The sequence below is a fragment of the Campylobacter sp. BCW_6466 genome (assembly GCF_001762835.1).
GTDB lineage: Bacteria > Campylobacterota > Campylobacteria > Campylobacterales > Campylobacteraceae > Campylobacter_D > Campylobacter_D jejuni.
The window spans coordinates 1-40,652 of the sequence record NZ_MJXO01000074.1 but is presented as its reverse complement, the minus strand read 5'-3'; the positions used below and the strand labels follow the sequence as shown (position 1 = coordinate 40,652).

The window sequence follows — 40,652 nt, the reverse complement described above, 5'->3', positions numbered from 1 at the left end:
TATTATTTTCTTTATCAAATTCTCCAAAAGTCTCATCGTAAAATTTGTTAAAATTATCGATTTGACTATCTAAATCTTTTAGCTTATAATCTATGTCATTTCTTATATCTTCTATTTGAGTATATAAAGATATTTTTCCTTCGTTGTCTTCACAAATTAAATTATATTTTTCATTTATATATTTGTATTTTTTTAAAATATCACTTCTTATATTGCTTATTTCTTCTTGTATTTTTTGCATTTCTTCCATAAATTATCCTTTAATGTAAATAAATTTCCCTTTGCAAGTCATCAAAACTTTGCTTTAAATTTTCTAAACTTCCAAATTCATTGGCCAATTCTCTAACACTACTCAAAGAACTAAGCTCTATAAGCGGTTTTAAACCCTCATCAAAATCTTTTATGCCGTATTCTTGATATCGATTCAGTAAAAATTCTATAAACCTTATAGCCTTTTCTTTCTGAAAGCGTTTTAAGAATTCGCTATTTTCTACTTGCAAAACACGTTCTTGCCTTGTTTTGATCTCGCTATTAAAACTCAAATGCGCCAAAACATCATATATATCACAATCTTTCTTTTCAAAAATTTCACTCAAATCTTTTAAGACATCCTCATCCACTCCATCTTTTGCAAGAGCTTTTAAAAAATTCTCTCTATTGCCTTGGACACTCCAAATTTCACGCAATTTTTTCTCATCATCATAATACTCACCCAATTTTCCTATCAAAAATTCCAAAAATTCCTTAGTGCGAAGTGGCTTACCCTCTAATCCCACATAACTTGTCACGATATCTAAAACTTTAAGTTTTGTACCTACAAGATGTACAATTACTCTTTTTTTCTCTTTGCTTTCTTCTTTTATTTTCTTTATCTCTTTCGTGATTTTTCTTTCTTTTTCTTTGATTTCTTCTATTTTTTCACCATCCCATTTTGGATCGTAAAAAAGCTTAGTGGCGCCAACAAAATCAAGTATGGTAAAAAAGTCTTTACCTTCATATACTCTAGTTCCACGCCCGATAATTTGCTTAAATTCCACCATAGAACCTATATTTGCTAGTAAAACGATATTGCGGACATTTTTAGCATCCACGCCCGTTGTAAGCATTTTAGAACTTGTAAGTATGACAGGAAAGCTTTTATCATTGTCTTGAAACTGCTTTAGATAATCAATTCCTATTTTACCTTCATCGCTCGTTACCCTTACACAATAATCATCTTCTTTAACATTTTTGTATTTATCTATAGCTCTTTTTACTTCACTCGCATGGGCTTGATTGACACAAAAAACGATAGTTTTATCCATAGGATTTATAAGCTCCAAAATTTTCTTAGCGATAAAATCATTATATCTTGGTAAAAATATATTTCTTTCAAATTCACTTTGCTTGTAAAAACCTTTTTCAAGATCCCCTTGTATCAAATCATTAGGATTATAAACATAACCATCACTCAAGCTTGTTTTGATGAGTTTGACTTTATAAGGTGTTAAAAAGCCATCTTCAATACCACTTTTAAGACTATAATCATAAACACTTTCGCCAAAATATTCATAAGTATCTATATTTTCTTCTTTTTTTGGAGTAGCGGTTAAACCAAGCTGAGTTGCATAGGAAAAATACTCAAGTACAGCTCTCCAGCTTCCTTCTTCGTTTGCTCCACCTCTGTGGCACTCATCTATGATGATAAGATCAAAAAAATCTTTTGGGTATTGAAGATAAAATTTGCTCTCTTGTTCTTCTTGGATGTTTTCTTGTTCTTTTGAATTTGCGGCTAAGCTTTGATAAATTCCAAAGAAAATATTTGCATTTGTTATGATTTTTCCATCATTTTTCTTTATTTTTTCAGCACTAATTGCCTTACAATCACTTTCTATAGGATTAAATTCTCCTAAGGCTTGATATCTTAAGCTCACTCTATCACATAAAAATAGTATTTTAGGCTTTTGATCTTTGTTTTCTTTATTCCATCTTGCCTCTAACAAACGATAGCACAAATTAAAAGCTATGGTTGTTTTTCCTGTGCCTGTAGCAAGAGTGAGTAAAATTCTATTTTTGTTATTTATAATAGCTTCTATGACTTTGTCTATGGCTATTTTTTGATAATATCTTAATTCTTTTTGCGGTATATACATTGGCTTTTGTGTTAAAAGTCTATGTTGCCATTCTTTTAAATTCCCAAAAACACGCTCAAATAAAACTTGCGGACTAGCAAAATTTTGCACATACTCGCCCCTTGCATTTTGCATATCGTATTCATAAATCTTTTCTCCATTTGTGCAATACACAAAACGCACATCTAAATTTTTTGCATATTCTTGTGCTTGAGAAAGTCCATCAAGCGGGTCTTTGCTTAATTTCTTTGCTTCAATGATAGCTAGGTGTTTGTTTTGAAATTTAAGTAAATAATCAACGAATTTTCTTTGCCCTCTTTTGCCGCCTATGAGTTTTTTTCCTGCATTAAAATAGTATTCTCTTATTATGTTTTCTTCATTCCATAAAGCTAATTTTAATTTCTCATCTATAATTTTAACCCTTGTATCCTGCTCTGAAAAATTCATTTTTAACCCTAAATTAATTTTAAAATAATAATAACATATTTTAATTTGAATAACGGTTACTTTACAATTTTCTTAAAATTTTGCAATATTTTTTTACATTTTTTCGATAAGAAAAAAGCTTAAAGTCATTCTTTTTTGCTACAAATTTGGTGTTTTTGTGAAATAAATTTTCAAGCTTTTTTCTTGTTTTTTCAATTTGTTCAAGTGAAGTAGTATTAAAAGAATTTAAGATAATTTTTATTTCTTTTTGCTTTAAAAAGTTTAGAATATCAGTATTTTGTTTACCTAGCCAAATTTCAAAACCAAATTTAAGTCCGACTTTAAAACTAAGCATATCAAAAAGTGTTTCACGCATAGAATTTAACAAATAATTTGACATTATAAATTGTTTTCTTAAAAGAGCTTTTTCTAATTTTGTAAAAGTAAAATAAAACTCATTGCATATTTCATCAAAATCTTTTTCTGTTGGTTTCTTAATGCAAAAAACATTCTCATTTTGAGTTTTCTTAAATCTTTGATCTTTATCTATAAGCGCTTTGCTTAAAGGTTCAAATTTATAATAATGTTTCAATGATTTTAAGGGGATAAATTTAAAGTCTATTCTCACTCCATTTTTAAAAATTACCAAAAAACTCACCCAATTTTTAGGCAAATCAGCTTTATAGAATTCAAAGCTTTCAGGCGCTTGATAAAATAAAATTTTTCCAAAATTTTTAATAAATTTAGGTAATTTTGCTTTTTTGATATCTTTGCTTTTGTTTAGGTTTAATAATTTTCTCAAATTTTTAGATTTTAGAAAAAATGAAATATCATAATCTTGATATTTATCCTTTTTAGCTTTCTTATTTACTCTTGAACCTTCAAGTGTTATAAGACGAATTTGCTTATAAATAAAAGCAATATTTTTAATTTTTTCTAAAATTCTTTTTTCGCTTTGCATCTAAAAATTCCTTTTTAAAAAATCTTAAAAGTTTTATATTTATATAATAATGATTTTTATCCATTTTGATATATTTTAAAAATATTAAATTTTTATAAATTTTTAATATTTTATTAAAAATTCTATCCTTGTTTAAGGATAAAAAAATAAAATCTCTAAGAAATCTTCGCTATAAAAATTTGTTTTATTTTATATATTTCATTCATTTAAAATCGCCCCTTTATCACACAATTTCTTTATATTTAGAAGTAGCTTTGGTTGTATAAATTCTTTTATATTTTAAAATTTCTAAAGATTTTTAACATTATAAAAAAAATACGTTAAAAAATCAAAAAATTTTAACACATCAAGTATTTTTCTAATTTTTAAAAAATTATTTTCTCTCTTGACTTATAGCTACTCTAATGTTTTATAATTATAAAAAATCAAAAAAGGAGCAAAAATGCAATACAAAATTTTAGAAAACAATCGCATTGCAAGTAAAGGCTATGCAATGCTTAGTAAAGATGCGAAATTTACACCCTTTGAATTTAGCCGCCACGCTATTGGCGATAATGATATTTTGATTAAAATCCTATATGCAGGCATTTGTCATAGCGATATTCACACCGCAAGAAGCGAGTGGGGAGAAGCTACTTATCCTTGCGTGCCTGGGCATGAGATAGCAGGAGAAGTTATCGCTGTGGGTAAAAATGTGAGTAAATTTAAAGTAGGAGATTACGCAGGGGTTGGTTGCATGGTAAATTCATGCGGTGAATGCGATGCTTGCAAACGCTCACAAGAGCAGTTTTGCGAAAATGGCAAAACCATCTTTACTTACAATAGTTGTGATGCATTTCACGGCAATGAAAACACTTATGGGGGCTACTCAAACAACATAGTTGTAAGTGAAAAATTTGCCATTTGTGTGCCAAAAAATGCACCGATGGATAAGGTTGCACCTTTGCTTTGTGCGGGCATTACCACTTACTCGCCTTTAAGATTTTCTAAGATAAAAGAAGGTTCAAGCGTTGCTATAGCAGGATTTGGCGGACTTGGTATGATGGCTGTAAAATACGCTGTTAAAATGGGTGCAAAGGTTAGCGTTTTTGCTAGAAATGAAAACAAAAAAGCCGATGCTTTGGCTATGGGTGTAAGCTCATTTTACACAAGCTGCGATAAAAACGCCGTAAAAGAACGCTTTGATTTAATCATCTCAACCATTCCAACGCCTTATAATCCTGCTGTTTATTTGGATTTACTTAAATTTGGTGGCGAAATGGCTATAGTTGGCTTACCTCCTGTGGAAGATAAGGTAAATATAGGCATAAATGAGCTTGTACATAAGGCAGGTAAGAAGGTTTATGGTTCGCTAATTGGCGGTATTGCTGAAACTCAAGAAATGCTTGATTTTTCTTTAAAACATGAAATTTATCCAGAAACCGAGCTTATCACACCGCAAGAAATCGATAAGGCTTATGAAAATCTAACCTCAGGTAAGGCTAAATTTCGCTATGTCATTGATATGACAAAAGAATAATTTAATACTTATTAAAAATCACATCGCTAATGTCAAATCCCCTTTGCTTAGCGATGTTTAAAAGCTCTTTTATACTTTTTTCATCTATTATATTTCTTGCTAAAATCCAAAGATATTTTTTATCAGGACTACCCACAATTGCAACTTTATACTCGCTATCAATAAAAATGATTTCATAATTTACCTTATTAAAAAGGTTCATAAAGATATTAAATCTCACTGCTAATTGTCTATTTGAAACGATTTTTGCCTTACCTTTTATGCTTGAAATTTCATTTTCTTTACTGCAAAAATTTTCAATTTCTACATAAGGAACGCCATTTTTATATTTAAGCTCGTATTTTGCCTTTGAATTTAGGCAAGATTTTTGAAAAAAGGCGGGTTTTCTAGCCATTTCAAGCCATTCTCCCATATAATTTTGTAAAGAAAGTTCGCCAATTAATTCAAGCATTTTTTTCCTTTTTGTCTTTCTCGCCCCATTTGCACATAGCTTGTAAAATGGGAATTAAACTTTGTCCGCGTTTGGATAAGCTATATTCTACCTTGGGTGGAATTTGAGCGTATTCTTTTCTGATAATTAAACCATCATTTTCTAGTTCTCTTAAGGTATTGGTTAAAGTTTTAAAAGATATGGAGCTTAAAAAGCGTTTGAGTTCATTATAACGCACGATTTCATAGCGAAATAAGCAGTATAAAATACTCATTTTATATTTTCCATTAATTAATGCTAGAGTATAGTTAAATCCACATTCTTCGAAATTGCACTGAGAATTCTCTTTAGTCATTTAACATTCCTTTAGTATAGTATCTTACTTTATTTTCTGTATTAAAAATGACATCATGTTAAGTTATAATTGTATCATAAAATTTAAAAAAGGATAAAAATGAAAAATATACTCTTGCTTAATGGCGCTAAAGAATTTGGAAATTCAAAAGGACAGCTTAATTTAACATTGCATAATCATGCTTTAGAAATTTTAAAAATACTAGGATATGAAGTAGATCAAACTCACATAGATCAAGGATATGATCCTAAAGAAGAGATACAAAAATTTATAAAAGCTGATGTTGTGATCTATCAAATGCCAGCTTGGTGGATGGGCGAGCCTTGGATAGTTAAAAAATATATCGATGAAGTGTTTGGTTTGGGTGCTGGAGTGCTTTTTAAAAATGATGGAAGAACTCATGAAAATCCTAGTAAAAACTACGGAAAAGGTGGTTTAGATCATGGCAAAAAATACATGTTTTCTCTCACTTGGAATGCACCTCTTGAAGCCTTTAATGATAAAAATGAATTTTTTGAAGGAAAGGGTGTAGATATGGTGTATTGGCATTTGCATAAGGCTCATGAATTTATAGGTATGAAAGCTTTACCAACTTTTATGTGTAATGATGTGGTAAAAAATCCTCAAGTGGAAAAATATCTAAACGAGTATGAACTACACTTGAAAAAAATTTTTTAAAAAATTTGATTTAAAAATTTCAAGGTGTAACATTGACTCGAACAAAGTATTTGTATATCTTGCTTGTTTTAGCTATGTTTTTATAGGGCTCATCTTGGCCTATTTCTAAGATTTTATCAGCTTATGCGCTGATACTTCTGTGATTACTTTTTGGCGTTTTTTCTTTGTTTTGCTAGGCTCTTTGATGGTATTAGGCTTTTTAAGAATTCTTTTAAGGCTTGAAAAATCTATTTTAAAATGGGTGCTGATAGTAGGAATTTTAAATGGGCTTTATACTTTTGTATTTTTTATTGCCATTAAGTATGGTTTAGCTGGAAAAGGCGGTGTTTTGGTTACAACTATGATTCCTATTTTTTCTTATTTGATATTTATGATAGCGATATTATTTCAAAAAGATAAAAAATCAACTCACAAGATCACAAAGAGTGAAATTCTAGGCTTATTTTTAGGTTTATTATCTGGATTTTGTTTGCTAAATTTAGGGAGTTTAGAAGATTTATTTGGTAAATTTAATATTTTATTTTTATTTGGGCTTTAATAGCAGTGTTTAATCATAAAGCCAAAGGAGCTCACCCTTTGGCGATTAACTTTTATATTAATCTCATTTCTGTTTTAATGTTTTCTTGGGTATTGTTTGATGTAAAAAGTTATGAAATTTTTCATTTTGAATTTTATTTTGGATCAGTATGTTTGTCGTTGCTTTTTTATCAACTATTATAGGTACTAGTATTTATTATTATAGGATTCGCATTTTGGGAGTGTTAAGGCAAATTCTTTTGTTTTAATTACCCCTGCTAGTGCTTTAATTTGCAGTTATTTTATACTAGATGAGGTGCCAAATGCACTTACTTTGTTAGGTTGTGCCTTGGCTATAGGTGCTATATATTTTATCAATATTTATGGTGAAAAAGCTTAGATCAAATTTTCAAAATCAAGATTGATTTTTTGATCCATAGCTTTAAATTCATTTCTCTTTGTTTATAAAGCTCAAAGGCTTCTTGCATGCTAATGCTTTGGAATTTAAACTAGAGTCTAGCTTAGCCTGTGCGAGTAAAGTTAAATCATTTTCTATAACCGTGGCTATTTTTGTATAACCTCCTGTGCTTTGTCTTGCTGCAATTAAAATGATAGGAATACCACTTTTTGGCACTTGTATGCTTCCAAAAACCGCAGGATCTGAGATGATATCTGCTGAGTTTTTATGCTCTATACTTTCACTAGATTCTGCGTAAATTGCCATTCTATCGCTTTTTGAACCTACTTTATAAGTAGTATTTAAAAAAGTATCTATCCTTTTTTGGTAAAAGCATCTTCATTTGTTCCTAAAATAACGCATATAATAGGATCTTATGAGCTTTTAAAATAGGATTTTCACATTCTCTAGCTTCTAAATTAAAAGGTATAAAAGTATCATGAGTTTTTAAAATACCATCTTTTTGCAAAGCTCTTCCTTCAAAAATTCCAACTCCCATTTTAGCATCATTGGATTTAGAGTTTAAAAAAACTTTTTACTTCAAAACCACCTGCTACGCATAAATATCAACGAAAACCTATTTTTGCTAAACCAAGTTCTAAAATATCGCCTTTGTTTGCTTTATATACCTTGCAAGTTTTGATTTTTTGATTATTAAGCTTTGCCTCAAATTCAGCCCCACTTAAAACAAAATAATTCTCATCTAAAAATTTATATTTTTCACCCTTTAAACAAAGCTCAATTCCTGCTTCATCTTGTTTATTTCTAAGCAAAATATTTGCCATTCTTAAAGAATCTTCATCCATAGCTCCACTTCTTGCTATGCCAAATTTAGCAAATTTTTTTCTACCAAAGTTTTGCAAACTTGAATTTATAGATGTTTCAATGATTTTTATACTCATAAATTTCCTTTTGATAGACTTTTTTAGCAACTTGCTCTTGGATCTCAAAAAATTCATCTTTTGAAATGGCTTTAAATTTTAAAAACATACCCGCTTTTAAAAGAGTGGGATTTTTTTCATCTTCTTTATCAAAAAATTCCAAAGGTGTTCTAGCAATGATTTGCCAACCTCCTGGACTTGAAATAGGATAAACTCCTGTTTGTTTATCAGCTATGCCTACACTTTCAGCTTCTATTTTTGCTCTAGGACTTGAAAGGCGTGGGGTAAAAAGCCTTTCATCTAAACCTCCAAGATAAGGAAAACCTGCCATAAAACCTAACATAAAAACAAGATAATAAGGCTTAGTGTGAAGAGATATAAGCTCTTCTTTTGAAATTTGATTGTGCTTGCATACAAATTCTAAATCCAGTCCAAATTCTTCATCATAACAAAGTGGAACTTCTATGCAAAGACTTGAGTTTTGCTCCGTAAGTTTAATATCCTTTTTAATTTTTTCCAAAAAAATAAGCAAGAAATTTAAAGAAAGCACGCAAGGATTAAAATATATAAGCAAGCTTGCATAAGCACTTACTAACTCATCAATACCATAAATTTCACTTTTTTTGTATCCTTTGCTCTGTACTTAAAACATAAGCATTAATTTGAGATGAAATTTCTTGCTTAAAAAGCAAAAGCAAAACTTTACTTCCACTAAAATGCACACTAAACATTGCTAAAACCTATATAAAATTTTCCAAAGCACAAATTTAAATTTGTTCTTTTTCTAAATTTTCTTTGATTTTTTTAACAAATTCTAAAGCTTTTACATTATCCCCATGAACACAAATACTATTAGCTTTTAAATCAATTTCTTTGCCATTTATGCTTGTAACTTTGCTTTCTTTTATCATTTTTATCACGCGTTTGATAGCTATTTTCATCAATAGCTGCCATATTATAAAGTGCGCCATGAGCTTTAAAATGCTGTATTTTTATACCTTTTGTCTTAGTAAAGCCAAATAAAGCTCCTAGTTGATACAAGGCATGGTCTTTGGTTTCTTCAAAGCTTATTTGCATATTGCGTCTTCCAAAACCCAAAATATCAGGATAAGATGGGTGTCACCATTTTGCTTGGCTAAATTTAAGGTCTTATCCATTACACAAGGATCACCCGCATGAAAGCCACAGGTGACATTTGCTGAGCTTACAAATTTTAAATTTTTTCATCCATTCCCATTTTATAGGTGTCAAAACTTTCCCCTAAATCACTATTTAAATCTACTTTGAACATTATTTGATCTTGTATATTTAATTATTGATTTTATTGTATCTAAAGAAGAATTTTAAATAAGCTAAAAGTTTTGAAAAATAAATAAAAAAGTTACAATAAGTAAAAATAATATTTTAAGCAGGCTAAAACCTGCTTAATTTTAATCCTTCCTTGTTTTTGCATCAACTACGAATAAAGGTTTATAGAGCAGTTTAAATCCGCTAATAAAACTTAAAGTATCGTCACTTGTAAGCCAATTGATAAATTTTTTAGCTTCAGTATAATTAACATTTTTGCAATGCTTAGGATTTGTTGCTATAACAGAATAAAAATTTTTAAGGCTATCATCGCCTTCATTTACAATGACTAAGCTTGGATTTCCTTTTTCACTGGCTTCATATTTGATATAAGTGCCACGATCAGTTAAAATCACGCCTTTTTTTTCTTCGGCGATTTTAATGCTTGCTAGCATACCTTGTCCACTTTGTTGATACCAGTTTTCTTTTTCAGGCACACCACCAAGATCTTTCCAAAGACTTTTTTCTTTATTATCAGTACCTGATTTATCGCCTCTTGAGATGAAAGTGAGTTTTTTATTTTTGATAAGCTCTAAACTTTCTTTTAAATTTTTGCCTTTAAATTTAGAAGCTATTGATTTATCTGCAATGATAATAAAATCATTATACATCACAGGGGTTCTATCCACGCCAAAACCTTTTTTTATAAATTCTTTTTCTGCTTTTGGAGAGTGTACAAAAAGTACATCAGCATTGCAATCTTCACCCATTTTTAAAGCCGCACCTGTTCCTACTGCAACCCATTTTAAGGTATTGCCACTTTCTTGTTCATAAAGAGGTTTTAGAGCATCTAAAAGTCCTGTATTGTCAGTGCTTGTTGTGGTCGCCATTTTAAGTTCTACTGCACTTGCACTTAAAGCTAAAGCAAGGGCTAAAGAAATGATTTTTTTCATTTTTTCTCCTTATAAATTTACATAAAAAAATATTTTAGCATAATTATGCTAAAATTACTTATTTTAAAAAGGATATTTTTGGATTATATTTTTGATGGTTTTAAACAAGCTTTATTTTTACTTTTTAATGCTGATGAAAGTGTAATTTCAGCTATAAAAACTACACTTTTAAGCTCAAGTATTTCTATAGTTTTAGCTTTGCTCATAGGTTTTCCTTTGGGATTTATCTTAGGCTTTTTTGATTTTAAATTTAAACGCTTTATAAAACTTATCATAGATACTAGCCTTTCTTTTCCAACAGTTGCGGTAGGACTTATACTTTATGCACTGATTTCAAGTCGAGGACCTTTGGGAGAATTTGGACTACTTTTTACTATAAAGGCTTTAATTTTAGGGCAGTTTATTTTAGCACTTCCTATAGTGATCGCACTTTTTTCAAATTTGATAGAAAATATGAATAAAAAACATTTTTTACTTATAAAATCTTTTCACCTAAGTCCTTTAAAACTTGTTTTAATGATGATTTATGAATTACGCTTTGCTTTGATTAGCGTCGTTGCACTAGCTTATGGACGCATTGTAGCAGAAGTAGGAGTAGCGATGATAGTGGGTGGAAATATTAAATACGACACTAGAACCATAACCACAGCTATTTCTCTTGAAACCAACAAAGGCGAATTTGCTAGTGGTATAGCTTTGGCTTTGGTTTTAATTCTCATTGCCTTTTGTTTAAATTTCATCACACATAAACTCAAAAGAACATAAAATGATAGAAATTTCTAATCTTTTTTTCAACTATCAAAACAAAGAAGTTTTAAAAATTAAAAATTTAAAACTTGATACTAGTAAAATTAGCATTTTAATGGGATCGAATGGAAGTGGAAAATCTACATTTTTAAGAGTATTAAAATTTTTAGAAGGAGATTTTTCAAAAAATATTTCTTATTTTGGAAATTTTAAACTTAATAATAAACAAAAGCGTGAAATTTATTTGCTTTTTCCAGAGCCTATTTTGTTAAATCGTAGCGTAAGGGCAAATTTTTTATTTACTTTAAAAACTTATGGGATTAAAGAAGATATCGAAGAACGTATAAAAGAAAGTTTGATGTTTTTAAATTTAGATGAAAGTCTTTTAAGTAAATATCCTAATGAACTTTCATCAGGACAAAGTCAAAAAATAGCTTTTGCTATAGCTTTAAGCGTAAGAGCGAAGTATTATTTACTTGATGAACCGAGTGCTTTTTTGGATAAAAATACTACGCTTTTATTTAAAAAAGCTATTCTTAAAATGCACGAAAATTTCAATACAGGTTTTTTAATCGCAAGTCATGATAAACATTTTTTAGATTCTTTGGCTCAAAAAAAACTTTATTTACACAGTGGAGAAATTTTAGAATTTGAAAATACTAATGTTTTTGAGCTAGAAAATCAAGGTGTGAAATTTTGTAATTTTATAGATTTTAGTAATTGTAAAAAATATAAAGATTTTAAAAAACCTCCAAGTAAAATTGCGATTGATCCTTATAAAATTTCTTTTTTTAATTCTAAAAATATCCCAAAAAATAATTATGAGTTTATTTTAGAAAAATGTTATATTATAGCACTTAGAAGTAGGAAAAGTGATGTTTTTATAAGGGTAAGTTGTATGGATAAAATTTTAGAGTTTGCCTTAGAAAAACAAGAATTTTTAAAATTCGATTTAAAATTATACGAAGAACTCAGTCTTTATTTTTATGAAGATGCAATATGTTTCTTAAATTAACATACATTATAAAATTTAAATAAAATATTACAAATATTCTCATTTTTTATAAAATTTATCTTAATTATTTTTCAAATTTGTATTTAATACAAATAAACTCTTATATAATGTTTAAAAATAACTATAAAGGAGTTTTTATGCTTAATCAAAATAATCAAGAGCTTTTTAAGCCAAGTAAAGAATTTTCTCGTAATGCTCGTATAAAAAATTTATGTGAATACTATGATTTATGCGATGAAGCCAAAGAAGATTTTGAAGGTTTTTGGAAAAGACAAGCACTTGAGAAGATCGAGTGGTTTTCGCCTTTTTCAAGAGTGCTAAATGAGGATAAAGCTCCATTTTATAAATGGTTTGAAGGTGGAACTTTAAATGTAAGCTATCAATGTCTTGATCGTCATATGAAAACAAGACGCAATAAAGCTGCTTTGATTTTTGAAGGTGAAATGGGGGATTATGAAGTTTATACTTATAGAAGATTATTGCATGAAACTTGCAAGGCAGCCAATTTGCTTAAAAAATTCGGAGTAAAAAAAGGCGATAGGGTTGTAATTTATATGCCTATGATTCCAGAAACAGCTATAGTAATGTTAGCTTGTGCAAGGATTGGGGTTATTCATAGTGTGGTATTTGGAGGGTTTTCTCCTGAAGCCTTAAGAGATAGAATTATAGATGCAGGAGCTAAACTTGTGGTAACGGCTGATGGTGCTTTTCGTCGTGGCAAACCTTATATGTTAAAACCTGCAGTAGATAAGGCTTTAAGTGAAGGGTGTGAAAGTGTAGAAAAAGTACTTATAGTTATACGCAATAATGAGCCTATAGAATATATTAAAGGAAGGGACTATGTTTATAACGAACTTGTGAAAAATGGATCTTATAAGTGTGAACCCGAAATCATGGATAGCGAGGATTTGTTGTTTTTGCTTTACACTTCAGGATCAACGGGCAAGCCAAAAGGAGTTATGCATGCAAGTGCAGGATATATACTTTGGGCACAAATGACTATGGAATGGGTTTTTGATATTAAAGATTATGATAATTATTGGTGTAGTGCTGATGTGGGTTGGATTACAGGACATACTTATGTAGTTTATGGGCCTTTAGCATGTGGGGCAACGACTATAATGCATGAAGGAACTCCTACTTATCCAAATTCTGGGCGTTGGTGGAGAATGATAGAAGAGTATCAAATAAGCAAATTCTACACTTCGCCAACTGCTATAAGAATGCTTCATGCTGATGCACCTGATGAGCCAAGAAAATATGATTTAAGTACGCTTGAAGTGCTTGGAACGGTTGGAGAGCCTATCAATCCTAGTGCTTGGAAGTGGTTTTATGATGAAATAGGGGGAGCTAAAAGTCCTATAGTCGATACTTGGTGGCAAACAGAAACAGGTGGGCATATGATCACGCCTTTACCAGGCGCTACTCCTTTAAAACCAGGTTGTGCTACCTTGCCTTTGCCAGGAATTTTTGCAGAAGTTATTGATGAAGAAGGCAATAAAAAAGATGAAGGTGAAGATGGATTGCTTTGTATAACCAAACCTTGGCCTTCGATGATTCGTGGAATTTGGGGTAATGATGAACGCTATATAGAAAGTTATTTTTCTCAAGCTAGAAAAGATGGAAAAGCTGTATATTTTAGTGGCGATGGTGCTTTTTATGATAAAAATGGTTATATTACCATCACAGGAAGAACAGATGATGTGGTTAATGTTGCAGGACATCGTATAGGAACGGCTGAAATTGAAAGCGCTATTGCTAAACATCCAAGTGTAGCAGAATCAGCTGTAGTGAGTATTTTGGATGCGATTAAGGGCGAGTCACTGTTTGCTTTTGTGGTTTTAAGTCCTACATCCAGTTGTGATCTTGGCGGAGCTATAGAAACTTTAAAAGAGCTTAATGACATTTTAAGAGTAGAAATAGGACCTATAGCTAAAATAGAAAAAATTCTTTATACTCCAGGTTTGCCAAAAACTAGAAGTGGTAAAATAATGAGAAGAATTTTAAGAACTATAGCAAGAGGTGAAGAAATTAAACAGGATATTTCAACACTTGAAGATTCTGGAGTAGTAGAAACCATTGTTAAATTAGCTAAGGCAGAGTTTGAATAACAAGGCAAAAAGAACTTTGCCTTGTTGCATAAAAATTCATAAAAATAAGCTATAATGATAAAAAAATAAAAGGAAATTTTTATGCTTCAAACTTGTATTTTCCCTGCGGCAGGTTATGGGACAAGATTTTTACCTGCAACAAAAACTTTACCTAAAGAGATGTTACCTATCTTAACTAAGCCTTTGATCCATTATGGGGTTGATGAAGCTTTGGAAGCAGGAATGGAAAATATGGGCTTTGTCACAGGGCGTGGAAAAAGAGCTTTGGAGGATTATTTTGATATTTCTTATGAACTTGAGCATCAAATTTCAGGTACAAAAAAAGAATACTTACTTGATGAAATTCGCTCTTTGATCAATCGTTGCACCTTTACTTTTACAAGACAAAATCAAATGAAAGGCTTAGGTGATGCGGTTTTAAAAGGTAAACCTTTAGTTGGCGATGAAGCTTTTGGCGTAATTTTAGCCGATGATTTGTGTGTTAATGAAGAAGGCTTAAATGTTATGGCTCAAATGGTAAAAATTTATGAAAAATATCGCTGCACCATCATAGCTGTGATGGAAGTACCAAAAGAACAAGTTTCAAACTATGGAGTAATTTCTGGAAATTTTGTAGAAGAAAATCTTATTATGGTTAATTCTATGATAGAAAAACCAAGTCCTGATGAAGCTCCAAGTAGTCTTGCTATCATAGGAAGATATATTTTAACTCCTGATATTTTTGGAATTTTAGAAAATACTAAAGTAGGAAAAAATGGCGAAATTCAACTTACCGACGCGCTTTTAACTCAAGCAACCAATGGTATGGTTTTAGCTTATAAATTTCAAGGGAAGCGCTTTGATTGTGGAAGCGTAGAAGGCTTTGTAGAGGCGACAAATTATTTTTACGAGAAAAGTAAATGTTAAACAATACACTTTTTTTTAAGCAAAGTGAAATTCACACTATAAGTTCTTATGCAAATCGTATTAATGATGAGGTAAAAAGTGGAGATGTAGGGTATTATCATCTTATTGACACAAGTTTGAATTTAATCGATGAGAGCTTGAAATTTATTCAAGATAAAGAATATGTAAAAAATATCGTTTTAGTGGGAATGGGAGGTTCAAGTTGTGGTGTAAAAGCCTTGCGCGATATGCTTTTTAATGAAAAAAGCAACCAAAAAGAGCTTTTTATACTCGATAACACAAGCTCACATTCTTTTAATAAGACTTTAGAAAAAATCAAGCTTGAAGAAAGTTTGTTTTTAATCATCAGTAAAACAGGTAGCACTATAGAAGTCGTATCACTTTTTAAACTTCTTATTGAACATTTTAAACTTGATATGCAAGAATTAAAAAAATACTTTGTTTTTATTACTGATAAGGATTCAAAACTTCATAAAGAAGGTGAAAATTTAGGTATTAAATGCTTTTTTATCCCTGCAAATGTAGGAGGTCGTTTTAGCATACTTTCAGCCGCGGGTATAGTTCCACTTTGTTTTTGTGGCTATAATGCCAAAGCTCTTTTAGAAGGAGCTAAAGCTTGTTTTGAAGATTTTTTTACTCGCAAAAAAGATGAAATTTTACAAAAGGCTTATCATTATTGCACACACAAAAATGCCAATATCAATGTGCTTTTTTCATATAGTGATGCTTTTAAAGGCTTTAACGAATGGTATATCCAGCTTATTGCTGAAAGTTTAGGTAAAAAGCAAGGCTATAAACGCATAGGTTTAACTCCTATTGCACTCATTGGTGCAAGAGATCAGCATAGTTTTTTACAACTCATCATGGATGGACCTAAAAATAAAACTGTAACTTTTTTAAAAATCAAAGACGCTCAAAAAGCACCTATTATCCCTGATATTCATTTTAAATTTTTAGATTCTTTAAGTAATAAAGTCAATCTTCACGAACTTTTAAACGCTCAATGTGATGCAACTATGCATGCTTTAATCGCTGAAAATTTGAGTGTTGATGTGATAGAACTTGAAAAACTTGACGCTTGGCATGCGGGATATTTGATGTATTATTATGAACTTTTTACTTCAACTTGCGGTGTTATGCTAGGGATTAACACTTATGATCAACCTGGTGTGGAAGTTGGAAAGTTGATCTTAAAAAATATATTAAATTCTTAATCAAAATTCATTAAAAAAAGAGTATAATGATTTTAAGTTAAAATTATAATAAAAATTTTTAATTAATAATAATTATTATTTAAGAATTTTATGCTATAATTTTAAAAACCAAAAAAAGGAGTCAATCATGTCAGTTACAAAACAATTATTACAAATGCAAGCAGATGCTCATCATCTATGGGTTAAATTTCATAATTATCATTGGAATGTAAAAGGTTTGCAATTTTTTTCTATACACGAGTACACAGAAAAAGCTTATGAAGAAATGGCAGAACTTTTTGATAGTTGTGCTGAAAGAGTTTTACAACTTGGCGAAAAAGCTATCACTTGCCAAAAAGTTTTAATGGAAAATGCAAAAAGTCCAAAAGTTGCAAAAGATTGCTTTACTCCGCTTGAAGTCATAGAACTGATCAAACAAGATTATGAATATCTTTTAGCAGAATTTAAAAAACTCAATGAAGCAGCAGAAAAAGAAAGTGATACCACAACAGCTGCTTTTGCACAAGAAAATATCGCAAAATATGAAAAAAGTCTTTGGATGATAGGTGCTACTTTACAGGGTGCTTGCAAAATGTAATTTAAGGGGCTTTATGCCCCAAATTATACAAACTAGGTTATAATATCCTTTTTTAAAGGATAAAATTGAAAGTGCTTAATTTTTTTTATGAAAATCACCCTAAATTTGAGGTAAGTTATGAAAGAAAAAATCAAATTTCAAAACCAAATATTATCATAAAAGGCCCACGATTTTGTGGTAAAAAAACACTTATTTTTAATTTTTTATCTCAATTTAAAGCAAGTGAAATTTTGTTTTTAGATTTATATGATACACGTTTTGAAAAACAAAGTTTAGAAAGACTTGCTGATTTTTTGAATGAAAATTTACAAATTAAAATTCTTTGCCTTTATAATTTGGATTTTATCCCTAATTTAGAAAAAATTAAAATTCCCATCATCTTAAGTACAAATATAAAAGATTTAAATATAAATGGGTTTGAAGAACTTGAACTTGATTATTTTGATTTTGAAGAATTTATTAGTGTAAGTAAGAAAAATTTACCTATAAATAATTTAGTAGGTCTTTTTTTGCAAAGTGGACGGAGTAAATTTGGAGAAAAAAACATACTTTTAAGACAAAGCTTTACTCTTTTAGAATTAGAAATTTTAAAGTATTTAGCTTTAAATTTGGGTCAGCAAATCAGTATTTCTAAGATATTTATAGAACTCAAAAAAAGATTAAAAACTTCAAAAGATAGTGTTTATCAAGCTATAAAAAAATTAGAAAATACTTATGTGATCTATATTTTAAAACATGATGAAAAAAAACTTCAAAAGATTTATTTTAAAGATTTTGGCCTAAGAAATAATCTTTGTATTTCAAAGGATTTTTCACATTTATTTGAAAATTTAGTTTTAAGCGAGTTGTTTAAATTTAAAGAAGAATTTTTTTATAACAAATACTTTAACTTTTATAGCCAAATATCTAAAATTGCTTATATTTCAAGTCCAACTTTAGATATTGATTTGATCAAGCTACGTGCTAAGAAAATTTTACCAAAGGCTTTAGAACTTGGAATTTTTCATGTGATTTTTATCACTCTTTCAAGCGAGGATAGTTTTTTTGAGCAAGGGGTTAAATTTGAAGTCATATCTTTTGATAAATTTTCACTTGGATTTTAGGCGTTGTTTGATTTTGTATCGTATTTTTCAAGGTTGTATCGTTTGATGATTTTTGTAATAAGATTGATATAATATCCCTTGCGTTCAGAATAAGAATCTAAAGTTTTAATAGCCTCTAGTCCTGTTATCTCTTTGTCTTCGCTTTCAAATTTAGCTCTTACATCGCGAAACTTTTCATAAGCAAAATGACGATTTAAATTTAAAACATAAGAGTCAACACTATCTTGCAGACTATCAAAAATTTTAATTTTGTGTTTTTTATCTGGATGTCTTAAATCAGGAATTAAACCTTTCTCACCCCAAGTCCATTCTCCAAAAAGATTGTTTGCTTCTCTTGCGAAGCGACTGGTACCTGTAGCACTTTCAACTAAAGCTTGGGCTATACCCATGGATTTTGGAATTTTTTGAATACGTTTTTTATATTCTGCAAAATCATAAAGATTTTCAATGCGATATTTGTTTTTTATCGTGATAAGTTTTTCAAGATTTATTTGGTTTGAAGTCCTAAAGCCTGTTTTGTAAGCATCTTTAAAAAAGGCTTCGATAAAGGATCTTTCTTGTTCAATTTTTTTAAAGCTTTGATCAAACATTTCATTCATTTTTATAAAAAAAATTTGTCTTTTTTGATCTATATCAAGTTTGTAATATTCTTCTCCAAATCCACTCTTTAGATCATCAGCAAAAAGTGGGATTAGAAAAAGACTAAGAAAAATTATAATTGGCTTCAAAACAATACTTTACCTTTCCTTCAAAAAACAATTCTTCATTTTTATATGCAAACCCTACCTCTTCACCACTTTTAGGAGTTATTTTAACTTTATTTTGTACTTTTTTATTTAAAAATGCCAGATAAAAACAAGCCCCCATTCCTGTGCCACAAGCTAAGGTTTCATCTTCAACTCCGCGTTCATAAGTACGAACTTTTAAATGATTTTCATCTAAAATTTTTACAAAATTAACATTGGCATTATATTTTTGTCTCATTTTTTGACAAAGCATTGTATCAAATTCATCTAAATTTTGACAAAAATGTACTAGATGTGGAACTCCAGTGTTGCAAAGTTGCCAAGTTTTTCCTAATTCTTCAAAAGTATTTTGTACACTTTTTATTTTGCCTAAAGATACTTCAACTTTATCTTGATTTACCTTTGCTTTTATTACTCCTGCACCGGTTAAAAAACTCATGTTAGGATTTATTTTGTTAATATGATGTGCAAAATGTGCCGCAGCCCTTGAGCCATTGCCACACATAGTAGCCCTTGAGCCATCATTATTATAAAATTCCCATTCAAAGTCGTATTTTTCATGAGGTAATATCACGATAAAGCCATCCGCACCTATACCCTCATAACGATTACAAAGTTCTTTAGCTAAAGCACTTCTATCTTCTTTTCTATCAGCATTTGTTATGACAAAATCATTCCCACTTGCACAATATTTATAGAATTTCACATTTTTCCTTTAGAAATTTCTTGTATTACTTTAACACATTCTTGCCTAAAATCGGCATAAGAATTAGTATTTTTAATGATAAAATCTGCTTTTTTAAGTTTTTCTTTAATATCTATTTGAGAATCAAGTCTCGCTTTTGCAGCTTCTAAGCTAAGCTTATCTCTTTGCATGATTCTTTTAAGGCTTAATTCTTTGAGTGTGTAAATTACTATGACTTTGCCTAAATTTTCATAAGTACCGCTTTCAAAAAAAAGAGGAATTTCTACAAAAAAAGCTTTATTTTCTTTATCTAGAATTTGCATTTGTTCTAAAATTTTAGCTCGAATTTTAGGATGAGTGAAATTTTCTAAGGTTTTTTTAGCTTCTTTGTTGTTAAAAACAATTTCTCCAAGGATTTTTCTATCGATTTTCTTTTCTTTTGTGAGTAAATTTTTTAAGTTAAAGGGAGAAAAAATCTTTTCAAGTTCTAAAGCATTTTCATCTAAAATTTTATGAGCAATTTTATCTGCGCTAATGCTTTTAAAGCCTAAAGAATTCGCTATTTCTATAAAAGTGCTTTTACCACAAGCAATTGAAGCGGTTACAAAAAAAGCATTTTTCATCTTATGCCTTATTAAAACTTTTTTCGTTAAAATACCTTTTTAGTTCTTAAAGGAAAATAAATGAAAATTTCATATGAAGATGCAGGCGTAAGTATAGATAATGGAAATGCCTTTGTAGAGGCTATAAAACCTTTGGTTAAAGAAACTTTTAATGATAATGTTGTAGGCGGAATTGGTTCTTTTGCTGGTGCTTTTAGAATGCCAAGTGGTTTTAAAAAGCCTGTGATTTTAGGTGCAACAGATGGTGTTGGTACCAAGCTTCGCTTGGCAATTGATGCTAAAAAATATGATACTATAGGGCAAGATTTAGTAGCAATGTGTGTGAATGATTTGATTTGTAATTTTGCTACGCCTTTGTTTTTCCTAGATTATTATGCTACAGCCAAGCTCGAAGTAGAAGTAGCAAAGGTTGTTGTATCAGGCATTGCCAAGGGATGTAAGATGGCAAATTGTGCATTAATCGGCGGAGAAACTGCTGAAATGCCTGGAATGTATGCAAAAGATGATTTTGATCTTGCGGGTTTTGCAGTGGGTATGGCTGAAGAAGATGAGATTGATAGAAGTAAATTTGTTAAAAATGGTGATATTTTATTGGCACTTCCTAGTTCAGGACTTCATTCAAATGGTTATTCTTTAGCTAGAAAAGTACTTTTTGAAAGTTTAAAATTAAAATTTGATGACAAGATAGAGGGTAAAAATTTAATTGATATTTTGTTAGAACCTACAAGGATTTATGTGCGTGATTTTCTTACACTAAAGCCTTATATCAGTGCTCTAGCTCATATTACAGGGGGTGGTTTAGTAGAAAATTTACCACGCGTTTTACCTCGTGGTATGGGTGCAACTATACGCAAACATCATCTTAAAACTCCTGAAATTTTTTATACTATAGGACAGGCTGTAGAAGAAAGCGAAATGTATAGAAGCTTTAACATGGGAGTGGGTTTAGTAATGGTTGTAGATCCTTCTAATGTAAGTAAGGTTTTAGAAAATTCAGATGCCTTTATTATCGGCGAAATTTGCATTAATGAAGGTATTGTTTTAGAGTGAAAAGAATTTATTTTTTAAGATATTTTAAGAGTAAATTAAAAAAATAATAAGGAAAAGTGATGAAAAATATTGTCTTTCATTCGGATGGTTTTGGAGATTTATTAGTTTGTTTTAAAGCTTTGTATGCTATAAAGCAACTCTATCCAGAGTATAAATTATTTTTATTAACAAATGGATTAATGGAAAGTGATTTTTTAGAAAAAATTCCATTTATTGATGAAGTTTTGATTTATAAGGATGATTTTTTAGAAAAAATTCAAAGCAAAAATCCAGTAATTTTTATTACCACACGAAGACAAGGTTTATATTTTAAAAAATTAAAATTTTTAAATGTTCAAAAATGTATAGTATTCCCTCATCTTATTAGTATAATTTCTAAAAATTTAATCACACCTTTACCATTTTTTAGAGCTAAAAAACATATGAGTGAAATTGTTTTAAAATTGGTTAGGATGATTAATACTAGGCATTTTGATAAAAATTTTAATCAAATTGATTTTTCTAAAATTAAAAATTTATTACCTTATGATGCAAGATTAAGTGATAATTTTTTTAAACAAATTGATACAAAATATGAAAAAATTATAGGTATTAATGCTTTTTCAAATAATAGCGAATATAGAGGATTTAATTTTTTTATAAAAGATTGGATAGGGCTTGCAAGGCAACTTTCTTTAAAATATCCTAAATTTTTATTTATACTTTTAAATTTTAGTACGAATTCTATTCAGTATAATATTGATCAGAATGCAAATTTGAAAGTTTTCTGTAATAATAAAAATATTGCTTCTTTGGTAAGTATTTCTCAAAAGCTAGATTTTTTAATTACTGTTGATACTGGAAATTTACATCTTTGTGATATTTTACAAATTCCTACTTTGGCTTTTACAAGTAGTCTTGCAGCTTATAGATTTGGAGGTGGAAGTTATGGAGGTAGATTTGATAAATTGATAGTAAAACCAGCTTGGCAAAAAGAATATAGAAAAATTTATGAAATTTTTACTAAAAAAGCAGAAAATAATTTAGAAAATTTATAGTTTTTATAAAATAATAAATATTTATTATTTATTATTTAAAGATACTGCTATTTTTGTAGTGTTTTGTTCTTTTGGCAAAGGATTGGTTTGTGCTAGATAAAAGGCTACAAGCACATTTACAAGCATAGCGATAAGTAAAAGAGGAGTGGTTCGTTTTATAATATCCATTGGAGCTACTTTTGCAAATCCAGCTAAAGCTATGATTCCGCCTGCTATTGGTGAAGCTGCACGACCTAAACAAGATGCAATTTCTATAGGTAAAACTAGAGTAATAGGTGCAACGCCTAATTTTGTAGCCATATCAGGAGCTAGTTTTCCAAAAGCATTAAAAGTAGCAATTCCACTTCCCATAATCACTGTGGCAAAATAAACTAAAAAGCTTAAAATAGCTATACTCAAAAGAATTCCAAACCATGCAAAATTTCCTGTTCCAAGATTTGAAACCGCGTTAGCAAGGATATTAACTCCACCAAGTGCTTTAATGCCTTCAGCAAATACTCCAGCAGCGATGATTATGCTTACGACTGAGATAAAAATTTCAGCCATAGCTTTTAAAATCACCATCATATCTTCGCCTAATTTTCTAGCATTTCTGTGTCTTGCAAATTCAACAAGAAAAACTAAAGAAATACTTACAAAATTTGCTGTCACAACATCGAGCTTGATAGTAAAAAAATACGCTGTAAATAAAAATACAACAGGTAACCAAGGAAAGAGTATATAAAAAGTGGGACATTTAGGATCAATGATTTGCGGAATTTCAACTTCATCATTTAAAACACCTTTTTCTTTATCTCTTTTATCAATCCAAGCAAAATAAAAAGGAATCAAGATGGCAATAACTACAACATAGGCAATCACACTATAAATTTGGTAATTTAAAAAAGCCCTACGACATTATCACTTTGTCCTACCATATCTGCCATATTGATTGAATTTCCATCTTTTGGACCATAATCAAGTGCAATTAAAGAAAGCACGCATACAGCTGTAATAGGACGGATTTTAAGTGAGATTAAAACAGGATAAATACATGCTAACAAAAGCAAAAGCAATCCAGCATAGCTAGAAATGACAATTTTTAAAGCCATTCCAACAACAAAAGTTCCACTTAAAATCAAGTATTTATTTTTGATTTTTCCTAAGGGTTTATTTGCTAAAAAAGCAAGTTTTGCCGAAGCATTGATATGTTTCATATAAGCAGCAAAACCTGCCACACTCATGATAATAAGTCCTACTCCAGAAAGCTGGCTTTTAAAAGTCGCTGTGATAAAAGCATAGCTATCAAGTAAAACATTTAAAAAGCTTGCATGTTCTCTGCTTGGGGCTTTTGGTATAGGTGTTCCTGTGATGTAAAAAGCAAAAATAAGCAAGATAATACCTGAAAGAAAAAATACAAAAATGGGATTGTATTTTTTGAGTATATAATAAGCAACGACAATTACCGCTAAAAGTGTAGAACATATCATAAAAATTGGCATGATTTCTCCTGAATTTACAGCTTATGAATTTAATTTTAGCTAAATTTTTAAATAAAAAATATTTTTTATTTAAAAATTACTTATTTTTTGTATTGCAAAATTAACATATGTATAGTTTGGTTACTGAAAAATTTATATTTACATAAAAAATGATTTTTGTATTATAATTATAAATAAATCATAAATGTCACAAAGGATTTAGTATGGCAAGAATTTTGGCATTTGATATAGGTATAAGCTCTATTGGTTGGGCATTTAGCGAAAATGATGAGTTAAAAGATTGCGGAGTTAGGATTTTTACAAAGGCTGAAAATCCTAAAACAGGAGAATCCCTAGCCTTACCAAGACGCCTTTCAAGAAGTGCTAGAAAACGCCTTGCTAGACGCAAAGCAAGGCTAAATCACTTAAAACATTTAATCGCAAATGAATTTAAGTTAAATTACGAAGATTATCAAAGCTTTGATGAAAGTTTAGCTAAGGCTTATAAAGGCTCTTTAATTAGCCCTTATGAGTTAAGATTTAGAGCTTTAAACGAGTTTTTAAGTAAGCAAGATTTTGCAAGAGTGATTTTACATATTGCAAAAAGGCGTGGCTATGATGATATTAAAAATAATGGTGATGAAGAAAAAGGCGAGATTTTAAAAGCTATCAAGCAAAATGAAGAAAAATTAGTAAGTTATCAAAGTGTAGGCGAGTATCTTTATAAAGAGTATTTTCAAAAATTCAAAGAAAATTCCAAAGAATTTATAAATGTTAGAAATAAAAAAGAAAGTTATGAACGCTGCATAGCGCAAAGTTTTTTAAAAGACGAATTAAAGCTTATTTTTCAAAAACAAAGAGAATTTGGCTTTTCTTTCTCAAAGAAATTTGAAGAAGAAGTGCTTAGTGTAGCATTTTATAAAAGGGCTTTAAAAGATTTTTCTCATTTGGTGGGAAATTGTAGTTTTTTTACTGATGAAAAAAGAGCGCCAAAAAATTCGCCCTTAGCTTTTATGTTTGTAGCGCTTACAAGAATTATCAATCTTTTAAACAATCTTAAAAATACTGAAGGAATTTTATATACAAAAGATGATTTAAACACGCTTTTAAATGAAGTTTTAAAAAACGGCACTCTAACTTATAAACAAACAAAAAAGCTTTTGGGCTTAAGTAATGATTATGAGTTTAAAGGAGAAAAAGGAACTTATTTTATTGAGTTTCAAAAATACAAAGAATTTGTAAAAGCCCTAGGTGAGCATAATTTAAGCCAAGATGATTTAAATGAAATAGCAAAAGATATTACCCTTATAAAAGATGAGATTAAACTTAAAAAGGCTTTAGCAAAATATGATTTAAATCAAAATCAAATTGATAGCTTAAGCAAATTGGAATTTAAAGACCATTTAAATATAAGTTTTAAAGCCTTAAAACTTATCACTCCTTTAATGCTTGAAGGTAAAAAATACGATGAAGCTTGCAATGAGCTTAATTTAAAAGTAGCAATTAATGAAGATAAAAAAGACTTTTTACCCGCATTTAATGAAACTTATTACAAAGATGAAGTAACTAATCCTGTGGTTTTAAGGGCGATTAAAGAATATAGAAAGGTCTTAAATGCCTTGCTTAAAAAATACGGTAAAGTGCATAAAATAAACATTGAATTAGCAAGAGAAGTAGGTAAAAATCACAGTCAAAGAGCTAAAATAGAAAAAGAGCAAAACGAAAACTACAAGGCCAAAAAAGACGCCGAACTTGAATGTGAGAAACTAGGCTTAAAAATAAATAGCAAAAATATTTTAAAATTAAGATTATTTAAAGAACAAAAAGAATTTTGTGTTTATAGTGGAGAAAAGATTAAAATTAGTGATTTGCAAGATGAAAAAATGCTTGAAATTGACCATATTTACCCTTATTCTAGAAGTTTTGATGATTCTTATATGAATAAAGTTTTAGTTTTTACCAAGCAAAATCAAGAAAAACTTAATAAAACCCCCTTTGAAACCTTTGGCAATGATAGAGTAAAATGGCAGAAAATTGAAGTTTTAGCAAAAAATTTACCTACTAAAAAGCAAAAAAGAATTTTAGATAAAAACTACAAAGACAAAGAGCAAAAAGACTTTAAAGATAGAAATCTAAACGATACTCGCTACATCGCAAGGCTTGTTTTAAACTATACTAAAGATTATTTAGATTTTTTACCTTTAAGTGATGATGAAAATACAAAATTAAACGACACACAAAAAGGTTCAAAAGTGCATGTAGAAGCAAAAAGCGGTATGCTAACATCCACTTTAAGACACACTTGGGGCTTTAGCACTAAGGATAGAAATAACCATCTTCATCATGCCATCGATGCAGCAATTATTGCTTATGCAAACAACTCTATCGTAAAGGCTTTTTCAGATTTTAAAAAAGAGCAAGAAAGTAACACTGCAGAACTTTATGCAAAAAAAATTAGTGAATTAGATTATAAAAACAAAAGGAAGTTTTTTGAGCCTTTTAGTGGTTTTAGGCAAAAGCTTTTAGATAAAATTGATGAAATTTTTGTCTCAAAACCTGAGAGAAAAAAGCCAAGTGGAGCTTTACATGAAGAAACATTTAGAAAAGAAGAAGAATTCTATCAATCATACGGCGGAAAAGAAGGAGTTTTAAAAGCCCTAGAGCTTGGTAAAATCCGCAAAGTAAATGGTAAAATGGTTAAAAATGGCGATATGTTTAGAGTGGATATTTTTAAACACAAAAAGACAAATAAATTTTATGCTGTGCCAATTTATACCATGGATTTTGCTTTAAAAGTATTACCAAATAAAGCCGTGGTGCAAGGTAAAGATAAAAAGTCAGGTCTTATAAAAGATTGGATTTTAATGGATGAAAATTATGAGTTTTGCTTTTCTTTATACAAAGATAGTTTGATTTTAATTCAAACTAAAGATATGCAAGAGCCAGAACTTGTTTATTATGAAAGGCTAGATAGCTCAAATGCTAGCCTAACTGTTTCAAAACACGATAATAAATTTGAAACGCTAAGCAAAAATCAAAAAATATTGTTTAAAAATGCAAATGAAAAAGAAGTAATCGCAAAAAGCATAGGAATTCAAAATCTAAAAGTATTTGAAAAATACATAGTTTCAGCACTTGGAGAAGTGACAAAGGCTGAGTTTAGACAAAGAGAAGATTTTAAAAAATGAGTTACGATGAAGCTTTTAAAACACTGCTTATTAGCTCTAATGCCAAGCTAAATTTAGAGCTAAATCATCTTGTGATTAAGCAAGATGAAAATGTAGCAAAATTGTTTTTAAAAGATATAAACATCATCGTTTTAGAAAGCTTGCAAGCAAGCCTGAGTTCCGCACTTTTTAACGCTTTTGCAAAGCATAAAATCATCTTGCTAACCTGTGATGAAACTCATAGTATAAATGGTGTTTTTACTCCTTTTTTAGGGCATTTTCAAAGTGCAAAAATCGCAAAAGAGCAAATGAATGCAAGTGCTCAAAAAAAGGCTATTTTATGGCAAAAAATCATTAAAAACAAAATCCTAAATCAAGCCTTTGTTTTGAAAAAACACAATAAAATAGAGCAAAGCAATGAGCTTATAAATTTGGCTAAAAAAGTAACCTTAAATGATAGTAAAAATATTGAAGCTGTTGCGGCGGTGTTGTATTTTAAAACTTTGTTTGGTGCTTCTTTTTCAAGAGATGAGCTTTGCTTTGAAAATTCTGCTTTAAATTATGGCTATGCAATCATTAGGGCTTGTATTATTAGAGCAGTTTGTATCAGTGGACTTTTGCCTTGGCTTGGCATAAAGCACAATAATATTTATAATTCTTTTGCGCTTTGTGATGATTTGATAGAAGTGTTTAGGGCTAGTGTTGATGATTGTGTTTTAGAACTTGTGGGTGAAAGTGAGTTTTTAAACAAAGATGACAAAAGAGCGTTGATTGGTCATTTACAAAGCAAAATCAATTTTGATGGGCAAAATTATCCTTTAAATAGAGCGATAAATCATTATGTGGCAAATTTTAAAAATGCTTTATTGTATGAAGATGAACTAAAGATAGTGAAATTTGATGATTGAAGATAAATTTATGCGTGTGCTTTTGATGTTTGATGTGCCAACTAAAAGTAAAAAAGAGCAAAAACTAGCAAGTAAATTTAGAAACAATCTTATAAAATTAGGTTATTTTATGCTGCAATTTAGCGTTTATATGCGTATTTGCAAGGGTTTAAGTTCCGCAAAAAGTTCTATTGAAAATGTAAAAAAGATTTTGCCACCTTATGGAAATGTAAGGGCTTTAATCATCACTGAAAAGCAGTTTGATAAAATGGAGCTTTTGCTTGGTGGCATAGTTTTTAACGAAAAAGTTAATAACGAAACTAATTTAACGCTTTTTGATATAGATAGTCATGGAGAATTTAAATACAAAAATTCAAATAATGAAGAAATTCAAATAAACAAAAAACAAGAAAAATATCACCAGCAAAATTTATTTGAATTTTAAAAGCGGTTTTAGAGGATTGTAACCCCGCAGAGTCCCGCAAACTCTTTATTTTAGTCCCTTTTTAAATTTCTTATGAGATTATAGCATAATTTTTGCTATTTTTATTAAAAAACCCTGAAATTTTCATTATCTGGTAAATATCTATTTTACCATAAAGAAATTTAAAAAGGGACTAAAACTGCATGGAATTTATTTTCTTTATCTGCAAAATTTTACCATAAAGAAATTTAAAAAGGGACTAAAACAAATTATGGAGTTAATTTTAATATCAGTAAATTTTACCATAAAGAAATTTAAAAAGGGACTAAAAACCCTAGTGGATTGAAACTCCGCTAGGGCTAATTACTCCACTAAAAGGAGGTTGCAAATTTGAAATTTATTGAAATTTATGGTTGATTAAAATCGAAATAAAATTATTTAAATAATTTTAAGGCATAAAGATAATATCCACTAAACTTTCATTTTCTAACATTTCACATTCTTTTGGCACCACCATAAGGGCAGCTTTATTGTTAAGATTGTTTATAATCGCACTAGAGCCTTCTTTTTTACCTTCAAGATTAGCTAAAATGCGTCCATTTTCAAACTTTATGTTACAAGCGACAAATTCCAAATAAGGTGTTTTTTTCTTGTAGCTTCCTTGTAAGAAGGCTTTGCAAATATAGTCTTTAGGCTGAAGTAACCAAGAGTTTAAAATCTCTCTTGCGTAAAGATTAAACATTACCATAGCCGAGTAAGGAAAACCTGGTAAGGCGATAATGAATTTTTCATTAGCCTTAGCTATTTTGATATGTCTGCCTGGTTTTATGTCGGCTTTATCGATGATGATTTCATATTCTTTTACAGCTTTTTTTAAAAAGTCAAAATCTCCCATAGAAACCCCGCCTGTTGTAATCAAAATATCACAACTTTGCAAAGCACTTTCAAGGGTCGAAAAAGTAGCCTTTTCATCATCTTTTAAAAGAGGAAAAACCCTTGTATCGCAATTTAAATTTTTAGCTAAATTAGCTATGGCGATATGATTTGAAGAGCGGATTTGAGCAGGATTTTCCAAGGCTTCTCCTAGATCTTTGATCTCACTTCCACTACTTAAAACCCCTACAATAGGCTTTATAAACACACTAATGTGAAAAAATCCAAGTTCAGCCAAAAGAGCTATCTCGCTATAATTTAACCTTGTGCCTTTTTTGAGTAAAATTTCATCTTTTTTATAGTTTTCTCCTACTGCACGCACGGCAAAAGCTTGAGGAACTTTTTTTTCTATAAAAAGAGTATCATTTTCTACGCGTACATTTTCAACAGGGACTAAAGTATCGCTTCCTTCGCTCATGAGTGAGCCTGTAAAGGTTTTTACACAAGTACCATTTTGCACGCTAAATTGTGGCATAGTGCCCGCAGGTGTGAGGCCTAAAATTTTTAAAGTTTTATTTTGATCTTCAAATTTGATCGCATAACCATCCATAGCCGAAGTTGGAAATTCAGGCTGATTTTTAGGGGCTTTTATGTCTTGAGCTAAAATGCGTCCTAAACACTCTGTAAGAGCTATTTTTTCAATCTTTTCATAGGTTTTGATATGAGAATGTAAAATTTTTAAACTTTCTTCATAAGACATTAACATTTTTTATCCTTTTAAAAGTCCTGCACCGCAAAGTTTGGTTGATCTTTCTTTGGCATAAATTCTTTCTTTGTTTATCACATCATACTTCCAAATGGGTGCACTTGCTTTAAAATCTTCAACAAATTCATTAAGAAGTTTAAGTCCTAATTTTCTTTGTTTGCTTAAAATTCCTGCAAAATAAGAGCTTTCATGAACCGCCACATCGCCTATAGAGTGAGCAAAAAGCAAGCTAATACCATCAAAATCTACTCTTTTTTGCCACTCATCAAACCATTTTTTTAAAAGCGGTTCATAAATATCAAAACTAAGTGCCTCAATGCCTTCTTCTTCACGCACAATACCACAAAAAGTCAGTAAAGCACCGCAGTTTTTATCCTTGGCAAATTTATACCATTGGCTATAAATTTTAGGAATATCTAAAGAACCTTGATAAAGTGTAAAATGTTTCATTTAACCCCCACAAACTGGCGGTAAAAGTGCTATTTTATCACCATCTTTTAACTTAGTGTTTTCATCAAAAATGATTTCATCGTTTAAAGATACGGCACAAAGTTCTAGCCATTCTTTTAAACTCTCATCTTTTTGCAAAATTTCTTTTAATTCTTTTAAATTTTTTACCTCAAGTTCTAAATTTTCTTTATTTATGGGGCCTAAAAATTCCACTTTTACCATTTTATTCCTTTACTTCTAAATTTCCCATCATTCCTAAATCTTCATGTTCTAAAATATGACAATGATACATTCTAAGCCCTTTAAAATCTTGTTTCATTCTAAGTCTTAATTCTTCATTAGGACGCACATTTATAGTATCTCTTAAGGCTCTAAATTCGGCTTTTTGAACTTTGCCATTGAGTTTTGATGAGATGAGTTCAAATTGCGTGCCATGTATATGGAAAGGATGATCCATATGAGATTTGTTTATCACTATCCAGTCTTCAACTACTCCAAGTTTGGAGCTTAAATCAATGCGTTTTAAATCATAGCTTTTGCCATTGATTAAAAACATAGATGCAAGAGCGATTTTTAATTCGCTTTCACTTTTTCCCATCATACCATGCATTTGCATATGATCTTCACTCATGATTATTTCTTTAAATTCCTTAGGTTCTTCTGAAGGTTTGAAAATTTTTAATTTTTTTGGAAGTTTTACATTTTCTTTTTTTAGGTTAATATTGGCTAGAAATAGGGTATTAGGTTCTTCTTTTACCATCATTTTATCCCTATCATAATAAGCACTTTCTAGCTTAAATTCCCCATCTTTTGGAGCGTCGATTAAAACTTCTACACGAGAAGCAGGACTTAAGAAAAGTTCTTCTTTATAAATAGCTTTTTCTATAAGTCCACCATCAGTACCAACAAGTATAAACTTAGCTCCTTGTATGCGTAAATTTAAATATCTTGCCGCAGTAGCATTATAAATGCGTATGCGTTCGTTTGTGGCGAGTTTGATTTTAGGTTTAAATTGTCCATTAATGAGTACAAATTCTCCTTCTCTACCATTTAGCCAATCATTTAGGTTATTGTTTGGAATTTGAGCGTTTTCATCAAGACGCAAATCGCTAATCATCAAATCTTTTTCTTTTAAATGACTTAAAGCATCTTTTTTTGCTTTGATCACAAAAGCCCCTGCTAAACCCATAAAAACTTGTTTAGAAGCCGTATAATGAGGATGTGGATGATACCAGTAAGTTCCTGCGCTATCTTGAGGAATTTCAAAACGATATATTCTTTCTTCTCCTGCTAAGATAGGATCATGTGGGCTTCCATCTTGATCAGGTGGCACAGGAACGCCATGCCAATGTATAGTTGTAGCTTCTTTGAGTTTGTTTTTGACTAAAATTTCAAGTTTATCTCCTTCAAAAACTTCTATTTTTGGAGCAGGCACGAGGCCATTGTAAGTATAAAATAAGGTTTTTTTACCTTTGATAAGCTCTATATGATTTTCTTTGATTTCTAGGGTAGTACGAAAAATATTTTTTTCTTTACTTTCATTTTTGAGTAAAGGCAAGGCTTTTAAAATTTCTCCTTGGGGGAATTGTTTTGGATCTAAAAGCTTTAAATTTTTTGGAGCAAAGTTTATAAAAGAAGTATCTAAGTCATGATTTATAGAATGATTTTTATGCATGGAGTGCATATCGTACATAGGATTTGCATAGGCTACACCCATACTTGCTAGAGTAAGTGCATTAAATTTTAAAAAATTTCTTCTATTCATTAGTTTTTCCTTTTGCTTGATTTTTTGTATTATAGTCATTATTTTTTTAGTTTTAGTAAATATTTATTTTGAAAATTTGGTTTAATTTTGTTATGATTTTAGCAATTTAATCAAGGAAAAATAATGTTTTATGAAAAAATTCAAACTCCAGCTTATATTTTAGAAGAAGATAAATTAAGAAAAAATTGTGAGCTTTTAGCAAGCGTTGGTGAAAAAAGTGGTGCTAAAGTGCTTTTAGCTTTAAAAGGTTTTGCTTTTTCAGGAGCGATGAAAATTGTTGGAGAATATCTAAAAGGTTGTACTTGTAGCGGACTTTGGGAAGCAAAATTTGCTAAAGAATATATGGATAAAGAAATTCATACTTATTCACCTGCTTTTAAAGAAGATGAAATAGGTGAAATAGCCAGCTTATCTCATCATATAGTGTTTAACTCTTTAGCCCAATTTCATAAATTTCAAGCTAAAACACAAAAAAATTCCTTAGGTCTTCGTTGTAATGTTGAATTTTCTCTAGCCCCAAAAGAACTTTACAATCCTTGTGGAAGATACTCAAGACTTGGAATTCGTGCTAAAGATTTTGAAAATGTGGATTTAAATGTTATAGAAGGACTTCATTTTCACGCACTTTGTGAAGAAAGTGCTGACGCTTTAGAAGCTGTTTTAAAGGTCTTTGAAGAGAAATTTGGTAAATGGATAGGGCAAATGAAATGGGTGAATTTTGGAGGAGGACATCACATCACTAAAAAAGGCTATGATGTTGAAAAACTTATTGCTTTGTGTAAAAATTTTAGTGATAAATATGGTGTACAAGTTTATCTTGAACCAGGTGAAGCGGTGGGTTGGCAAACAGGAAATTTGGTGGCTAGTGTAGTAGATATCATAGAAAATGAAAAACAAATTGCTATTTTAGATACTTCAAGCGAAGCACATATGCCAGATACTATCATCATGCCTTATACAAGTGAAGTTTTAAATGCTAGAATTTTAGCCACAAGAGAAAATGAAAAAATTTCAGACTTAAAAGAGAACGAATTTTCCTATTTGCTTACTGGAAATACTTGTTTAGCGGGTGATGTAATGGGAGAATATGCCTTTGATAAAAAGCTTAAAATCGGCGATAAAATTGTTTTTTTAGATCAAATTCATTACACCATTGTGAAAAACACAACTTTTAATGGTATAAGACTTCCAAATCTCATGCTTTTAAATGCAAAAAATGAACTTCAAATGATAAGAGAATTTTCTTATAAGGATTATTCTTTAAGAAATTAGTATTATTTATAATTTGCATAAAATGTTAATTTTACTCGGAAGAGAATTAAAGATGTAAATTTTATGCAAAGTATTTTATTTTTTCAAATATAAAATCAACTCAAATATCTAATTTTCAATACTTTGGTATGATTTTTTAATATTTTAAATCCTTGTGGAATTTTATTGAAATTCAGTGATTTTTAAATCAAATAGTATTAAGATAAATTGATTTAAAAATCGGCTTTAAAATGAATATTAGGTATATTTTGCATAATATTCATTCAAGCAAAATTTAAAGCTATTTTTGAAAATTTTGAATGCATGGGGGCTTTAATGGATTTGGAAAAATTAAGATTAGCTAGAAGTCTTTATTATCAATGTCTAGGAGAGCTTTTTGTTTTTTCATTTTCTGAAGAAAGATTGTCAAAATTACAAGAGTATTTAAAGACAATGCAAGAATGTTTATTTGATGAAAATTTAAAATCAAATTTTGATATCTTGCTTAAGCATTTAGATGATGAAAATTCTATACAAGCATTTTTTAAAGAATATGATTTGCTTTTTTTAAGTCTTAAAAACAGCATTCCAACGACTTTTTCTTACATAGAAGAAGGTTTTGAAAATTCAAATCCTTTACTTTGCGTGCGTCAAATTTTAGTCAAAAGTAAAATAAGACGCAATGAAAAATTTTTTAAAGAAAGTGAAGATAGTGTTGGATTTTGTTTATTGTTAATGAGTGAATTTTTAAGGCAAAATGAAGATGATTTAGCCAAAGAGCTTTTTGAAAAAGTGATCAATAAAAGCATTGATGAGTTTTTAGGCGATGTTTTCATGAATAAAAATGCGAATTTATATAAGGAAATTGCAAGTATTGCATTGGCTTTTATGGAATTTGAAAGACTTTGCTTTGAAGTGGAAAAACCTGCAAAAATAAATTCTAAAAAAGTGCAAAACGATCTATCGCGTTCAGAATTTTTAAGAAGAGAAGCAAATAAACAAAGGAGGACTCGTGAAAAATCGCAGGGAATTTCTTAAAAAATCCGCTTTTGCCTTAGGGGCTGCCGGAGTGCTTGGTAGCACAACTTTAGCTCTAGCTAAAGATGAAGAAAGAAAAGATTTGGTTAAAGGTAAAAGTAAGAAAAAAGAAGTGCTTTTTCAAAGAAGTGCTAATTGGGAAAATTATTATATAAAGGCTGAGTAATGTCAAGTGTAGGTGAAAATATCAAGCTTACGCGTCGTTCTTTTCTTAAAATGGCAGCACTTTCAAGCCTAGCAACACCGTTGCTTGCTAGAAGTGAAACTTTAAGAGAAGCGAGTGCTGATGAGCTTAAAGAAGCTTATGAAGGTAGTAAAAAAGTAAAAACAGTTTGTACAGCCTGTTCTGTAGGCTGTGGGATTATTGCAGAAGTGCAAAATGGTGTTTGGGTGCGTCAAGAAATCGCTCAAGATCATCCTGTGAGTTCAGGTGGACATTGCTGCAAGGGATCTGATATGATCGATATGGTGCGTTCACATGTGCGTTTAAAATATCCTATGAAAAAAGAAAATGGAGAATGGAAACGCATAAGTTATGAGCAAGCTTTAAGTGAGATCGGAGAAAAACTAGCTGCTTATCGTAAAGAAAATCCTGAAAGTGTTATGTTTTTAGGTTCTGCAAAACTTAATAATGAACAAGCTTATTATATAAGAAAATTTGCAGCATTTTTTGGAACGAACAATGTAGATCATCAAGCTAGAATTTGACACAGCGCAACAGTCGCCGGTGTGGCGAATACATTTGGTTATGGCGCTATGACAAACCATCTTGGAGACATCCAAAGAAGTAAATGTATCATTATCATTGGAGCAAATCCAGCGGTAAATCACCCTGTGGGTTTTAGACATTTCTTAAAAGCAAAAGAAAAAGGTGCAAAGCTTATCGTTGTAGATCCTAGATTTACAAAAAGTGCAGCAAAAGCGGATATTTATGCAAGAATTCGTCCAGGAACTGACATTGCTTTCATGTATGGAATGCTAAAAATCATCTTTGATGAAGGTTTAGAAGATACAAAATATCTTGATGAAAGAGTTTTTGGAATTGATAAAATTCGCGAAGAAGCAGCAAAATGGACAGCCGAAGAAGTAGAAAATGTTACGGGAATTTCTAAAGAACTTTTGGTGCAAATCACTCACGAAGTAGCTAAAAACAAACCAACTACGCTTATTTGGGCTATGGGTTTAACTCAACATACTGTAGGAACTTCAAATACACGTTTAGCACCTATTGTGCAAATGGTACTTGGAAATATAGGTAAATTTGGTGGCGGAGTTAATATCTTACGCGGACACGATAATGTTCAAGGTGCTTCGGATATGGCTTGTTTGAGTGAAAATTTACCTGGTTATTATCCTTTAAATGAAGCGACTTGGAGATACTATGCCAAAATTTGGGGTGTGGATTATGAATGGCTTTTAGGAAATTTTGTAAGCAAAGATTGGATGCATAAAACTGGACTTTCACTTGCTAGATGGTGGGCAGCGGCTTTAAATGGAAAAGATGGAAATGATGCTATCGATAATGCAGGAACGCCTTTAAAAGCTTTAGTAGTTATGGGAAATGGTATCACTTCGACTGCACAACAAGTAAAAGTTAAAGAAGGTTTGGAAGCTTTAGAGCTTTTAGTTTTAGTCGATCCTTTTGTAAATGAAGCAGGGATTATCGCAGAAAGAAAAGATGGAATTTATCTTTTACCTGCAGCAACACAGTTTGAAACAAGCGGAAGTGTAACAGCAACAAATCGTAGCGGACAATGGAGATTTAAAGTTGTAGATCCACTTTATGAAAGCATGGAAGATCAAGAAATCTTATTTGAGCTTGCTAAAAAATTAGGCTTTTATGAAGACTTTACTAAGACTTTACGCGATGAAAAAGGTGAGATTGTTTGGCCTGAAAATGCAACAAGAGAAATTGCAAAAGCAGTTAGAAGTATAGGGCTTAATGGTTGGAGTCCTGAAAGGCTTAAAAAGCATACTTTATACTGGGATAAATTTGATGAGGTAACTTTAGAAGGAAAAGACGAAGTTGCTGGCGAGTATTACGGGCTTCCTTGGCCTTGTTGGAGTGATAAGCACCCAGGTTCTCCTGTACTTTATAATACCGACATTGAAGTAGCAAAAGGTGGTATGGGCTTTAGAAATAATTTTGGACTTGAGTATGAAGGAGAGAGTTTACTTGCTAAAAATGCACCTTTAAATTCACCTATTGATACAGGTTATCCACAAATTACTAAAGATAATATAGAAAAAGTTTTAGGTATTACTTTAAGTGCCCAAGAAAAAGAAAAAATGGGATCAACTTGGTCTTATGATGATAGCAATATCATAGCAACTAAATGTATAGAAAAAGGCATAGTTCCTTATGGAAATGCTAAAGCTAGAGCTGTAGTTTGGACTTTTAAAGATAAAATTCCACTCCACCGTGAGCCTTTACATTCTCCAAGAAACGATTTGGTACAAAAATATCCAAGTTTTGAAGATCAAAAAGCACTTTATCGCGTGGATACTAAATTTGTTTCTGTGCAACAAGCTAAGGATTATTCTAAAGAATTCCCGCTTAATCTTGTTACCGCAAGACTTGTGAATTTAAATGGTGCAGGTATGGAAAATAGAGCATCTATGTATCTAACGCGTTTAACACCTGAAATGTTTTGTGAGATCAATCCTGAATTAGCAAAAGAGCAAGACATTAAAGCAGGAGATATGATTTGGGTGCATTCTCCAGAAGGCACTAAAATTCATGTAAGAGTGAAGGTTAATCCAGGTGTAGCAAAAGATATGATTTTCTTACCTTTCCATTTTACAGGAGTTATGCAAGGTGTGGATTTAACGCACAATTTCCCAGAAGGAACTAAGCCTTATGCAAGCGGAGAAAGTGCTAATACGGTAACAAATTATGGTTATGATATCATGTGTCAGATTCCAGAGACTAAAGGTGGGCTTTGTAGAATCAGTAAGGATGGAAAATGAGTAAGGTAAATTTTGCAAATTTAGAAAAAGAACGCTTGAAATTCTTTTGTGATAATGAGCGTTGTATTGATTGTAATGGTTGTGCGGTAGCTTGTGATGAAGCACATGAGCTTCCTATTCATATTCGCCGCCGCCGTGTGATTACTTTAAATGAAGGAATTCAAGGAAAAGAAGTTTCAACTTCTATTTCTTGTATGCATTGTGATGATGCTCCTTGTTCTATCGTTTGTCCTGTGGATTGTTTTTACATCCGTGCTGATGGTATTGTTTTGCACGATAAAGAAATTTGCATAGGTTGTGGATATTGTCTTTATGCTTGTCCTTTTGGTGCACCACAATTTCCAAAAGATAGTGTTTTTGGAAATAAAGGCATTATGGATAAATGTACTATGTGTGCAGGTGGCCCTGAAGCAACGAATTCAGAAAAAGAAAGAGAACTTTATGGTCAAAATCGTATCGCAGAAGGAAAAGTTCCTGTATGTGCTGCGATGTGTTCGACAAAAGCACTTTTAGTAGGTGAAAGTTCTAAAATAGAAGAGATTTATCATAATAGACTTATGAATAGAAATTATGGCATTCCAAATCCTTCAGAAAGTTTGGAGTGGAAGATTGCTTACACAGGAAAGGAACGCTTATGAGAAAAGTATTTGTAACGCTTTTGTTAAGCGTGGTAAGTTTATTTGCTTATGGTAGCGAGAGAATGGGACAAGATACCCAAATTTGGGATTTTCATCGTATTACAAATATCCCAAATTATGATACTTTTGGCAAACTTTGGACAACTTTGCAAGGTGAATATATAGCTACTATAGCTTTAATCGCTATTATTGCGGTATTGTCTGCATTTGCTTTGCATTATATGGTTATAGGACCTAAGCAATTTTCACACGATGGAAAGAAAATTTATGCTTTTACATTATTTGAAAGACTTTTTCATTTTATCGCGGCAATTTCTTGGGTGATTTTAGTGCCAACTGGTTTTGTGATGATGTTTGGGGCGACTTTTGGAGGTGGACTTTTTGTAAGAGTTTGTAAAAATTTACATGCTTTTGCAACGGTTTTATTTATCATCTCTATAATCCCTATGTTTTTATGGTGGATTAAAAGAATGCTTCCTGCAAGTTATGATATCAGATGGATGATGATAGTAGGTGGTTATTTAAGCAAAGTAAAACGTCCTGTACCTGCAGGTAAGTTTAATTTTGGTCAAAAATCTTGGTATTATATTGCTGTTTTTGGTGGATTTTTGATGATAATTACAGGTGGATTTATGTATTTTCTTGATTTTAATTCCACGGCAATTCAAGGTCTTTTTGGTTTAACTCAAATTGAACTTTTAAGAATTTCAGCTATAGTGCATAATTTCTTGGGTATAGTGTGTGCAGTATTTTTTGGTGTGCATATTTATATGGCAGTATTTGCAATCAAAGGTAGCATCCATTCTATGATTAGTGGTTATAAAGAAGAAGAAGAGGTTTATATTTTACATTCTTATTGGTATAAAGAATTAAGCAATAAAAAGCAAATTGAACCTAGTTTTTCTTATGATCCTAATGTAAAAATTTAATTTTTTATTAATCTCTCTTAGTTTAAGAGAGATTTTTAAATTTAAATATTTATAAAATTCTTATACTTAAATTCGATATTTTATATTAAGAGCTTTTTTTCATTAATAAAATAAGTTTAATTAAATTAGATTTTTATTTTGGGGTGAGATTTGATCTAGGCTAAACTCTCTCCAAAGCCTAGTAAGAATTTGTGTTTAAAGATTGACTAAGTAAGGTTTTAACATATTTTATTGTTTGATTAAATTAGCTATAAGAATAAGAACAATTAAAGCAATTATAAATATTGTTCTTTAATCATTCTAATCTCCATAAACACTAGGTTTTTTAAACTTTAGCATTTTTTATCTTTTTTTATTAAGGAATATTATTAATTTTTAAGATGTTTTTAAATTTAGTCAAAGTAAAAGTGATTAAAAATATTTTAAAATAAATTTATTTCTAATTTAATTTCTTAAAAACATTTACATTTTAATCTACACTGCGTAGTAAAAAAGCGTGTTTGTTATATCTCTTTTAATCCTATGCACGGCAAAGATTGCCGTACTATATAGGTTAAAACTTTGAAATTCTTGTGTTTTAACAAGAATTTCGTTGTAAAGAATTCTCAAAAAGTTTAAGATTAAAATTTATACTTAAGTCCTACTTGACCACTTAAGTAAGTTTCATTTTTATTATCTACTTTACCTGCTAGTATTTGTTTAGCACCAAAACCAAGATTCATACTGAGTTGATTTGTAAAATCTATATTACCCCCTACGATAATTTGTCCATAAGTTTTTTTCTTGTTGTTAGCTTCTACACTAGTAAAGAAAGCATTATTTATAGCTAAATTAGCTGTGTAATCATCACCCCTATTGATAACAAATTGTTCTATTTTTGGAGTTACAAAAATATAAGAGTTTTCATTCATATATTTTCTAAATTCAGCACCCACTTCAACACTTACAGAATTGTTTTTCATAGAATCAATATCTTTAGCAATAGCACCATTTTCTGTATGAGATGGAGTATAACTAAAATAATAATTTATCCCTGCAAAAGGTTTGATAAATAAAGTATTATCACTAAAGTCAAACACACGACCTGCATTAGCACTAAGTCCTAAGAATTTGCTTGTATAATCTGAGTTATATGCACCATCTGTTTGAATATTGTCTTGTTTAGTTGGAGAAACTTGAGCATAAGCTTTAAGATTAAGTTCCCATTGTGGAGCTACATTGATAGTAGAATACATACCTAATTGGAAGTTATCACTTTTTTGTTCTAAATTATTGTCTTTGATTTTAGCATTTGCATAAGTAAAATAAGCACCCCATAAAACATTATCATTAGCTTGTTTATCTACCCCTACGGTAGCACCATACATTGCACCACTATCTCCATCGATAATGTTAGCACCACCAAAAGCATTAGCCCAAACACTATTGGTATATTCATTTACATAGCTTGGTCTCATATCACTATCTAAAGCAGCAAATTTAAGATCATTCATTTTAGAAGCATAAGTTCCAAAAGGATTGTTTAGCATTGCTACACGAGAGCCTATAGAAACATCATTAGAAATATTCATAGTGGTATTAACTGCACTAGAAGCTGAATTTAGATTAGATACAGATTTACCTGTATTGTCTGTGTCTTTTTTGAT

Annotated in this window: 32 protein-coding genes and 7 pseudogenes; 21 read left to right on the top strand and 18 right to left on the bottom strand. The window is 30.4% G+C overall.

The window, feature by feature from the left end:
* The 3 genes from AJ887_RS10305 to AJ887_RS09065 all read right to left on the bottom strand — a co-directional run.
* Positions 1–250: hypothetical protein (locus AJ887_RS10305; RefSeq protein WP_186820771.1), on the bottom strand; the 250-nt coding region annotated here is incomplete at its 3' end.
* 10 nt (positions 251–260) lie between these two features.
* Positions 261–2,558 (bottom strand): EcoAI/FtnUII family type I restriction enzme subunit R, encoded by a 2,298-nt coding sequence (gene hsdR / locus AJ887_RS09070; protein ID WP_070240648.1) that lies wholly within the window; start codon positions 2,556–2,558, stop codon positions 261–263.
* Positions 2,559–2,619: 61 nt separating this feature from the next.
* The gene (locus tag AJ887_RS09065) at positions 2,620–3,498 is read right to left on the bottom strand and encodes an aminoglycoside 6-adenylyltransferase (RefSeq protein ID WP_044780632.1); all 879 of its coding nucleotides are present in this window, start codon (positions 3,496–3,498) and stop codon (positions 2,620–2,622) included.
* A gap of 442 nt (positions 3,499–3,940) precedes the next feature.
* Between AJ887_RS09065 and AJ887_RS09060 the strand changes: the two genes are divergently transcribed.
* Complete coding sequence (locus AJ887_RS09060) at positions 3,941–5,017, top strand: NAD(P)-dependent alcohol dehydrogenase (protein ID WP_070240647.1); 1,077 nt, start codon at positions 3,941–3,943, stop codon at positions 5,015–5,017.
* 1 nt (position 5,018) lies between these two features.
* Here AJ887_RS09060 and AJ887_RS09055 read toward each other — a convergent pair whose 3' ends face one another.
* Together AJ887_RS09055 and rrpA are read right to left on the bottom strand one after the other, a co-directional pair.
* Positions 5,019–5,468: a lipocalin family protein gene (locus tag AJ887_RS09055; protein WP_070240646.1), complete on the bottom strand. Its 450-nt coding sequence runs from the start codon at positions 5,466–5,468 to the stop codon at positions 5,019–5,021.
* Positions 5,456–5,802 (bottom strand): annotated as a pseudogene (gene rrpA / locus AJ887_RS09050) (MarR family transcription factor RrpA). The gene AJ887_RS09055 and the pseudogene rrpA overlap by 13 nt, the downstream one beginning before the upstream one ends.
* Before the next feature lie 99 nt (positions 5,803–5,901).
* Between rrpA and AJ887_RS09045 the strand changes: the two are divergent.
* Together AJ887_RS09045 and AJ887_RS09040 are read left to right on the top strand one after the other, a co-directional pair.
* A complete protein-coding gene (locus AJ887_RS09045) occupies positions 5,902–6,480 on the top strand; it encodes an NAD(P)H-dependent oxidoreductase (protein ID WP_070233895.1) in 579 nt (192 codons plus the stop codon).
* 101 nt (positions 6,481–6,581) lie between these two features.
* Positions 6,582–7,396 (top strand): annotated as a pseudogene (locus tag AJ887_RS09040) (DMT family transporter).
* Here AJ887_RS09040 and AJ887_RS09035 read toward each other — a convergent pair.
* The 4 genes and pseudogenes from AJ887_RS09035 to tupA all read right to left on the bottom strand — a co-directional run bounded on the left by AJ887_RS09035 (position 7,393) and on the right by tupA (position 10,574).
* Positions 7,393–8,355: pseudogene (locus tag AJ887_RS09035) on the bottom strand (biotin-dependent carboxyltransferase family protein). The pseudogenes AJ887_RS09040 and AJ887_RS09035 overlap by 4 nt on opposite strands.
* Positions 8,336–9,065 (bottom strand): annotated as a pseudogene (gene pxpB, locus AJ887_RS09030) (5-oxoprolinase subunit PxpB). The pseudogenes AJ887_RS09035 and pxpB overlap by 20 nt, the downstream one beginning before the upstream one ends.
* Before the next feature lie 36 nt (positions 9,066–9,101).
* A pseudogene (locus AJ887_RS09025) lies at positions 9,102–9,625 on the bottom strand (5-oxoprolinase subunit PxpA).
* 139 nt (positions 9,626–9,764) lie between these two features.
* On the bottom strand, positions 9,765–10,574 hold the full coding sequence (gene tupA, locus AJ887_RS09020) for a tungstate ABC transporter substrate-binding protein TupA (RefSeq protein WP_070240645.1): 810 nt from the start codon (positions 10,572–10,574) through the stop codon (positions 9,765–9,767).
* Positions 10,575–10,652: 78 nt separating this feature from the next.
* Between tupA and tupB the strand changes: the two genes are divergently transcribed.
* The 7 genes from tupB to AJ887_RS08985 all read left to right on the top strand — a co-directional run bounded on the left by tupB (position 10,653) and on the right by AJ887_RS08985 (position 18,247).
* Positions 10,653–11,339: a tungstate ABC transporter permease TupB gene (tupB, locus tag AJ887_RS09015; protein ID WP_002871132.1), complete on the top strand. Its 687-nt coding sequence runs from the start codon at positions 10,653–10,655 to the stop codon at positions 11,337–11,339.
* A 1-nt stretch (position 11,340) separates the two neighbouring features.
* Entirely contained in the window at positions 11,341–12,336 is a 996-nt protein-coding gene (gene tupC, locus AJ887_RS09010; protein ID WP_070240644.1) for a tungstate ABC transporter ATP-binding protein TupC, read from the top strand.
* A 137-nt stretch (positions 12,337–12,473) separates the two neighbouring features.
* The gene (gene acs / locus AJ887_RS09005) at positions 12,474–14,447 is read left to right on the top strand and encodes an acetate--CoA ligase (RefSeq protein WP_070240643.1); all 1,974 of its coding nucleotides are present in this window, start codon (positions 12,474–12,476) and stop codon (positions 14,445–14,447) included.
* Positions 14,448–14,528: 81 nt separating this feature from the next.
* Positions 14,529–15,353, top strand: a complete 825-nt coding sequence (gene galU, locus AJ887_RS09000) for a UTP--glucose-1-phosphate uridylyltransferase GalU (protein ID WP_070240642.1) — start codon at positions 14,529–14,531, stop codon at positions 15,351–15,353.
* Complete coding sequence (locus tag AJ887_RS08995; RefSeq protein WP_070240641.1) at positions 15,347–16,567, top strand: glucose-6-phosphate isomerase; 1,221 nt, start codon at positions 15,347–15,349, stop codon at positions 16,565–16,567. Before galU ends, AJ887_RS08995 begins: the two co-directional genes overlap by 7 nt.
* Positions 16,568–16,694: 127 nt before the next feature.
* Positions 16,695–17,144 (top strand): Dps family protein, encoded by a 450-nt coding sequence (locus tag AJ887_RS08990; protein WP_002851546.1) that lies wholly within the window; start codon positions 16,695–16,697, stop codon positions 17,142–17,144.
* A gap of 65 nt (positions 17,145–17,209) precedes the next feature.
* The gene (locus AJ887_RS08985) at positions 17,210–18,247 is read left to right on the top strand and encodes a DUF4143 domain-containing protein (RefSeq protein ID WP_070240640.1); all 1,038 of its coding nucleotides are present in this window, start codon (positions 17,210–17,212) and stop codon (positions 18,245–18,247) included.
* Here the strand turns inward: AJ887_RS08985 and AJ887_RS08980 are convergent.
* From AJ887_RS08980 to coaE, 3 genes are read right to left on the bottom strand one after another with little or no spacing between them, the layout of a single operon-like run.
* Positions 18,244–18,975: a glucosaminidase domain-containing protein gene (locus AJ887_RS08980; protein WP_070240639.1), complete on the bottom strand. Its 732-nt coding sequence runs from the start codon at positions 18,973–18,975 to the stop codon at positions 18,244–18,246. The genes AJ887_RS08985 and AJ887_RS08980 overlap by 4 nt on opposite strands.
* The gene (gene dapF / locus AJ887_RS08975; RefSeq protein ID WP_070240638.1) at positions 18,950–19,699 is read right to left on the bottom strand and encodes a diaminopimelate epimerase; all 750 of its coding nucleotides are present in this window, start codon (positions 19,697–19,699) and stop codon (positions 18,950–18,952) included. The genes AJ887_RS08980 and dapF overlap by 26 nt, the downstream gene beginning before the upstream one ends.
* On the bottom strand, positions 19,696–20,301 hold the full coding sequence (coaE, locus tag AJ887_RS08970; RefSeq protein WP_070240637.1) for a dephospho-CoA kinase: 606 nt from the start codon (positions 20,299–20,301) through the stop codon (positions 19,696–19,698). Before coaE ends, dapF begins: the two co-directional genes overlap by 4 nt.
* A 60-nt stretch (positions 20,302–20,361) precedes the next feature.
* Here coaE and purM point away from each other — a divergent pair, with 60 nt between their 5' ends.
* Complete coding sequence (gene purM / locus AJ887_RS08965; RefSeq protein WP_070240636.1) at positions 20,362–21,351, top strand: phosphoribosylformylglycinamidine cyclo-ligase; 990 nt, start codon at positions 20,362–20,364, stop codon at positions 21,349–21,351.
* Between the two features lie 59 nt (positions 21,352–21,410).
* Positions 21,411–22,388, top strand: coding sequence for a glycosyltransferase family 9 protein (locus tag AJ887_RS08960; RefSeq protein WP_070240635.1), 978 nt, complete (start codon positions 21,411–21,413; stop codon positions 22,386–22,388).
* Here AJ887_RS08960 and dcuC read toward each other — a convergent pair.
* Positions 22,340–23,869 (bottom strand): annotated as a pseudogene (gene dcuC / locus AJ887_RS08955) (C4-dicarboxylate transporter DcuC). The gene AJ887_RS08960 and the pseudogene dcuC overlap by 49 nt on opposite strands.
* 203 nt (positions 23,870–24,072) lie before the next feature.
* Between dcuC and cas9 the strand changes: the two are divergent.
* Genes cas9 through cas2 form a run of 3 tightly spaced genes read left to right on the top strand, consistent with a single transcriptional unit; the run spans position 24,073 to position 28,347 of the window.
* Complete coding sequence (cas9, locus tag AJ887_RS08950) at positions 24,073–27,036, top strand: type II CRISPR RNA-guided endonuclease Cas9 (protein WP_070240634.1); 2,964 nt, start codon at positions 24,073–24,075, stop codon at positions 27,034–27,036.
* Complete coding sequence (gene cas1, locus AJ887_RS08945; protein ID WP_070285102.1) at positions 27,033–27,923, top strand: type II CRISPR-associated endonuclease Cas1; 891 nt, start codon at positions 27,033–27,035, stop codon at positions 27,921–27,923. Before cas9 ends, cas1 begins: the two co-directional genes overlap by 4 nt.
* Positions 27,916–28,347 carry a CRISPR-associated endonuclease Cas2 gene (cas2, locus tag AJ887_RS08940; RefSeq protein ID WP_002797817.1) on the top strand — a complete coding sequence of 144 codons (432 nt, stop codon included), beginning with the start codon at positions 27,916–27,918 and terminating at the stop codon, positions 28,345–28,347. The genes cas1 and cas2 overlap by 8 nt, the downstream gene beginning before the upstream one ends.
* Before the next feature lie 427 nt (positions 28,348–28,774).
* Here cas2 and AJ887_RS08935 read toward each other — a convergent pair whose 3' ends face one another.
* Genes AJ887_RS08935 through cueO form a run of 4 tightly spaced genes read right to left on the bottom strand, consistent with a single transcriptional unit; the run spans position 28,775 to position 32,180 of the window.
* The gene (locus AJ887_RS08935; RefSeq protein ID WP_070240633.1) at positions 28,775–29,965 is read right to left on the bottom strand and encodes a molybdopterin molybdotransferase MoeA; all 1,191 of its coding nucleotides are present in this window, start codon (positions 29,963–29,965) and stop codon (positions 28,775–28,777) included.
* A gap of 3 nt (positions 29,966–29,968) precedes the next feature.
* Entirely contained in the window at positions 29,969–30,415 is a 447-nt protein-coding gene (locus AJ887_RS08930; protein ID WP_070240632.1) for a molybdopterin synthase catalytic subunit, read from the bottom strand.
* The gene (locus AJ887_RS08925) at positions 30,416–30,637 is read right to left on the bottom strand and encodes a MoaD/ThiS family protein (RefSeq protein WP_002779488.1); all 222 of its coding nucleotides are present in this window, start codon (positions 30,635–30,637) and stop codon (positions 30,416–30,418) included.
* Between the two features lies 1 nt (position 30,638).
* Positions 30,639–32,180: a multicopper oxidase CueO gene (gene cueO / locus AJ887_RS08920; RefSeq protein ID WP_070285100.1), complete on the bottom strand. Its 1,542-nt coding sequence runs from the start codon at positions 32,178–32,180 to the stop codon at positions 30,639–30,641.
* Between the two features lie 123 nt (positions 32,181–32,303).
* Between cueO and nspC the strand changes: the two genes are divergently transcribed.
* The 6 genes from nspC (at position 32,304) to AJ887_RS08885 (ending at position 39,006) form a co-directional block, all read left to right on the top strand.
* A complete protein-coding gene (gene nspC / locus AJ887_RS08915) occupies positions 32,304–33,452 on the top strand; it encodes a carboxynorspermidine decarboxylase (protein ID WP_070285098.1) in 1,149 nt (382 codons plus the stop codon).
* Positions 33,453–33,755: 303 nt separating this feature from the next.
* Positions 33,756–34,469, top strand: a complete 714-nt coding sequence (locus tag AJ887_RS08910) for a molecular chaperone (protein ID WP_024088174.1) — start codon at positions 33,756–33,758, stop codon at positions 34,467–34,469.
* Entirely contained in the window at positions 34,444–34,635 is a 192-nt protein-coding gene (locus AJ887_RS08905) for a twin-arginine translocation signal domain-containing protein (protein WP_002851537.1), read from the top strand. The genes AJ887_RS08910 and AJ887_RS08905 overlap by 26 nt, the downstream gene beginning before the upstream one ends.
* Positions 34,635–37,439, top strand: coding sequence for a formate dehydrogenase subunit alpha (locus AJ887_RS08895; protein ID WP_083262117.1), 2,805 nt, complete (start codon positions 34,635–34,637; stop codon positions 37,437–37,439). Before AJ887_RS08905 ends, AJ887_RS08895 begins: the two co-directional genes overlap by 1 nt.
* Complete coding sequence (fdh3B, locus tag AJ887_RS08890) at positions 37,436–38,077, top strand: formate dehydrogenase FDH3 subunit beta (RefSeq protein ID WP_002851264.1); 642 nt, start codon at positions 37,436–37,438, stop codon at positions 38,075–38,077. The genes AJ887_RS08895 and fdh3B overlap by 4 nt, the downstream gene beginning before the upstream one ends.
* Positions 38,074–39,006: a formate dehydrogenase subunit gamma gene (locus AJ887_RS08885; protein WP_044778902.1), complete on the top strand. Its 933-nt coding sequence runs from the start codon at positions 38,074–38,076 to the stop codon at positions 39,004–39,006. The genes fdh3B and AJ887_RS08885 overlap by 4 nt, the downstream gene beginning before the upstream one ends.
* A gap of 620 nt (positions 39,007–39,626) precedes the next feature.
* Here AJ887_RS08885 and capC read toward each other — a convergent pair.
* Positions 39,627–40,652: pseudogene (capC, locus tag AJ887_RS08880) on the bottom strand (autotransporter adhesin CapC); the annotation flags it as partial.

Bases quoted from the DNA above. Each gene is read 5' to 3' on its own strand.
- hsdR (WP_070240648.1), bottom strand. From the start codon at position 2,558: ATGAATTTTTCAGAGCAGGATACAAGGGTTAAAATTATAGATGAGAAA.
- AJ887_RS09065 (WP_044780632.1), bottom strand. From the start codon at position 3,498: ATGCAAAGCGAAAAAAGAATTTTAGAAAAAATTAAAAATATTGCTTTT.
- AJ887_RS09060 (WP_070240647.1), top strand. From the start codon at position 3,941: ATGCAATACAAAATTTTAGAAAACAATCGCATTGCAAGTAAAGGCTAT.
- AJ887_RS09055 (WP_070240646.1), bottom strand. From the start codon at position 5,468: ATGCTTGAATTAATTGGCGAACTTTCTTTACAAAATTATATGGGAGAA.
- AJ887_RS09045 (WP_070233895.1), top strand. From the start codon at position 5,902: ATGAAAAATATACTCTTGCTTAATGGCGCTAAAGAATTTGGAAATTCA.
- tupA (WP_070240645.1), bottom strand. From the start codon at position 10,574: ATGAAAAAAATCATTTCTTTAGCCCTTGCTTTAGCTTTAAGTGCAAGT.
- tupC (WP_070240644.1), top strand. From the start codon at position 11,341: ATGATAGAAATTTCTAATCTTTTTTTCAACTATCAAAACAAAGAAGTT.
- acs (WP_070240643.1), top strand. From the start codon at position 12,474: ATGCTTAATCAAAATAATCAAGAGCTTTTTAAGCCAAGTAAAGAATTT.
- galU (WP_070240642.1), top strand. From the start codon at position 14,529: ATGCTTCAAACTTGTATTTTCCCTGCGGCAGGTTATGGGACAAGATTT.
- AJ887_RS08995 (WP_070240641.1), top strand. From the start codon at position 15,347: ATGTTAAACAATACACTTTTTTTTAAGCAAAGTGAAATTCACACTATA.
- AJ887_RS08990 (WP_002851546.1), top strand. From the start codon at position 16,695: ATGTCAGTTACAAAACAATTATTACAAATGCAAGCAGATGCTCATCAT.
- coaE (WP_070240637.1), bottom strand. From the start codon at position 20,301: ATGAAAAATGCTTTTTTTGTAACCGCTTCAATTGCTTGTGGTAAAAGC.
- purM (WP_070240636.1), top strand. From the start codon at position 20,362: ATGAAAATTTCATATGAAGATGCAGGCGTAAGTATAGATAATGGAAAT.
- AJ887_RS08960 (WP_070240635.1), top strand. From the start codon at position 21,411: ATGAAAAATATTGTCTTTCATTCGGATGGTTTTGGAGATTTATTAGTT.
- cas9 (WP_070240634.1), top strand. From the start codon at position 24,073: ATGGCAAGAATTTTGGCATTTGATATAGGTATAAGCTCTATTGGTTGG.
- cas1 (WP_070285102.1), top strand. From the start codon at position 27,033: ATGAGTTACGATGAAGCTTTTAAAACACTGCTTATTAGCTCTAATGCC.
- cas2 (WP_002797817.1), top strand. From the start codon at position 27,916: ATGATTGAAGATAAATTTATGCGTGTGCTTTTGATGTTTGATGTGCCA.
- AJ887_RS08935 (WP_070240633.1), bottom strand. From the start codon at position 29,965: ATGTTAATGTCTTATGAAGAAAGTTTAAAAATTTTACATTCTCATATC.
- AJ887_RS08930 (WP_070240632.1), bottom strand. From the start codon at position 30,415: ATGAAACATTTTACACTTTATCAAGGTTCTTTAGATATTCCTAAAATT.
- AJ887_RS08925 (WP_002779488.1), bottom strand. From the start codon at position 30,637: ATGGTAAAAGTGGAATTTTTAGGCCCCATAAATAAAGAAAATTTAGAA.
- cueO (WP_070285100.1), bottom strand. From the start codon at position 32,180: ATGAATAGAAGAAATTTTTTAAAATTTAATGCACTTACTCTAGCAAGT.
- nspC (WP_070285098.1), top strand. From the start codon at position 32,304: ATGTTTTATGAAAAAATTCAAACTCCAGCTTATATTTTAGAAGAAGAT.
- AJ887_RS08910 (WP_024088174.1), top strand. From the start codon at position 33,756: ATGGGGGCTTTAATGGATTTGGAAAAATTAAGATTAGCTAGAAGTCTT.
- fdh3B (WP_002851264.1), top strand. From the start codon at position 37,436: ATGAGTAAGGTAAATTTTGCAAATTTAGAAAAAGAACGCTTGAAATTC.
- AJ887_RS08885 (WP_044778902.1), top strand. From the start codon at position 38,074: ATGAGAAAAGTATTTGTAACGCTTTTGTTAAGCGTGGTAAGTTTATTT.